We start from the raw sequence: 50605 nt of genomic DNA, 5'->3' as shown, positions 1-50605 counted from the left end.
TCGACGGGTTCCGGATCGTCGACGACCACTTCCGCACCGCGCCCGCCGAGGCCAACGCGCCGCTGCTGCTGGGCCTGCTGGGCATCTGGTACGACAACTTCCACGACGCCCAGTCGCACGCCGTGCTGCCGTACAGCCACTACCTCTCCAGGTTCACGGCCTACCTCCAGCAGCTGGACATGGAGTCCAACGGCAAGTCCGTGCAGCGGGACGGCCGGCCGGTGGAGTGGCAGACCGGACCGGTGGTGTGGGGCACCCCGGGCACCAACGGGCAGCACGCCTACTACCAGTTGATCCACCAGGGCACCAAGCTGATCCCGGCGGACTTCATCGGCTTCGCCGAGCCGGTCGCCGAGCTGAGCGAGGAGCTGAAGGCCCAGCACGACCTGTTGATGGCCAACTTCTTCGCCCAGACCCAGGCGCTCGCCTTCGGCAAGACGGCGGAGGAGGTCCGCGCGGAGGGCGTGCCCGAGGAGCTGGTCCCGCACAAGACCTTCCAGGGCAACCGGCCGACCACCACGATCCTCGCCCGGAAGCTGACCCCGTCGGTGCTCGGCCAGCTCATCGCCCTCTACGAGCACAAGGTGTTCGTCCAGGGCGCGGTGTGGAACATCGACTCCTTCGACCAGTGGGGCGTGGAGCTGGGCAAGGTCCTCGCCAAGCGCGTCGAGCCCGCGCTCACCGAGGGCGCCGACGTCCCCGGCCTGGACGCGTCGACCAAGGCGCTGGTCGCCACGTACCGGGAGCTGCGCGGCCGGAGCTGACCCGCCACCGGCCGCCGTCGGCGCCCGGCGACCTGGATTCCGGCTCCGCCTGACGCCGGGTTCAGGCCACCGCGCTCAGCGTGTCCGCGAGGCGTCGGCGGGCCGCGCGGGACGCGGGCAGGGTGGCCAGCGCCGCCGCTCCCAGCACGGCGGCCGTGCCCAGGAGGAGCAGCAGACCGGGGGAGGGGGACTGGGCGATTCCGGCACCGATGCCGCTGGAACCGCCCTGGGCGTCGATCAGCCGGCGGGCCAGCGGCAGCCCCAGCGCCGTACCGGCGACGGCCGCGGCCAGGGCCGTACAGCTCGTCGCCGTCACGGTGATCGCGGTGATCTGCCGCGGGGACATGCCGATCGCCCGGAGCGCCAGCACGTCCCGCTCGCCCTCGCGGACGCTGCCGCCGATCGCGGTGAGCAGCTCGACCAGCCCGATGAGGGCCAGCACGGCGATCAGTCCGGCGACGACACCGCGCAGCGGGGAGAGCCCGTCGGCGGGGTTCGTGACCGGATGCACCTCCAGGTGGCCGCGGTCGGCCGAGGCGAGCGCGGCGGCCACGCGGTGCGGGTCGGCGCCCGGGCGCAGCCGCAGTTCGTAGAAGGCCGGGGCCAGCTGCGGGTCGTTCTCGCGGAGGGTGTCCAGGGAGGTGGTCACCACCCGGCCGGCGTTGCGCGGTTCGAGGGCGCGGCCGACGATGTGCAGGATCTGCGGCCGGTCGCCCACCGTCATCCGCACCCAGTCGCCGACCCGGGCGTGCAGCAGGTCGAGCAGGCCCTGGCCGGCCACCGCCTCGTCCGGTCCCCGGGCGGCGCGGCCCTCGGCGAGGGCGTAGGGGTAGGGCTCGGCGCGGGTGCCGATGCCGCGCAGGGCGATGGTGCCGGTCTGGCCGGGGACCAGCGCGGCCACCTCCACGCCCGGGTAGGCGGCGCCGACCCGGGGATCACCGGTCAGCACGGTCCGTACGCCGGAGGGGTCCAGGGCGCCGTCCGAGCGGACGGTGAGCGCCGTCGGCAGCCCCACCCGTTCGGGGCTGCTGTGGAGACGGTCGAGGGTGGTCCAGGCGCTGAGCGCCACGACGATGAGCACCAGCGGCAGGGTCAGCCGGGCCACGGAGGCCAGGGACCGGCCGCGACCCGCGAACGCCTTGTGGCAGCCGAGGACCAGCGCGGCCGGCAGCCGCAGGCCGAGGGCGAGGCGGGCCGGCCCGGTCAGCCGGCCGCCCCCCGGCGCGGCCGGGCGCGGTACCGGAACCGGGGGCACCCGGCCCGCCCGCCAGGCCGCGAGCCCCGTGGTCAGGCCGATGAACAGCACCGCGCCCGCCGGTACCGCGCACAGCGCCAGGGTGTGCCCGGGCAGCCCCTGCCACACCCCCACCGCGTCCCCGAGCCGCCCCGGGATCCGGCTGCCCAGCCCCTCGGTGAGGGCCGCGGCGGCCACGGCACCGAGCAGGGCGTACGCCAGGTGCTGGAGAAGGAAGATCCGTACCACCTGGCCGGGTGTGAAGCCGATCGCCTTCAGCACCGACAGGTCCCGCAGATGCCCGCGGATCCGGGTGGCGATCGCGCCGTGCACCGCGAACCCGGCGGCGATCAGGGCGCCCAGGCCGAACAGCCCGAGCACCTGGCCCAGCAGCCGGCCCGCACCCTGGGCCTCCGCCCGGGCCTGCTGCCAGGTGGAGACCTCGCCGACAGCGCCGGCGCCCAGCACGGTGACGGCGCGCTGGACGGCGTAGTCCGTGTCGGCCGGATCGCCGAGCCGCAGCCCGATGACCTGGCCGGCCGGGGTGCGCACCGCCGACGGCAGCGCCCACACCAGTCCGGGCTGCTCGCCGGGGCGGTACGGGGGTTCGGCGCTGTCCGCGACGCCCTCGACGGTGAGGGTGCGGGCGGTGCCGGGCAGGGTCAGGGTGTCACCGGGCTCGGCCAGCAGGGCGCGGGCCAGGCTGCTCTCCAGCACCACGCCGTCCGGCGCGGCCGGATCCAGCCAGCGCCCGGCGGTGAGCAGGGGCCGGCCGACGGAGGGGAGGTCCGGGGTGCCGCGCAGTTCCACGGCGGCACGGGTGCCGCGGGCGGCGACGGTGGCGGACTCGGTGCGGTAGGGGCCGGCGACGGAGCTGACGCCGTCGAGCCGGGCCAGCTTCCCGGCGTCGGCGGACCGGGCGGTGTGCAGCCACACATGGGCTCCGCGCGCTTCGGCGAAGGTCCGCTCCCAGGGGTTCGTGGCATAGCCGAACAGGGCGGTGGCCAGCAGCAGCGAGGCGACGATGCCGGCGGTCGCCAGCACCAGGAACAGCGCCTCGCCGCGGTGGGTGCGCAGGTCGGAGTGGGCCCAGCGCAGGGTGGCTCGTACGTCCCTCAGGTCCAGCACGGTCAGTCCCTCAGCTCCAGCACCCCGGAGATGCCGCCACGGCGGGGTGCCGGGGTGCCGTCCAGGGTCGCGTCGTCGGCTATGCGGCCGTCGAAGAAGCTGATCACCCGGTCCGCGGCGCTGGCCAGCCGGGCGTCGTGGGTGACGAGGACGATGCTCTGGCCGCGTCCGTGGAAGCGGGTCAGCAGCCGCATCACCTCGCGGGTGCCCTTGCTGTCGAGGCTGCCGGCCGGCTCGTCCGCGAGCAGCAGCGGCGGATGGTTGACCAGCGCCCGGGCGAGCGCGACCCGCTGCTGTTCGCCGCCGGACAGCTCGCCCGGCATGCTGCGCTCCTTGCCCTCGAGGCCCAGCTCGGCCAGGAGCGCCTCCCGCTCGGCGCGGGCCTTCTTCGGCGGGACGCCGGCCAGCAGGGCGGGCAGTTCGACGTTGTCGGCGACGGACAGGTTCGACACCAGGTTGAAGAACTGGAAGACGAATCCGATGGCCTTCCTGCGCTCCACCGCCCAGCGGGCCTCGCTGAAGGAGTCGGTGCACCGGCCGTCGAGCCAGACGCTGCCCCGGTCCGGCCGCTGCAGTCCGCCGAGCAGGTGCAGCAGCGTGGACTTGCCCGCCCCGGACGGCCCGGTGATCGCCACGAACTCGCCCCGGGCCACGCTCAGGTCCACCCCGCGCACGGCGTGCGCGGGCGCACCCTCGCCGTGGTGGGTCTTGACCAGGCCCTCGGCCCGCAGAACCGGAGTGCCCTCGGCCCGCGGAACCGGAGTGCCCTCGGCCCGCGGAACCGGAGTGTCCTCGCTCATTCCAGTTCCTCCTGGCACCGCTCCAGCCAGTCGAGGTCGGCCTGCAGGTGCAGCATCGCGCCCTCGATCAGCAGGTGGGCGATTCGGTTGTCCCGGCTCTCGGCCGCGGCCAGCTTCGACAGGTTGCGCATGGTGTTGAGGTACTGGCGCCGCTGTTTGTTGATGAGGGCGATCTGGTCGGCGAGACCGGTCTGCGGGGCGAGGGCGAGCTTCATGAAGAACTCGTCCCGCACCCGCGGCTCGTCCTCGGTCTCCTCGAACCAGGCGCGCAGCGCCTCACGCCCGGCGTCGGTGAGCTGGTAGACCTTCTTGTTGGGCCGGCTGGACTGCTCGACGTCCTCGCCCTCGATCAGCCCGGACTTCTCCAGGCGGCCGAGGGTGACGTAGATCTGGCCGACGTTCGGCTGAGGGTACGCGGCGCCCAGCAGTTGCTCAAGGTCCTGCTTCAGCTCGTAACCGTGGGCCGGGCCACGGGCGAGGAGTGCCAGGAGGTGCAGGCGCACTCGTGCTGTCCTCCTGTCTGCTCCATGTGCTCCACGCCCTAGTATCGCGCATACCTAACAGGTATACATGGCCTCTGTCCCCGGGCGAGGGTGCCCGGGGTGCCGGTGTACAGGGAGGAACCTATGCGGTGGATACGCACCGCCGGTAGGGGCCTTCTCGTTCTCGTCGTGATCCTGGCCGGGTACGTCGCCTCCGGCGCCCGTGCCGACGAGGCCGGCCGGGGCGGTCGCGGCCCGCTCACCCTGGCCACCGCCGGCGACCTGACCGGCTACCTCGGCCCGCTGCTCCAGGGCTGGAACCGCACCCATCCCGGCGAGCGGGTCACCCTGGTCGAGCTGCCGGACTCCGCCGACGAGACGCACGCGCAGATGACGACCGACCTGCGCGGCGGTGACCGGGGCCGGTTCGACGTGCTGAACATCGACGTCGACTGGACCTCCGAGTTCGCGGCGGCCGGCTGGATCCGTCCGCTGCCCCGTGACCGCTTCCCGCTGGACAGCTTCCTGCCGCCGGTCGTGGACACGGCGACGTACGACGGACGGTTGTACGCGGTCCCGTATGTCACGAATGCCGGACTTCTCCTGTATCGCAAGGACATTCTCGACAAAGAGGGCGTGTCTCCGCCGCACACCTGGGCCGAGCTGGAGCGCGATGCGAAGACGCTCGCGCCGAAGTACGGACTCGACGGGTACGCGGGCCAGTTCCTGCCGTACGAGGGCCTCACCGTGAACGCGGCCGAGGCGGTGTACTCGGCGGGCGGCACCATCCTCGGCGGCGAGGGCACTCGTGTCACCGTCGACTCGGCCGCGGCCCGCGAGGGCATCGGCTTCCTCGCCCGGGGCGTCCGCGAGGGCTGGATCCCCAGGCGGGCGCTGACGTACAAGGAGGAGGAGTCCAAGCAGGCCTTCCAGGACGGCAGGCTGCTCTTCCTGCGCAACTGGCCCTATGCCTACGCCGTCGCCTCGGAACCGGGCTCGAAGGTCGCCGGGAAGATCGGCGCCGTACCGCTGCCGGGTCCCCATGGACCGGGGACCAGTGTCCTCGGCGGGTCCAATCTCGCGGTCAACGCCCATGCCCGGCACCCGGACTCCGCCGCGCGTCTGATCGCCTATCTGACCAGCGCGCCCGTGCAGCGCCAGGTGCTCACCCGGGGCGCGCTGCCGCCCGTGCGCGCCGCGCTGTACGAAGACCCCGTGCTGACCGGGCGGTTCCCGTATCTGGCGACCCTGCGCACGGCCGTCCTCACCGCCCGGCCGCGCCCCAAGAGCCCGCACTACGACCAGGTCAGCCTGGCCGTGCAGGCGGTCGTGCAGGACGCGCTCACCGGGCGCCAGACGCCCGGGCAGGCCGTGCGCCGGCTGGCGCGCGAACTCGACGCCATCGCCCACCGATAGGCCGCTCTCTAGTTACTTGTTAAGTAACGCGGACATCTCAACTGGCATCTGAATGCCCCGGTGAGTCCGAATTTGTCTCCCCAACTCTCCGGTAACCACTGTTCTTTTCGTTGACACAGTCGCGACACGCCTACCTAACATGCATGCATGTTGAGTAAGTACCACTGGTGGCGGGACGCCGTGATCTACCAGGTCTACGTCCGCAGCTTCCTGGACAGCACCGGCGACGGCATCGGTGATCTCGCGGGCGTCCGGGCCGGACTGCCGTACCTGAAGAAGCTCGGCGTCGACGGGATCTGGCTGAGCCCGTTCTACCCCTCGCCGCAGCACGACCACGGCTACGACGTGGCCGACTACCGCGACGTCGACCCGGTCTTCGGCGACCTCGCCGAGTTCGACCTGCTGATGGCGGCGGCCCGGCGGCTCGGCATCAAGGTGCTGCTCGACATCGTCCCCAACCACTGCTCCAGCGAGCACCCGTGGTTCCGCGAGGCCCTGGACGGCGAGCCCGGCAGCCCGGCCCGCGCCCGCTTCCACTTCGCCGACGGCCGCGGCCCCGACGGCAGCGAGCCGCCCAACAACTGGCACGCCATGTTCGGCGGCCCGGCCTGGACCAGGGTCGCCGACGGCCAGTGGTACCTGCACATGTTCACGCCCGAGCAGCCCGACTGGAACTGGCGCAACCCCGAGATCCCCGACGAGTTCGACCGCGTCCTGCGGTTCTGGCTGGACCGGGGCGTGGACGGCTTCCGCATCGACGTCGCCGCCGGCCTCTTCAAGCACCCCCGGCTGCCCGACTCCGACGACCCGGAGGCCGACGCCCGCACCCGCGACTCGGTCAACCCGCTCGCCTGGAACCAGCCCGAGGTGCACGAGGTGTGGCGCCGCTGGCGCTCCATCTGCGACGAGTACGCCGACCGGGACGGCCGCGAACGCCTGCTCGTCGGCGAGGTCTCCGTCCCCACCGCCCGCGAACACGCCCTGTACGTCCGCCCCGACGAACTCCACCAGGCCTTCTTCTTCGACCTGCTCGGCGCCCCCTGGGACGCCGACGCCTTCCACAAGGTCATCTCCGAGGCCATGCAGGACATCGCCGGCACCGGCTCCACGGTCACCTGGGTCCTCAACAACCACGACCAGGTCCGCACCGTCACCCGCTACGGCGAACCCGCCCCCGGCGGCAGCGGCCTCGGCGCCGCCCGCGCCCGCGCCGCCGCGCTGCTGATGCTGGCGCTGCCCGGAGCCGCGTACATCTACCAGGGCGAGGAACTGGGCCTGCCGGAGGTCGTCGACCTGCCCGACGACGTGCTCACCGACCCGATCTTCCGGCGCACCGGAAGCCGCGCCCGCATCCGCGACGGCTGCCGGGTGCCGCTGCCCTGGTCCGGGCAGGCCTCCCCGTTCGGCTTCACCTCCGGTGCGGAGGGCGCCAAGCCCTGGCTGCCGCAGCCCGACTACTTCGCCGAGTACGCCACCGACCGTGCCCTCGCCGACACCCGCTCCTTCTGGCACCTGTACCGGGACGGCCTCCAACTGCGCAAGTCGTTGCCGCAGTTGGGGGAGGGCCCGCTGGAGTGGCTGGACAGCCCGCCGGGCGTCCTCGCCTTCACCCGCGGCGACGGCCTGGTCTGCGCCGTCAACTTCGGTACGGCGGGCGCCCCCGCGCCCGTCCCCGGCACCCCCCTGCTCTCCAGCGGCCCCTGCCCGCCCGGCGTCCTGCCCGGCGCCACCGCGGCCTGGTGGCTGAACGACCTCTGATCACCCCTCCCGACTGAAAGGTCCGTCAACGATGATGCGACGACGTACGACCCTGCTCACCGGCTGCACCGCCCTCGTCCTCGCCCTCGGCGCCACCGCCTGCGGCGGCGGGGAGGTCTCCGCGGGCGGCGGCGACAAGGCGCTCAGCGGCCAGACCGTCACCGTGGCCGGCGTCTGGTCCGGCAGCGAGCAGAAGAACTTCCAGAAGGTGCTGGACGCCTTCACCGAGAAGACCGGCGCCAAGACCCAGTTCGTGTCCACCGGCGACAACGTCTCCACGGTCGTCGGCAGCAAGATCGAGGGCGGCAACGCGCCCGACGTCGTGATGGTCCCGCAGGTCGGCGTCCTGCAGCAGTTCGCGAAGAAGGGCTGGCTCAAGCCGCTCTCGCCTACCGCCCAGCAGACCATCGGCGCCGACTACGCGCCCGTCTGGAAGAAGTACGGCAGCGTCGACGGCACCCTCTACGGCCTCTACTTCAAGGCCGCCCACAAGTCCACGGTCTGGTACAGCCCCGACGCCCTCACCCAGGCCGGGGTCAAGCCCCCGAAGACGTACGACGAGCTGCTCAAGGCCGGGCACACCGTCTCCGACTCCGGCCTCGCCGCGTTCGCCGTCGCGGGACAGGACGGCTGGACCCTCACCGACTGGTTCGAGAACGTCTACCTCTCCCAGGCCGGACCCGAGAAGTACGACGCCCTCGCCGCCCACAAGCTCAAGTGGACCGACCCCACCGTGGTGAAGGCGCTCACCACCCTCGGCAAGCTCTTCAAGGACAGGCAGCTCGTCGCCGGCGGCCAGAAGGAGGCCCTCAACACCGACTTCCCCGGCTCGGTGGAGAAGGTGTTCGGCCCCAAGCCGGAGGCCGGCATGGTCTACGAGGGCGACTTCGTCGCCGGTGTCGCGCACGACCAGTTCGGCAAGGCCATCGGCAAGGACGCGGACTTCTTCCCCTTCCCCGCGGTCGACGGCGGAACCGCCCCCGTGGTCAGCGGCGGTGACGCGGCCGTCGTCCTCAAGGACGGCAAGAACGCCAAGGCCGGCATGAAGCTCCTGGAGTACCTCGCGACCCCCGAGGCCGCGGCCGTCTGGGCGAAGGCCGGCGGCTTCCTGTCCCCGAACAAGAAGCTCGACCTCGCCTCCTACGCCGACGACGTGTCCCGCGCCACCGCCAAGTCCCTCGTCGGCGCCGGCGACTCGGTCCGCTTCGACATGTCCGACCAGGCCCCGGCGGCCTTCGGCGGCACGAAGGGCACGGGCGAGTGGAAGCTGCTCCAGGACTTCCTGCGCGACCCGTCGGACCCGAAGGGCACCGCGGCGAAGCTCGAAGCCGCGGCGGCCAAGGCCTACCAGGACTGAGCGGCAGCACACCATGACCGCCACCACCGCTCTGAAGCAGCAGGCGGGCCCGCAGCCCGCCGCCGGCCCGGCGCCCACGCGCCGCGGCCGGCGGCGCGGCCGGACGGTCGCCCTGCTCTTCGTCTTCCCCGCGCTGCTCCTGCTCGGCGCGCTCGTCGTCTACCCGGTGCTGTTCTCCGTCGGCCGCAGCTTCTTCGACGCCTCCGGCACCCGGTTCGTCGGCGGCGACAACTACACGGAGATGTTCCGCGACCCGGCCACCCTGAAGGCCATCCGCAACACCACCATCTGGGTCGTCGTCGCCCCCGCCCTGCTCACCGGCCTCGGCCTGATCCTGGCCGTCCTGGTGGAGAAGGTCCGCTGGGCGACCGCCTTCAAACTGCTCCTCTTCATGCCGATGGCGGTGTCCTTCCTCGCCGCCGGCATCATCTTCCGGCTCGCCTACGACGAGGACCCCGACAAGGGCGTGCTGAACGCGGCCGTCGTCTCCGTCCACGACGCCTTCGAGGGCACCTCGACCTACCCGACGGCCCGCGGCCGCACCGGACTGCTCACCCAGGACCCGGACGGCTCCTACCGTACGACCGCCCACCCGGGCGGACCGGTCACGCTCCCCATGGTCGGCGTCCTGCCCAAGGACCTGCCCGCACAGGCCAGGCCCGCCGCACCGGCCCCGCACACGACCGGACCCGGTGAACTGCGCGGTGTCGTCTACCTGGACTTCACCCCGGGCGGGGGAGGGAAGCAGGGCAGGGTCGACCCCAAGGAGAGCGGCCTGCCCGGCATGAAGGTCGAGGCGGTGCGCGACGGAAAGACGGTCGCGAGCACGACCACCGCCGCCGACGGCTCCTTCCGCTTCACCGGACTGCACGACGGCTCGTACACGGTGAAGCTCCCGAAGTCGAACTTCGCCCCGCCCTACCAGGGCGTCTCCTGGCTCGGTCCGACCCTCGTCACCCCGGCGATCATCGGCGCCTACCTGTGGATCTGGACGGGCTTCGCGATGGTCCTGATCGGCGCGGGCCTCTCCACGCTCCCGCGGGACGCCCTGGAGGCCGCCCGGATGGACGGCGCCAACGAGTGGCAGATCTTCCGCCGGATCACCGTGCCGCTGCTCGCGCCCGTACTCACCGTGGTCTTCGTGACTCTCGTGATCAACGTGATGAAGGTCTTCGACCTCGTCTACATCATCGCGCCGGGACCGGTGCAGGAGGACGCCACCGTCCTCGCCACCCAGATGTGGCTGGTCTCCTTCGGCGGCGGCAACGACCAGGGCCTCGGCAGCGCCCTCGGCGTGCTCCTGCTGCTGCTGGTGATCCCCGCGATGGTCTTCAACGTCCGCCGCTTCCGCAACAGCCAACGATGAGGAGTCAGCGATGAACGCGATCAGGAGAGGCCTGGGCAGCGCCCTGGTGCAGGCGTTCCTGGTGGTGATCGGCCTGGTCTGGCTGACCCCGCTGGCGGGCCTGTTCCTGTCCTCCCTCCGCTCGGCCCAGGACACCGCCAAGGGCGGCTGGTGGACGGCGCTGGCCAGCCCCGGCCAGCTGTCCTTCGACAACTACGCGGCGCTGCTGAAGAACGCCGGCATCACCCAGGCCTTCTGGAACACCGTGCTGATCTCGGTGCCGGCCACCACCCTGGTCGTCGTCATCGCGGCCCTCGCCGGATACGCCTTCGCCTGGCTGGACTTCCCGCTCCGGGAACCCCTGTTCCTGCTGGTGGTCGCCCTGTTGGTGGTGCCGGTGCAGATCGGCCTGCTCCCCGTCGCCAAACTCTTCGGCGCCCTGGGCCTGTTCGGCACGATCCCCGGAGTGGTCCTCTTCCACGTCGCCTACGGCCTGCCCTTCGCCGTCTTCCTGCTCCGCAACTACTTCGCGGACATCCCGAAGGAGATGCTGGAGGCGGCCCGGATGGACGGCGGCAGCGAGTGGCGCATCTTCACCCGCCTCGTCCTGCCGGTGGGCCGCCCGGCGATCGCCTCGCTCGCCATCTTCCAGTTCCTGTGGGTCTGGAACGACATGCTGGTCGCCCTGCTCTTCGCCGACAGCTCCGCCCAGCCGCTGACCGTGCAACTCCAGTCCCAGATCCGCCAGTTCGGCAGCAACATCGACGTCCTGGCCCCGGGCGCGTTCCTGTCCCTGATCGTGCCGGTGGTGGTGTTCTTCGCCTTCCAGCGGCACTTCGTGCAGGGCGTGATGGCCGGGTCGGTCAAATAGCGGCGGCGGGGGCCGAAGCCCCCGCCGCCACTACTCGGCTCCCGACGTCACGCGGACGCCGGCGGATACAGCGACCTCGGCAGCTGGGAAGCCGCCGCCGAGTCCAGGAGCCACAGGGTGCGGGAGCGGCCGTAGGCGCCCGCCGCGGGGGCCTGGATCTCGCCCGCGCCCGACAGGGCGATGGCCGCGGCCTCCGCCTTGTCCTCGCCGGCCGCGAGGAGCCAGACCTCGCGGGCCGCGCGGATCGCCGGGAGGGTGAGGGAGATCCGGGTCGGCGGCGGCTTGGGGGCGCCGTGGACGCCGACCACCGTGCGCTCCGTCTCCCGGACCGCGGGCAGCTCGGGGAAGAGCGAGGCCACGTGGGTGTCCGGGCCGACGCCCAGCATCAGGACGTCGAAGGTCGGCACGGAGCCGTGGTTCTCGGGACCGGCCGCCTTCGCCAGCTCCGCCGCGTACGCCTCCGCCGCCGCCTCGACGTCCGCGCCGTACGGGCCGTCGGAGGCGGGCATGGCGTGCACGCGCTCCGGGTCCAGCGGCACGGAGTCCAGCAGCGCCTCGCGGGCCTGCGTGACATTGCGCTCGGGGTCGCCCTCGGGGAGGTAGCGCTCGTCGCCCCACCACAGGTCGAGGCGGCTCCAGTCGACGGCGTCCCGGGCGGGGGCCGCCGCCAGCGCGGCCAGCAGGCCGTTGCCGTTGCGGCCGCCGGTGAGGACCACGGACGCGGTGCCCCGGGAGGCCTGCGCGTCCACGATCTTCGTGATCAGGCGGGCCGCGGCGGCCTGCGCCATCAGCTCCTTGTCGCGGTGGACGACCAGCTGCGGAGTGCTCACTTCGCCGTCGCCTTCCTCGCCGGTGCCTTCTTCGCGGTCCGGGCCGCCGCCTTCTTCGCGGGGGCCTTGGCCGCTTCCTCGACCGGTTCCGGTTCCGCGACCGGTTCGGCCGGGGCCTCGGACGTCTGCTGCGGAACCGTGTTCAGCCGCTCCACGCCGAAGCGCAGCGCCGACGCGTAGGTGTCGTCCGGGTCCAGCCGGCGCAGCTCCTCCGCGATCAGCTCGGCGGTGTCCCGCCGCTTCAGCGCCACCGCGCGGGCCGGCTGGCCCTCGATGGACAGCGTGGCCAGCGAGCCGTCGGCCCGGTCCAGCGTGATCGGGCCCTGAGTGGTGTCCATGCGGACCGCCGTCAGACCGGGGCCCGACGACAGCGAACGCTTCACCGGCACGTCCAGCCGGTCCGCGAGCCACATCGCCAGCAGCTCACAGCTCGGGTTGAACTCCTCGCCCTCCACCTCCACGGCCTTCACCTCACAGGTGACCTGGTCGAGCGCCGCCGCGAGCATGGAACGCCACGGCGTGATCCTCGTCCAGGACAGGTCGGTGTCGCCGGGCGTGTAGGCCGCGGCGCGGGCCGACAGCTCCCGCACCGGCTGCTCGGAGGCGTAGCTGTCGGTGACCCGGCGCTGGGCGAGCGCGCCCAGCGGGTCCTTCGCCGGGTCGAGCGGGGCGTTCACCGGCCACCACACGACCACCGGGGCGTCCGGCAGCAGCAGCGGCAGGACCACCGAGTCGGCGTGGTCGGCCGCCTCGCCGTACAGCCGCAGGACGACCGTCTCGCCGGTGCCCGCGTCCGCGCCCACCCGCACCTCGGCGTCCAGACGCGAGGTCGTACGGTCGCGCGGGGAGCGGGAGACCCGCTTGATCACCACGAGTGTGCGCGAGGGGTGCTCGCGCGAGGCGTCGTTGGCGGCCTTCAGGGCGTCGTAGGCGTTCTCCTCGTCGGTGACGAGGACGAGGGTCAGCACCATGCCGACGGCGGGTGTGCCGATGGCGCGGCGGCCCTGCACGAGCGCCTTGTTGATCGCTCCGGCGGTGGTGTCGGTCAGGTCTATCTTCATGGCCGGCGCCAGCTCCGTCCGTCTCGTGCGAGCATCTCGTCCGCTTCCACGGGACCCCAGGTGCCCGACTTGTACTGCGCGGGCCTGCCGTGCTTGTCCCAGTACTCCTCGATCGGGTCGAGGATCTTCCAGGACAGCTCGACCTCCTCCGTGCGCGGGAAGAGGTTGGCGTCGCCGAGCAGGACGTCGAGGATGAGCCGCTCGTACGCCTCCGGGCTGGACTCCGTGAACGACTCGCCGTAGGCGAAGTCCATGGAGACGTCCCGGATCTCCATCGAGGTGCCCGGCACCTTGGAACCGAAGCGGACCGTGACGCCCTCGTCCGGCTGGACCCGGATGACGATCGCGTTCTGGCCCAGTTCCTCGGTGGCCGTGGTGTCGAACGGGGAGTGCGGGGCGCGCTGGAAGACGACCGCGATCTCGGTGACGCGGCGGCCGAGGCGCTTGCCGGTGCGCAGGTAGAAGGGGACGCCCGCCCAGCGGCGGTTGTCGATCTCCAGCTTGACCGCGGCGTAGGTGTCGGTCTTCGACTTGGCGTCGATGCCCTCTTCTTCGAGGTAGCCGATGACCTTCTCGCCGCCCTGCCAGCCCGCCGCGTACTGCCCGCGCACGGTGTTGGCGCCCAGGTCCTTCGGCAGCCGGACGGCGCCGAGCACCTTCTCCTTCTCCGCGGCCAGCGCGTCCGCGTCGAAGGAGGCCGGCTCCTCCATCGCGGTGAGCGCCATCAGCTGGAGCAGGTGGTTCTGGATGACGTCCCGGGCGGCGCCGATGCCGTCGTAGTAGCCGGCCCGGCCGCCGATGCCGATGTCCTCGGCCATCGTGATCTGCACGTGGTCCACGAAGGACCGGTTCCAGATCGGCTCGAACATCGTGTTGGCGAAGCGCAGCGCCAGGATGTTCTGGACGGTCTCCTTGCCGAGGTAGTGGTCGATCCGGAACACCTGCTCCGGCTCGAACACCTCGTGCACGACCTTGTTCAGCTCCTCGGCCGACTTCAGGTCGTGGCCGAACGGCTTCTCGATGACCGCGCGCCGCCAGGAGCCACTGCTCTGGTCGGCCAGGCCGTGCTTCTTCAGCTGCTGGATGACCACCGGGAAGGAGCGCGGCGGCACGGACAGGTAGAAGGCGAAGTTGCCGCCCGTGCCCTGTGCCTTGTCCAGCTCCTCGATGGTGGCGCGCAGCCGCTCGAACGCCTCGTCGTCGTCGAAGGTGCCCTGGACGAAGCGCATCCCCTGGATGAGCTGCTGCCAGACCTCCTCACGGAACGGAGTGCGCGAGTGTTCCTTCACCGCGTCGTGCACGACCTGGGCGAAGTCCTCGTGCTCCCAGTCGCGGCGGGCGAAGCCCACCAGCGAGAACCCCGGCGGCAGCAGACCCCGGTTGGCGAGGTCGTACACGGCCGGCATCAGCTTCTTGCGCGACAGGTCGCCCGTGACACCGAAGATGACCAGGCCCGACGGCCCCGCGATGCGCGGGAGCCGTCGGTCGGCCGGGTCACGAAGCGGGTTCGCTCCGGAACCGGAAACGGGTGACAACTCAGCCCTCCGAAGGGGCGAGGCGTTCGAGCTCCGCCTGGGTGGACTTGAGCAGGTCGTTCCAGGACGCCTCGAACTTCTCGACGCCCTCCTCCTCCAGTACCCGCACGACGTCGTCGTAGGAGATGCCGAGCCTCTCCAGGGCGTCGAGGTCGGCACGGGCCTGCTCGTAGGTGCCGGCGATGGTGTTGCCGGTGATCTCACCGTGGTCGTCGGTGGCCTCCAGCGTGGCCTCCGGCATGGTGTTGACCGTGTTGGGGGCGACCAGCTCGGTGACGTACAGGGTGTCCGGGTACGCCGGGTCCTTCACGCCGGTCGACGCCCACAGCGGACGCTGCTTGTTGGCGCCCGCGTTCTCCAGCGCGCTCCAGCGGTCCGAGGAGAAGACCTCCTCGTACGCCTGGTAGGCGAGCCGGGCGTTGGCGAGGGCGGCCTTGCCGCGCAGCGCCTTGGCCTCGTCGGTGCCGATGCCGTCCAGCCGCTTGTCGATCTCGGTGTCCACGCGGGACACGAAGAAGGACGCCACGGAGTGGATCTTGGACAGGTCCAGGCCGCGCTCCTTGGCCTTCTCCAGACCGCTCAGGTAGGCGTCCATGACCGCGCGGTAGCGCTCCAGCGAGAAGATCAGCGTGACGTTGACGCTGATGCCGAGGCCGATGACCTCGGTGATCGCCGGGATGCCCGCCATGGTGGCCGGGATCTTGATGAGGGTGTTCGGGCGGTCCACCAGCCAGGCCAGCTGCTTGGCCTCGGCGACGGTGGCGTGCTCGTTGTGCGCCAGGCGCGGGTCGACCTCGATGGAGACCCGGCCGTCCTGGCCGCCCGTGGCGTCGAAGACCGGGCGCAGGATGTCGGCGGCGTCACGGACGTCCGCCGTCGTGATCATGCGGATGGCCTCTTCGACGGTGACCTTGCGGGCGGCGAGGTCCGACAGCTGCTGGTCGTACCCGTCGCCCTGGGAGATCGCCTTCTGGAAGATCGTCGGGTTGGTGGTGACGCCCACGACGTGCTGCTGGTCGATCAGCTCGGCGAGGTTGCCGGACGTGATCCGCTTGCGCGACAGGTCGTCCAGCCAGATCGCGACGCCTTCCTCGGAGAGGCGCTTGAGTGCGTCTGTCATGGAATTACATCTCCTACGTGTCGTATGTGAGCGTCAGCGCTGGGCGTCGGCGAGGGATTCCCGCGCCTTCGCGGCCACGTTCTCCGCAGTGAAGCCGAACTCCCGGAAGAGCACCTTGCCGTCGGCCGACGCGCCGAAGTGCTCCAGGGAAACGATGCGGCCGGCATCCCCCACGTACTTGTGCCAGGTCAGGCCGATGCCCGCCTCGACGGACACGCGGGCCTTGACGGACGGCGGCAGCACGGAGTCCCGGTACCCCTGGTCCTGCTGCTCGAACCACTCCACGGACGGCATCGAGACGACGCGCGTGGGCACGCCCTCGGCCTGGAGCCGCTCGCGCGCCTCGACGGCGACGTGCACCTCGGAACCGGTGGCGATCAGGATCACTTGGGCCTCGCCGCCCTCGGCCTCGAACAGGACGTAGCCGCCCTTGGCCGCGTCCTCGTTCGGCTCGTACGTCGGCACGCCTTGGCGGGTGAGCGCGAGGCCGTGCGGCTGGCCCTTGCCGAACTCCTTCGTCCAGCGCCTGAGGATCTCGCGCCAGGCGATCGCGGTCTCGTTGGCGTCCGCCGGGCGGACGATGTTCAGACCGGGGATCGCGCGCAGCGAGGCCAGGTGCTCGACCGGCTGGTGGGTGGGGCCGTCCTCGCCGAGGCCGATGGAGTCGTGCGTCCACACGTACGTCACCGGCAGGTGCATCAGGGCCGACAGGCGCACGGCGTTGCGCATGTAGTCGGAGAAGACGAGGAAGGTGCCGCCGTAGACGCGGGTGTTGCCGTGCAGGGTGATGCCGTTCAGCTCCGCGCCCATCGAGTGCTCGCGGATGCCGAAGTGGATCGTGCGGCCGTACGGGTTGGCCTCCGGCAGCGGGTTGCCCTCGGGCAGGAAGGAGCTGTCCTTGTCGATGGTCGTGTTGTTCGACCCGGCGAGGTCGGCGGAGCCGCCCCACAGCTCGGGGATCACCGCGCCCAGCGCCTGCAGCACCTTGCCGGACGCGGCACGCGTCGCGACGGCCTTGCCGGGCTCGAAGACCGGGAGCTTCTCCTCCCAGCCGGTGGGCAGCTCGCCCTTGCTGATCCGGTCGAAGTCGGCGGCCCGCTCCGGGTTCGCCTCCCGCCACACCTGGAGGGACTTCTCCCACTCGGCCTTCGCCTCGGCACCCCGCTCCAGCGCCTTGCGGGTGTGGGCGATGACCTCGTCGGCCACCTCGAAGGACTGCTCCGGGTCGAAGCCGAGGACGCGCTTGGTGGCCGCGACCTCCTCGTCGCCCAGCGCCGAGCCGTGCGCGGCCTCGGTGTTCTGCGCGTTCGGGGCCGGCCAGGCGATGATCGAGCGCATCGCGATGAAGGACGGCCTGTCCGTGACCCGCTTCGCCTCCTGGATCGCGGCGAAGATCGCCGCCGGGTCCAGGTCGCCGTTCTCCTTGGCCTCCACGCGCTGCACGTGCCAGCCGTAGGCCTCGTACCGCTTGACGGTGTCCTCGGAGACGGCCGTCTCGGTGTCGCCCTCGATCGAGATGTGGTTGTCGTCCCACAGCAGGATCAGGTTGCCGAGCTTCTGGTGGCCGGCCAGCGAGGACGCCTCGGCGGAGATGCCCTCCTGGAGGCAGCCGTCACCGGCGATGCAGTAGACGAAGTGGTCGAAGGGAGACTCGCCGGCCGGGGCCTCCGGGTCGAACAGACCGCGCTCGTAGCGGGCGGCCATCGCCATGCCCACCGCGTTGGCCACACCCTGGCCCAGCGGGCCCGTGGTGGTCTCGACACCCTTGGTGTGCCCGTACTCCGGGTGACCGGGGGTCTTCGAACCCCAGGTCCGGAACGCCTTCAGATCGTCCAGCTCCAGGCCGAAGCCGGCCAGGTACAGCTGGGTGTAGAGGGTCAGGGAGGAGTGGCCGGCGGACAGCACGAAACGGTCGCGGCCGGTCCACTCCGGGTCGGCCGGGTCATGCCGCATCACCTTCTGGAAGAGGGTGTAGGCGGCCGGGGCCAGGCTCATCGCCGTACCGGGATGGCCGTTGCCGACCTTCTGTACGGCGTCGGCGGCCAGGACCCGGGCGGTGTCCACGGCCCGCTGGTCCAGCTCGGTCCACTCAAGGTCTGTGGTGGTCGGCTTGGTGCTCACCCTGGGTCAGGGCTCCTCTCCACATGTCGGTCGCCGGTCGTCGGGGCATGTGCCCCCCGGCCGCCGGCGTGCTGGGCGCCCACCGGCCGTTGTCGAGCCTACCCCCGTGAGGACGTGCGTTTTTTCGAGTAATTCCAGACTGCCGGGAGTCCGCGCGATCCGCCTCCCGACTGGCCAGAACATGCCATGTGGCACATGAATACGGAGCCGGTCATCTGAGCGCTCAATCGAGTGCCCTGTCCCCTCTTATGGGGCGCCTCCTGCCCGGGGCCGCCAACACGACCCCACCCCCGCGAAGGCCGGGGTATGGGCAACGTCTAAAGTGGCGTGGTACGCGCGAGCCTTTACCGCGACTTCACACGGGAAGGCTTGCTGGGATGTCTCTGTCAGGGGTGTGCGTGACGGCCGTCGAATCCCGTCCTGGGGGCACCTCCCAGGCCCTTAAGGCTCTGGGGGAGGGTGTGGTTCCTGGTGCGAACCAGGGCCCGGTTCATCGGCCGTTCGGGGCCCGTGTCAAGGCGTTCGTGGCGCTGACCAAGCCGCGGATCATCGAGCTGCTGCTCATCACCACCGTTCCGGTCATGTTCCTCGCGCAGCAGGGTGTGCCCGACCTGACGCTGGTCCTGCTGACCTGCCTCGGCGGCTACCTCTCCGCGGGCGGCGCCAACGCGCTGAACATGTACATCGACCGGGACATCGACGCCCTGATGGACCGCACCTCCCAGCGGCCCCTGGTGACCGGCATGGTCAGCCCGGTCGAGTGCCTGGTCTTCGGCATCACCCTGGCGGTCGTCTCGACACTGCTGTTCGGCCTCACCGTCAACTGGCTGAGCGCCTGGCTCTCCCTCGGGGCACTCCTCTTCTACGTCGTCGTCTACACCATGATCCTCAAGCGGCGGACGTCGCAGAACATCGTGTGGGGCGGCATCGCGGGCTGCATGCCCGTGCTCATCGGCTGGTCGGCGGTGACCGACTCGCTCTCCTGGGCGCCGGTCGTCCTGTTCATGGTGATCTTCTTCTGGACCCCGCCGCACTACTGGCCGCTGTCCATGAAGGTGAAGGACGACTACGCGCGCGTGGGCGTGCCGATGCTGCCGGTCATCGCCTCCAACAAGGTCGTGGCCCGGCAGATCGTCCTCTACAGCTGGGTCATGGTCGCCGTCTCCCTGCTCCTCACCCCCCTCGGCTACACCGGCTGGTTCTACACGGCCGTCGCACTGGCGGCCGGCGGATGGTGGCTGTGGGAGGCGCACGCGCTGCAGAACCGGGCCAAGGCCGAGGTCACGGGCGCGAAGCTGAAGGAGATGCGGCTGTTCCACTGGTCGATCACCTATGTGTCGCTGCTGTTCGTGGCGATCGCGGTGGACCCCTTCCTGCGCTGACGCACGTCACAGAAGCCTGCTCTCGCCAGTCGATCTACTCGTCGGTAGCATCGTGGCCATGGCAGACACGCAGCAGGTTGACGCGAGGGCCGAGCGCACGGTGGCCAGGCTCGCCCGGGAGATCAGCGCCTTCTCCAAGGCCCACGGCGGCGCCGAGGGCCAGGTGGCCTACATCGGCCGGCGCGGCGCCCGCATCGTCCTCGTCGGCGAGGACGGCGGCTGGGGCGACCTGGTGGCCCCCACGTACGAGGTCGCCGAGAAGGCCGTCGAGAAGGCGGGCCTCACGGTCCACGAGTCCTTCGACGGCGAGTTCGCGGCGAAGGTGACCACGGGTCCGTACGAGTGGAAGCGGATGGCCGGTATCCAGGTCGGCGGCTGACGCGCGCTCGGTGTTCGGCGTGCGTTCGGCGGCCGGCGCGCATCCCTTTCGGCCGGCTGCCGCCACCTGAACCCGGTTCACCCGTTAGGACGGGTAAGGCAGCACAGCGCGTCCTCACGGGGAGCCCGGATGATCGAAACGCCGTCCCTCGTGGACCAGTACTGCCACGGCGTACTGCGGACGGAACTGGGCCTCGGCACCTTCGAGGCCCAGCTGGCGCGCACCGAGGGGTCGCCCGCCCCCGGCACCACCCTCTTCGACACCCAGACCGGCTTCGCCGTACGGCGCTGGTGCCCGCCCCTGCTCGGCCTGGAACCGCACTGCCCGCCCGCCCGCTACCTGGCCCGGCGCCGGGAACTGGGCGTGCTGGAGTCGGGCCGCAGGCTGCTGCGCGGCAGCGGCATCACGACGTACCTGGTCGACACCGGCCTGCCCGGCGACCTCACCGGCCCCGCCGAGCTGGCCGGCGCGGGCGACGCCGAGGCCCGGGAGATCGTCCGGCTGGAGCTGCTCGCCGAGCAGGTCGCCGACACCTCCGGCACCGTGGAGTCCTTCCTGGCCAACCTCGCCGAGTCGGTGCACGGGGCCGCGGCGACCGCCGTCGCCTTCACCTCCGTCGCGGGCCTCCGGCACGGACTGGCCCTCGCCCCCGAGCCCCCGGGACCGGGGGAGGTGCGGGGTGCGGCGGGCCGCTGGCTGGCCCGGCGGCGGGTCGGCGGCGCGCTCACCGACCCCGTCCTGCTGCGGCACCTGCTGTGGATCGCCGTCGCCTCGGGCCTGCCCCTGCAACTGCACGCGGGCCTCGGCGAGCCCGGCTCCCGCATCGACCGTACGGACCCGGTGCTGCTGACGGACTTCGTCCGGGCCACCGCCGGCCTCGGCACCGACCTGATCCTGCTGCACTGCTACCCGTACCACCGCCACGCCGCCCACCTGGCCGGCGTCTTCCCGCACGTCTACGCCGACTCGGGCGCCGCGCTCGTACGCACCGGCGCCCGTGCGGCCACGGTCCTCGCCGAGATCCTGGAGCTGGCCCCCTTCGGCAAGATCCTCTTCTCCACCGGCGCGCAGGGCCTGCCCGAACTGCACGTCGTCGGCGCCCGCCTCTTCCGCGAGGCCCTCGGCCGGGTACTGGGCGGCTGGGTCGCCGAGGGAGCCTGGTCCCCGGAGGACGCCCAGCGCGTGGCCCGCCTGATCGCGGCGGACAACGCGCGCCGGGTGTACGGACTCGGCTGAGCCGCCCAGACTGGGCGGATGACGACGACCGCGCCCCTGCTCGACGGGTTCCTGCACGCCCTGCTGCCCCTGCGCCCCCGCGCTCTCTGGGCGCACGGCTCCCTGGCCGCCGGCGACTACCAGGAGGGCCGCAGCGACCTCGACCTGATCGCCGTCCTGCCCGGCCCCGTCACCCCGGGGACCTTACGACGGCTGGTCGGGCTGCACCGGCGACTGCGGAGGCAACCGCTCGCGGCGAAGCTCCACTGCACCTACGTGACGCCGGCCACCCTGCACGACGCGGACCGCTCGCACCTCACCTGGGCGCACGAACGGCTGATGCGCCGCCCGGTCACCCCCGTCACCCGGCGCGAGCTGCACGCCTTCGGACGCGTGCTGTACGGCGAGACCCCGGCCGCGCTGCTCCCGCCGGTACCGGACGGGCAGCTGGCCGGCTTCGTCGTCCGCGACCAGCGGGAGTTCTGGCGCCCGGCGGTCGACAAGGCGCGGCTGTGGCGGCAGGACGTCTGGGTCGACCTGGGCCTGCTGACCTTCGCCCGGGCCACGGTGACCCTCCGTGACGGCCGCCTGATCTCCAAACGGGAGGCCCTGACCGAGCTGGCGGCGCTGGGGGCTCCGGCGGAGGTCGTCGAGGACGTCACCCGCCGCCGGTACGGCACCCCGGACCCGGCCTCCACCGCCTGGCTCACCCGGCGCGCCGAGCTGACCCGCGCCTATCTGGCGCCGGCGATCGACGCCCTCGTCGCGGCGTCCGGGTGACTCACGCGCGCGTGGCGACCGGCACCGCGGCCGAGGGGGCCGGCAGGTCCGGGCCGGTCTCCGGGCGCTCGCGCAGCGAGAGCAGGACGCGCAGGACCCAGATCCACATCACCGTGGAGCCGAGCATGTGCGCGGCCACCAGCGCTTCCGGGAGGTGGGTGAAGTACTGGACGTAGCCCACGGCCCCCTGGGCCAGCAGGACGACGAACAGCTCACGCGTCCGGGCCGGCGGGGCCTTCGGCGCGTCGACCGCCTTCAGGACGAACCACAGGGCGAACGTCAGCGTCGCCACGATCCAGGCGAGCACCGCGTGCAGCTTGGAGACGGTCTCCCAGTCGATCGGGATGCGCTCGACCTCGCTGGAGTCGCCGGCGTGCGGGCCGGCCCCGGTCACCACCGTGCCGACCGCGATGAGCAGCACGGACGCGGCCACCAGGAACCACACCAGCTGCTGCACCGCCTTGCCGACCAGCGGACGCGGCGCACCGTCACCCTCCCGGGTGCGCTGCCACATCACCGTGGCGATGGCGATCAGGGCCGTGGACAGCAGGAAGTGCGCGGCGACCGTGTAGGGGTTCAGGCCGACCAGGACGACGATGCCGCCGAGCACCGCGTTGCCCATGACGACCCAGAACTGGGCCCAGCCCAGCCGGGTCAGGCCGCGCCGCCAGGGCTTCTGGGAGCGGGCCGCGATGATCGCCCAGCCGACGGCCGCGCACAGCACGTACGTCAGCATGCGGTTGCCGAACTCGATGATCCCGTGGAAGCCCATGGCCCGGGTGGTGGTCAGCGAGTCGTCGGTGCAGGTGGGCCAGGTCGGGCAGCCGAGGCCCGAGCCGGTGAGGCGGACGGCGCCGCCGGTGACGACGATGACGACCGACATCACGAGCGCGGCGAGGGCCGCCCGTCGGACGGTCCGGGGGTCCGGGGTCCAGCGGTCGGCGATGAAGGCGAGCGGGTTGCGGAGGGCCGCTTCGGCGTCGGCGCGGGTCAGCTTTGGCACGCCCACCATCGTAGGCCGCCGCTTGTGCATGCGTTCACGAGGGTGCGGACCGTCACTCCTCCGCGTCACTCCCAGCGGAAGAACCTCCCCGCCGCCGCCAGGCCCACGACCGCCCACACGGCGAGGATCCCCAGGTCGCCCCAGGGCATGCCGGCGCCGTGCTGGAGGACGTCCCGCAGGCCGTCCGAGAGGGCGGAGACGGGCAGCAGACCGAGCACGTGCCGGCCGGCGGAGCCGAACTTCTCCAGCGGCACGATGACCCCGCCGCCCACGAGGAGCAGCAGGAAGACCAGGTTGGCGGCGGCCAGCGTCGCCTCCGCCTTCAGCGTGCCCGCCATCAGCAGGCCGAGCCCGGAGAAGGCGGCCGTGCCGGCGACGAGCAGCAGCAGGACGGTGGCGGGGTTGCCGTGCGGTGACCAGCCGAGCGCGAAGGCGATGACGGTCAGCAGGACGATCTGGAGGATCTCCGTGACCAGGACGGACGCCGTCTTCGCGGTCATCAGGCCCCAGCGCGGCAGCGGCGAGGAGGCGAGCCGCTTCAGGACGCCGTAGCGGCGTTCGAAGCCCGTGGCGATGGCCTGCCCCGTGAACGCCGTCGACATCACGGCCAGCGCCAGGATGCCGGGGGTGAGGAAGTCGACGGCCTCGCCCTTGCCGGTGTCCACGATGTCGACCGAGCTGAAGAGCACCAGCAGCAGGGTCGGGATGACGACCGTCAGCAGCAGCTGCTCGCCGTTGCGCAGCAGCATCTTCGTCTCCAGCGCCGCCTGCGCCGCGATCATGCGGGGGAGCGGGGCGGCTCCGGGCTTCGGCGTGTACGTACCCACGGTCACGAGCGCAGCTCCTTGCCGGTCAGCTCCAGAAAGACGTCCTCCAGCGTGTGCCGTTCCACCGAGATCCGGTCGGGCATCACCCCGTGCTGGGCGCACCAGGAGGTGACCGTGGCCAGCAGCTGGGGGTCGACCTTGCCGACGACCCGGTAGGCGCCCGGGGTCAGCTCGGCGGCCGTGCAGTCGGCCGGGAGCGCCTTGAGCAGGGAGCCGACGTCGAGGCCGGGGCGGCCGGTGAACCGCAGGGTGTTCTCGGCGCCGCCCTTGCACAGCTCCTCCGGGGAGCCCTGGGCGATGACCCGGCCGCCGTCGATGATCGCGACGTCGTCGGCGAGCTGCTCGGCCTCGTCCATGTGGTGCGTGGTGAGGATCACCGAGACGCCGTCGGCGCGCAGGTCCCGCACCAGGTCCCAGGTGGCCCGGCGGGCCTGCGGGTCGAGTCCGGCGGTCGGCTCGTCCAGGAACACCAGCTCCGGGCGGCCCACGACGGCCATGGCGAGCGCGAGCCGCTGCTGCTGGCCGCCGGAGAGCCGGCGGTAGGAGGTGCGGCCGCAGGAGCCGAGGCCGAGGCGTTCGACGAGGGCGTCGACGTCCAGCGGGTGCGCGTGCAGCCTGGCGACGTGCCGGAGCATCTCGTCGGCGCGGGCGCCCGAGTACACGCCTCCGGACTGGAGCATCACGCCGATGCGGGGCCGCAGCTCGGCGGAGTCCCGCACCGGGTCGAGGCCCAGGACGCGCACCGTGCCGGAATCCGGCTTCCGGTACCCCTCGCAGGTCTCGACCGTGGTCGTCTTCCCCGCCCCGTTGGGGCCGAGTACGGCGGTCACGCCCGGCTGGGCCACCAGGTCGAGGCCGTTCACCGCGGTCTTCGTGCCGTACCGCTTCACCAGGGCCTGGACCTGGACCACGGGCTCACTTCGCATGGCTCCAGAGTCTAGGGAGCGCGCGCGCCGGTCAGGCGGCCGGGTGGGAAGGAGTCCCCGGACCGCGGCGAGCGCCCCTGCGTTCACCCGGCCGGGGGAGCTGGGCGAGGAATGCCGGAGGAGGGTCCCGCCGGTGTCCGCACCCCGCGGGCGCAGGGCGGTGGTGAGGGTGTCCCGGGTGACAACAGGGCCGGTCGGAGGGGGTGCGGGCGGGGTACGGCCGTGCTTCGGACGTGGGCATCGGGGCGCCGTCGCACCGCCCGGGCGGCGACCGGGCGATGATCGATCAAAGATCGTTTCCGCAGGTCAGATTAGGTATGCCTAAGTGACGCAGGGCACCTCCGGTGACCCGGACGGCGCTTGTCAGGCTCCGCGGAATTACGCAACAATGGCGTTGTGAAAAACGTCGGCGAGGCTCGGGAGACCCCCACGGGTGCCCCCCAGGAGGAGCTAGCGACCGGTGAGCGCTCGACGCGCAACCGGGTCGCGCGGTCCATCCTGGACCACGGTCCGTCGACCGTCGCCGAACTCGCCGGCCGGCTGGGGCTGACCCAGGCGGCCGTCCGGCGTCACCTGGACGCACTGGTCGCGGACGACGTGGTGGAGGCCCGCGAGCAGCGGGTGTACGGCACGCGCACGCGTGGCCGCCCCGCCAAGGTCTTCGCGCTCACGGACTGCGGCCGGGACGCCTTCGACCAGTCGTACGACAAGCTCGCCGCGGACGCGCTCCGCTGGATCGCCGAGCAGGGAGGCGGCCCCGAGGCGGTGGCCGCCTTCGCCCGCGCGCGGATCGCCGCCCAGGCGAGCGCGTACCGCAAGGCGATCGAGGCCGTGACCCCCGACAAGCGCGCCGAAGCGCTGGCCAAGGCCTTGAGTGTCGACGGGTACGCTGCTACGGCGCGCAGCGCACCGGTCGGCGAGCAGCTCTGCCAGCACCACTGCCCGGTCGCTCACGTCGCGGAACAGTTCCCGCAGCTGTGCGAGGCGGAGACGGAGATCTTCGCAGAGCTGCTGGGCACCCACGTCCAGCGGCTGGCGACCATCGCGCACGGCGACGGCGTCTGCACGACGTTCATCCCCAAGACATCCACTGACGCACCTGCAAGCACGGCCGGGAGGAACCCCGCATGACTCTCCCCACGGAGACTGCCCACCCTGAGCTGGAGGGCCTGGGCAAGTACGAATACGGCTGGGCCGACTCCGACGTGGCCGGTGCCTCCGCCAGGCGCGGCCTGAACGAGGACGTCGTCCGCGACATCTCGGGCAAGAAGTCCGAGCCGGAGTGGATGACCAAGCTGCGCCTGAAGGGCCTGAAGCTCTTCGAGAAGAAGCCGATGCCGAACTGGGGCTCCGACCTCTCGGGCATCGACTTCGACAACATCAAGTACTTCGTGCGCTCCACGGAGAAGCAGGCGGAGTCCTGGGAGGACCTGCCCGAGGACATCAAGAACACCTACGACAAGCTGGGCATCCCGGAGGCCGAGAAGCAGCGCCTCGTCGCCGGTGTCGCCGCCCAGTACGAGTCGGAGGTCGTCTACCACCAGATCCGCGAGGACCTGGAGGAGCAGGGCGTCATCTTCCTCGACACCGACACCGCCCTGAAGGAGCACCCGGAGCTCTTCAAGGAGTACTTCGGCACGGTCATCCCGGCCGGCGACAACAAGTTCGCCGCGCTGAACACGGCCGTGTGGTCCGGCGGCTCCTTCATCTACGTCCCGAAGGGCGTCCACGTCGAGATCCCGCTCCAGGCCTACTTCCGGATCAACACGGAGAACATGGGCCAGTTCGAGCGGACCCTGATCATCGTCGACGAGGGTGCCTACGTGCACTACGTCGAGGGCTGCACCGCGCCGATCTACAAGTCGGACTCGCTGCACTCCGCGGTGGTCGAGATCATCGTCAAGAAGAACGCCCGCTGCCGTTACACGACCATCCAGAACTGGTCGAACAACGTCTACAACCTGGTCACCAAGCGCGCCGTGGCCTACGAGGGCGCGACCATGGAGTGGATCGACGGCAACATCGGCTCCAAGGTGACGATGAAGTACCCGGCTGTCTACCTGATGGGCGAGCACGCCAAGGGCGAGACCCTCTCCATCGCCTTCGCGGGCGAGGGGCAGCACCAGGACGCGGGCGCCAAGATGGTCCACATGGCCCCGAACACCTCGTCCAACATCGTGTCGAAGTCGGTCGCGCGCGGTGGCGGCCGTACGTCCTACCGCGGTCTGATCGAGATCGGCGAGGGCGCCGCCGGCTCCAAGTCCAACGTGCTCTGCGACGCGCTGCTGGTCGACACCGTCTCCCGGTCGGACACGTACCCGTACGTCGACGTCCGCGAGGACGACGTCTCCATGGGCCACGAGGCCACCGTCTCCAAGGTCTCCGAGGACCAGCTCTTCTACCTGATGAGCCGCGGCCTCTCCGAGGACGAGGCCATGGCGATGATCGTGCGCGGCTTCGTCGAGCCGATCGCCAAGGAGCTGCCGATGGAGTACGCGCTGGAGCTCAACCGGCTGATCGAGCTGCAGATGGAGGGCGCGGTCGGCTGACGACCGCCCCCATCGCCAGCAGACGTCTTACTCAGGAAAGAGAGCACTACGACAGCCATGGCTGAGGCCCAGAACATCCCCGTGGGTTCCACCACCGCGGGCTCGATCGCGGTCGCCGCGGAGTCGACCGTCGTCTCGCGCATGAGTGCGCCCCCGTCCTTCGACGTCGCGGACTTCCCGGTCCCGCACGGCCGTGAGGAGGAGTGGCGCTTCACCCCGCTGGAGCGGCTGCGCGGGCTGCACGACGGCACCGCCGTCGCGAACGGCGACGGTGTGAAGGTCGACGTCCAGGCCCCCGAGGGCGTCACCGTCGAGACCGTCGGCCGCGGCGACGCGCGCCTCGGCAAGGCGGGCACCCCGGTGGACCGCATCGCCGCCCAGGCGTACTCCGCCTTCGAGAAGGCCTCGGTCGTGACCGTCGCCAAGGAGACCGTCCTCACCGAGCCGATTCGCATCGCCGTGCACGGCCAGGGCGGCACCGCCTTCGGCCACCAGGTGATCGAGCTGGGCGCCTTCGCCGAGGCCGTCGTGGTCATCGACCACACCGGTGACGCGGTGCTCGCCGCCAACGTCGACTACATCCTCGGCGACGGCGCCAAGCTGACCGTCGTCTCCGTCCAGGACTGGGACGACAAGGCCGTCCACGTCGCCCAGCACAACGCGCTGGTCGGCCGGGACGCCTCCTTCAAGTCCGTGGTCGTCACCTTCGGCGGTGACGTGGTGCGCCTGCACCCGCGCGTGGAGTACGCCGGCCCCGGCGGCGAGGCCGAGCTGTTCGGCCTGTACTTCACCGACGCCGGCCAGCACCAGGAGCACCGCCTGCTGGTCACCCACAACACCCCGCACTGCAAGTCGAACGTCGTCTACAAGGGCGCGCTCCAGGGCGACAACGCGCACGCGGTCTGGATCGGCGACGTGCTCATCGAGGCCAGGGCCGAGGGCACCGACACCTACGAGATGAACCGCAACCTGGTCCTCACGGACGGCGCGCGCGTCGACTCGGTGCCGAACCTGGAGATCGAGACCGGCGAGATCGTCGGCGCCGGCCACGCCTCCGCCACCGGCCGCTTCGACGACGAGCAGCTCTTCTACCTGATGGCCCGCGGCATCCCGGAGCACGAGGCCCGCCGCCTGGTGGTCCGCGGCTTCTTCGCCGAGCTGGTCCAGCAGATCGGTGTCGCCGACATCGAGGAGCGCCTGCTCGCCAAGATCGAGGAAGAGCTGGAGGCTTCGGTCGCATGACGTCGTTCGTACGCGCCTGCGGGCTGAGCGAGCTGGAGGAGGACACCCCGAAGCGGGTGGAACTCGACGGCACGCCGATCTCGGTCGTCAGGACCGAGGGCGAGGTGTTCGCCATCCACGACATCTGCTCCCACGCGAACGTCTCCCTCTCCGAGGGCGAGGTGGAGGACTGCCAGATCGAGTGCTGGCTGCACGGCTCCGCCTTCGACCTGCGCACCGGCAAGCCGTCCGGCCTCCCCGCGACGCGCCCCGTCCCCGTATACCCCGTAAAGATCGAAGGGGACGACGTTCTCGTCTCCCTCACCCAGGAGTCCTGAGGCACCCATGGCAACGCTTGAAATCCGAGACCTGCACGTCACCGTCGAGGCCGACAACGCCACGAAGGAGATCCTCAAGGGCGTCGACCTCACCGTGAAGCAGGGCGAGACGCACGCCATCATGGGCCCCAACGGCTCCGGCAAGTCGACCCTCGCCTACTCCCTCGCGGGTCACCCGAAGTACACGATCACCAGCGGCACCGTGCTGCTCGACGGCGAGGACGTCCTGGAGATGTCCGTCGACGAGCGCGCCCGCGCGGGCCTGTTCCTGGCGATGCAGTACCCGGTCGAGGTCCCCGGCGTCTCGGTCTCCAACTTCCTGCGCACCTCCGCCACCGCGGTCCGCGGCGAGGCCCCCAAGCTGCGCACCTGGGTGAAGGAGGTCAAGGAGGCCATGGAGCGCCTCAACATGGACCCGTCCTTCGCCGAGCGCAACGTCAACGAGGGCTTCTCCGGCGGTGAGAAGAAGCGCCACGAGATCCTCCAGCTGGAGCTGCTCAAGCCGAAGGTCGCGATCCTGGACGAGACCGACTCCGGCCTCGACGTCGACGCGCTCCGCATCGTCTCCGAGGGCGTCAACCGCGTCCGTGAGACCGGCGAGGTCGGCACCCTGCTGATCACGCACTACACGCGCATCCTGCGCTACATCAAGCCCGACCACGTCCACGTGTTCGCCGGCGGCCGCATCGTCGAGTCCGGCGGTCCGGAGCTCGCGGACAAGCTGGAGAACGAGGGCTACGAGTCGTACGTGAAGGGTGGCGCATCCGCGTGACACAGCTGCCGGGCCTCCTCGACACCGAGGCGATCCGCAAGGACTTCCCCGTACTGGACCGCGTCGTCCACGACGGCAGGAAGCTCGTGTACCTGGACAACGCGGCGACCTCGCAGAAGCCGCGCCAGGTGCTGGACGCCCTGAGCGAGTACTACGAGCGCTACAACGCCAACGTCCACCGCGGTGTGCATGTGCTCGCCGAGGAGGCCACGGCGCTGTACGAGGGCGCGCGCGACAAGGTCGCCGCGTTCGTCAACGCGCCGAGCCGCGACGAGGTGATCTTCACCAAGAACGCCTCCGAGTCGCTGAACCTCGTGGCGAACATGCTGGGCTGGGCCGACGAGCCCTACCGGGTGGACCACGAGACCGAGATCGTCATCACGGAGATGGAGCACCACTCCAACATCGTGCCGTGGCAGCTGCTGGCGCAGCGCACGGGCGCGAAGCTGAAGTGGTTCGGTCTCACCGACGACGGCCGGCTCGACCTGTCGAACATCGAGGAGATCATCACGGAGAAGACGAAGATCGTCTCCTTCGTGCTGGTGTCCAACATCCTGGGCACGGTCAACCCGGTCGAGACGATAATCCGCCGCGCCCAGGAGGTCGGCGCCCTCGTCTGCATCGACGCCTCCCAGGCCGCGCCGCACATGCCGCTGGACGTGCAGGCCCTGCAGGCCGACTTCGTGGCCTTCACCGGCCACAAGATGTGCGGCCCGACCGGCATCGGCGTCCTGTGGGGCCGCCAGGAGCTCCTGGAGGACCTTCCCCCCTTCCTCGGCGGCGGCGAGATGATCGAGACGGTCTCGATGCACTCGTCCACCTACGCACCGGCGCCGCACAAGTTCGAGGCGGGCACGCCCCCGATCGCGCAGGCGGTCGGTCTCGGCGCGGCCATCGACTACCTCCAGTCGATCGGCATGGACAAGATCCTCGCCCATGAGCACGCGCTGACGGAGTACGCGGTGCGGCGCCTGGCCGAGGTCCCCGACCTCCGCATCATCGGCCCGACCACGGCCGAGGACCGGGGCGCGGCGATCTCCTTCACGCTGGGGGACATCCACCCGCACGACGTGGGCCAGGTCCTGGACGAGCAGGGCATCGCGGTCCGGGTCGGCCACCACTGCGCCCGTCCGGTCTGCCTCCGCTACGGAATTCCCGCGACCACGCGAGCGTCGTTCTATCTGTACTCCACGCCGGCCGAGATCGACGCTCTGGTCGACGGCCTGGAGCACGTACGGAACTTCTTCGGCTGAGAGGCGTGTCGACACCGTGAAGCTGGATTCGATGTACCAGGACGTCATCCTGGACCACTACAAGAACCCGCACGGGCGTGGTCTGAGGGACGGCGACGCCGAGGTGCACCACGTGAACCCGACCTGCGGCGACGAGATCACCCTGCGCGTGAAGTACGACGGCACGAAGATCGAGGACGTCTCGTACGAGGGCCAGGGCTGTTCGATCAGCCAGGCCTCGGCCTCCGTGCTCAACGAGCTGCTGGTGGGCAAGGACCTGGCGGACGCGCAGAAGATCCAGGAGACCTTCCTGGAGCTGATGCAGTCCAAGGGCAGGATCGAGCCCGACGACGCGATGGAGGAGGTCCTGGAGGACGCGGTCGCGTTCGCCGGTGTCTCCAAGTACCCCGCGCGGGTCAAGTGCGCCCTCCTCAGCTGGATGGCGTGGAAGGACGCGACGGCCCAGGCGCTGGATGGCGCCGACGCCGAAAGGAAGACGGCATGACCGACACCGCTGAGATGAAGCCGGCCTCCGAGGAGGAGCTGCGCGAGGCTCTGATGGACGTCGTCGACCCCGAGCTGGGCATCGACGTCGTCAACCTCGGCCTGATCTACGGCATCCACATCGACGACTCCAACGTCGCCACCGTGGACATGACCCTGACCTCGGCGGCCTGCCCGCTGACGGACGTCATCGAGGACCAGGCCAAGTCCGCCACGGACGGCCTCGTCAACGAACTCCGCATCAACTGGGTCTGGATGCCGCCGTGGGGTCCGGACAAGATCACGGACGACGGCCGCGAGCAGCTTCGGGCGCTCGGCTTCAACGTCTGACACAGCACCCGCGCGAGGGGGCCGTGGCCAAGGGGCCACGGCCCCCTTCCGTCTGCTCAGGCCAGCCCGTCCACCAGCAGGAACGCCGAGTCCGCGCGGTACAGGCCGGTGTTCTGGTAGGGGTCCAGCCGTAGCTGGAAGTTCCGGTGGCGCAGGAAGCGGCCGGGGTAGTTGACCGACTCCAGCATCACGGCTCCGGAGGCGGACCGCCGGGGGCAGAAGGTGGCGTCCTGCCGGAAGAGCCGGGAGCCGTCGGCCCGTTCGGCGCGCAGGAGGAAGTCACGGTGGCGCAGGTAGCTGCCGTCGGCCGTGGTGAAGGAGGAGCAGCGGGCGTCCGCCAGGCCCTCGACGCGGGTGAAGGTGGCGGCGCGGCGGGCCGGGGCCGAGGTGACGGGTTCCAGCCGCACCAAGCCGTCGCTGACCTGCCAGTAGCGGTCGGGGTAGTTGAGGGAGCGGACCGAGGTGCGGGGCTGCGTCGGCCGGGGGGAACCGGGGCTCGGGGTGGGGGAGTGGGCGGGGGTGCGCTCCGCGCGGGTGGGGGACGGGGGCGGGGACGGGGGTGAGGACGTGGGGTCCCCGGTGGACGCGGGGGTCGCCGTGGTGCTCGCCGGTGAGGCGGACGGGGAGGCGAAGGAGAGCAGGCCGGGGCCGTTGTCGGGCGGTGTCACCGGTGCGGTGGCCTTCGTCCGTGGGGACTGGTCGTCCATGGCGGTCACGGTCACGCAGGCGGCGGCGACCGCCAGGACCAGTGCGGCGGCCAGCCCGAGTCTTCGGGTGCGGGGGGTGTTTTCAGGCACGGGCCCGCACAGTAGTGGAGGCGGTACCGCCTGCGAGCGGTTTCTATGAAAGTGCAACTTTCTCGTTGTGTACGGCCGTACACGATCGTTGTGTACGCTCGTACACATGGGATATCTGCTGCTCGCCGGTGCCATCGCCGCCGAGGTCGCCGCCACCACGGCGATGAAGTACAGCGAGGGGTTCAGCCGGCTCTGGCCCTCGCTCGTGACCGCGCTGGGCTACCTCGTCTCCTTCGCCCTGCTCGCCCAGACCCTCAGAAGCGTCCAGATCGGCACGGCGTACGCCATCTGGTCCGGCGTGGGCACCGCGGCCATCGCCGTCCTCGGCCTGCTGCTGTTCGGGGAGGGGCTGAGCCCGGCCAAGGTCGCCGGGATCGTGCTGATCATCGGGGGAGTGGTGGTGCTCAACCTCGGCGGGGCGGCGCACTGATGGCCCGGCGGCACGACCCCGAGCGCCGGCAGCGGATCATCGACGCGGCGATCCGCGTGGTCGGCCGGGACGGCATCGCCGGACTGAGCCACCGCACGGTCGCGGCCGAGGCGGACGTACCGCTCGGCTCCACGACGTACCACTTCGCCACCCTGGAAGAGCTGCTGGTGGCCGCGTTGCGGCAGTCGAACGAGGGATTCGGCCGGGTGCTGGCCGAACTGCTGCCCCAGGGCACCGGCCCGGACGGCCTCGCCGCGGATCTCGCCCGGGCGCTCGGGCAGTGGCTGGCGGGCGGGCGGACCGGCGTGGAACTGGAGTACGAGCTGTACCTCGCGGCACTGCGCCGCCCCGCGCTGCGCCCCGTCGCCGCCGAGTGGACCGAGGGCGCCGCCGCGCTGCTGGCCCGCCGCACCGACCCGGTCACCGCCCGCGCCCTGCTCGCGCTCATGGACGGGATCTGCCTCCAGGTGCTGCTGACGGGCGGTTCGTACGACGAGGAGCACGCGCGCGCCGCGCTGGCTCGGCTGATCCCCTGAACCCGCGCCCGGCACATGAGACGCGGTTCGCCCTCACCACCCCACCCACGTTAGGTTTTCTCCCATGACCGAGTCTGCAACCCGTACCACCGGCGCCGTCGCCGCCGGCCTCGCCACGATCGCCTCCGACGGCACCGTTCTCGACACCTGGTTCCCGGCCCCCGAGCTGGTCGAGGCGCCGGGCCCGGCCGGCACCGAGCGGCTGACCGCCGAGCAGGCGGCGGAGCTGCTGGGCGGCGGCGCGACCGCGGCGACCGGCCCGGACGCCCGCCGGGGTGTCGAGGTGGTCGCGGTCCGCACGGTCATCGCCTCGCTGGACGAGAAGCCGATCGACGCGCACGACGTCTACCTGCGCCTGCACCTGCTCTCGCACCGCCTGGTCAAGCCGCACGGCCAGAACCTGGACGGCATCTTCGGCCACCTCGCCAACGTCGCCTGGACCTCGCTCGGTCCGGTCGCCGTGGACGACCTGGAGAAGGTGCGCCTCAACGCCCGCGCCGAGGGCCTGCACCTCCAGGTGACCTCGGTCGACAAGTTCCCACGCATGACGGACTACGTCGCCCCCAAGGGCGTGCGCATCGCCGACGCCGACCGGGTCCGCCTCGGCGCGCACCTCGCGGCCGGCACCACGGTCATGCACGAGGGCTTCGTCAACTTCAACGCCGGCACGCTCGGCACCTCCATGGTCGAGGGCCGGATCTCCGCGGGCGTCGTGGTCGGCGACGGCTCGGACATCGGCGGCGGCGCCTCCACCATGGGCACCCTGTCCGGCGGCGGCAACGTGATCATCTCCATCGGCGAGCGCTGCCTGGTCGGCGCGGAGGCGGGCGTCGGCATCGCGCTCGGCGACGAGTGCGTGGTCGAGGCCGGCCTGTACGTCACCGCGGGCACCCGGGTCACCATGCCCGACGGCCAGATCGTCAAGGCCCGCGAGCTGAACGGCGCCTCGAACATCCTCTTCCGCCGCAACTCGGTCACCGGCACGGTCGAGGCCCGGCCGAACAACGCGGTCTGGGGCGGCCTGAACGACATCCTGCACAGCCACAACTGACCACCGGCGGCCGATGAGCGCCTCAAGCTGAGAGCCGCCTTCTTCTCGGCCGCCGCAGCGCCCCGCACCACCATCGAGGTGCGGGGCGCTGCGCTGTGCGGGGCGGGTGGTGGGGGCCGTTGGGTCAGGGCAGGTCCGGGGCCAGGGCCAGGGGGAACATGACCCTGGTGAGGAACTGCCAGGACGCGGTCGCCGGCATGCCGTCGGCGGCGGCCGGGGTGTCACCGGGGCTCGGGGCGGGCAGGGGGGCCGCGGTGGTCCGGCGGGTGAGGAGGCACTCCTCCAGGAAGGCGAGGACCCGGAGGTGATAGGCCCGCGCCGCCCAGCCGAGGCTGATGTTGTGACCGGCGTCCGGCTGGTGGTCCACCCGTACCCGCGTGGAGGCCAGCGGAGCGGTCAGGTCGGCCACGGCCCGGGCGTCGGACCGCCACCACGGTTCCTGCTCGGCGAAGGTGAAGCGGACCGGTGCCCGCACCGAGGCGGCGATGCCGGGGTACATGTCCGGCCAGAGGGGGAACTCCCGGATCTCCTGGGCCGGGATCGGCGCCAGCAGCGCACGGCACCGGCGGAAGGTCCCCGCGGGGTACAGGCCCGGGTCGCCCCAGTGCCGGTACCAGTCCATACGACCGGTCCCGTGCCGCGGGATCGTGTCCGCCGCCGCCGGTGTGCTGCCCAGCCCGGAGACGTCCAGACCGATGATGCTCTCCTCGTGGTCCTGCGCGGCCATGGCGAGCCCGGGCTTCGCCCCGTTGGAGTGCGCCACGACGAAGAAGCCGTCCCCGGTCCCGTGGGTGCGCGCGAAGTCCCGCAGGGCGGCACGCAGCAGCATGGCCTGCTCCTGGGTGCCGAGCCCCTCCGGCAGGAAGGGTGCCGACTCCCCGTACCCGGGCCGGTCCAGCGCGAGGACCGTGAAGCCGAGGTCCGCGCCCAGCTCCAGCAGCGAGTGCCCGGGCTCGGTGTGGCCGTCGAAGTACCCGGCCCGGATCCCGCCGCCGTGCAGCGCCACGACGACGGCGCGCGGGGCGCCGGACGACGGCTCGGCGAGCAGCCCGGAGACCGGGACGCCCAGCGCGTCCAGGACGATCTCGCGGGAGGCGGGAGCGGCGGCGCGTGACGATTGCGGCATGGAGTTCCTTCCCCGTTCGGCAGGTCGCGCCGTCACTCGGGACGGTCCGCTCCGAGGAGCGCGTCCAGTTCGCTGATCGCCTGCGCCGGGTCCGTGAAATGGATGGCGTGCCAGCCGGCCTGCCTCGCCCCCGCGCAGTTCTTCTCGATGTCGTCGATCAGCACGCATTCGTGCGGCAGGAATCCGGTGCGCTCCTCGGCGACGCGGAAGATGCCCGTCTCCGGTTTGCGGCTCCCCACCTCGAACGACATGACCAGCTCCTTGAAGAGCCCCTCGGGCGCGACGACCCGGCGCCAGTGTTCGTCCCAGGCCGGCACCATGTTGGACATCAGCCCGACGAACACCCCGTCGGCGTTCAGCCGCCGCAGATGCGCGACCCACGGCTCGTTGGCCGTACGGCCCTCGAACCAGCGCGCCGGGAAGTCGGACAGGTCCACGTCCACCCCCTCGTCGGCCCGCAGTACCTCCTCGACCTGCGCCGACCACTCCTCCTGGGTGACGAGGGGGGTGTCGAGCGGCGCCAGCAGGTCCACCCCGTAGGAGGCGGCGACCTTCTCCATGGCCGTGAGCAGCTGCTGCGGGGAAATGCCGATCTTCCCGCAGAAGTTGGCCACCGTCACCTTGGTGGACGGAACCTCCAGAACGCCTCCGTAGTCCGTCCAGACGGCGCGGACCGGAGAGCCTGCGGATCCCTGCATGTGTACCCCCTGTCGGTGCGGACGCGGTGCCATGCTCACTGCCCCATCGCCAGGCCGCCGCCGACCGGAACCGAGGCTCCGGTCACGTACGAGGCCGCGTCGCTCGCGAGGAACCTGACGACCTCGGCGACCTCCGTGGGCGTTCCGGTGCGGCGCAGCGCGGTCTGCGCCAGCAGGCCCTCGCGGCGCTTCTCCTTCACGCCCTTGATCATGTCGGTCTCGATCAGGCCGGGGGTCACCATGTTGACCGTGATGTTCCGGGAGCCGAGTTCCCAGGCGAGCGAGCGGGTGAGACCGAGCAGCCCGGCCTTGGAGGAGGCGTAGTTGGCCTGGCCCGGGGAGCCGAGGAACCCCATCACCGACGACATGAAGACGATGCGCCCCCACCGGGCACGCACCATGTCGGGAGCGACGAGGCGGGCGAAGCGGAACGCCGCGACCAGGTTCGTCTCCATGACGTCCCGGAAGGCGTCCTCGGACATCAGCGGGGCCAGCGCGTCCTTGGTGATGCCGGCGTTGGCGACCAGCACCTGGACCGGGCCGAACTGCTGGGCGACCTCGGCGAGGGCGCGCTCCGTGTCGTCGCGGTCGGTGACGTCGCAGCGTACGCCGAAGAACTCGGCGGGAGGCTCGCCGTTGCGGTAGGTGACGGCCACCTTGTCGCCGGCATCCGCCATGACCCGCGCGATCTCCAGTCCGATGCCTCGGTTTCCGCCGGTCACCAGGACGGTCCTGCTCATTTCAGCTCCTCGCTGTGGGAAAGGTACGACTGCGCCGGGTGAGAGCGGTCAGCCGGTGGTCGCCGACGGGCGGACCTCGGTGCTGATGGCGGCCACGGTCGTGTCCGACTGCTCGAAGGTCACCGCGACCCGGTTCAAAGAGCCCTCACGGGAATCCCGGACGGCGCTGATCCGTACCGGGGAATCCAGTTCGGCGAAACGGGAGAACGAGGCTTCGAGTGCGGACAGGGAAAGGGTCCGCTGAAATCCGCCGGCGGACTCGTGGGCCGATGTCAGCAGCAGCGCCGACTGGCGTGCGGCCTCCATCAGGACCATGGCCGGAATGTGGTCGTAGTCGTGGTCGAAAAGGCCGCTGTTGCCGAAGTCGGGCGCCAGTACGGCGGAGAGGGAACCCCGCTCCGTGTCGCACTCGGCATCGGCGAGGACGACGTTCGCCGGGTTGACGCGCCCCACCCGGGCCGGCTGCTCGGTGGTCCGGGCGGCGCCGCCCGGCGTGCGGAACGCCGAGGTCATGGGCGGCGTGCTGCCGCGCTGCATGAACCGGAGCGCCGCGTACTGCGCGGTGGGCGCGGAGCTGACCCGGATGTGCGCGGTTCCCACCGTCTCCCAGGCCAGTTCCATCCCGATGTCGAAACGCAGGGCGGTGATGCGGTTCCGGCGGTCGTACGTCGGCGTCATGGTCTCGCTCAGGAGCAGTTCGCCCGGCTTGCCGCCGACGACCAGGGCGGCGCTGTCCCGCAGGCCGATGGCCCAGTCGTTGACCATGAAGGTGGTTTCGAGCGGGACGTCCAGCTGCGCGTGGGCGCCGTAGATGGACGCCTGGCGGCAGATCTCCAGCAGGAGCAGCGGGTCGTGTGTCGCGGGGATTCCCGTGTGGTCGTTGAAGTATCCGTGGGACAGCGGGAGTTGCGCCGCGGACCGGAAGGTGAGCTCGCCGGTCTGTTCCATCCCGGTGACGAAGACCTCGGCGACGGAAGCCCGGTGGACCATACGCCGGTCCACGGTCCGGTGGAATCCGAGCGTTTCCCGTTCTTCTGGCTTCCGCAGTTCCGGAGTAATCTCCGAGAGCGTCACGACCGAGGCCCTCCCTTAGCTGTGTGAATTCCGCGCCCGTCGGCCTTGATTCACGAACGTAGGGTTCGCCGCTGACCGGCTCAAGGGAGGTACCACTTAGAAAGAGGCGCGTATACCTCCTAGGAGGTATACGCGCGGGCATGAAAAAAGGCCGCGGCGCGGGGGCCGCGGCCTGCGGGGGGAATCGCTAGGCGGAGCAGGTGAGCGCGTCGGGGATCATGGCGAAGGTCTCCTCGACCAGCTTCATGAGGGTGTCGCGGCCTCCCTGGGAACCCTGGGCCGTCCACTGCAGGGACGCCGTGTGCCAGGCGGCCACGAAGATCTCCACCGTCAGTTGCAGACGCATCCGGTCCACGTCGGTGCGGGCGCCTTCGGTCACCGTCTCCACGATGGCGCGCGTGGTCTCCTGGCAGTACCCCAGGCTGTGCGCCTGGAGCGCGGGGACGCCCTCCGACAGCGCACGGGTGGCCAGGAAGCGGCGGTCCCAGTCCGGGTCCATGGCGCCCAGCGTGGTGTCGAGGGCGACGCGCAGCGTCTCCAGGAGCGGGCCGTCCAGCTTCAGGGTGGCCACATAGTCCAGGTACGCCGACCACAGATCGCTGTCGGCGGCGAGTGCCACGTCCTCCTTGGACCGGTAGTTCCGGAAGAAGGTGCGCTTCGACACCTCCACCGTGTCGCACAGGTCGTCGAGCGTGGTGGCGTCGTACCCGCGTTCGGTGAAGAGACGCAGCGCGGTCTCGGCCAGGGCTCGGCGCGTGCGCAGCTTCTTCCGTTCCCGCAGCGGCAGGTCGCGCAGATCATCACTCACACCGAGGAGTTTACCACCCAGAAGCTGTTGCGCTTTGACAGCTAGTGCCACTTGGTGGCACTGTCGCCTTGGTGGCCGACTGTGGCTGTTCGAACGTCCCCTGAAGGAGCCTGAACTCGTGACTACCGTTCCTACGGGCCGCTCACGTCCAGCGATCACGCTGGTAGTGGTGCTGCTGGCCTTCGTCACCGTCCCGATGTCGATCTCCGGAGCGGCCGTCGCCCTGCCGGACATCGGTGACGACCTGCACACCGCGGGTGCACCCCTGCAATGGGTCATGAACGCCTACAACCTGACGTTCGCCTCGTTCATGCTGGTCACCGGATCCGCCGCCGACCTGTTCGGGCGCCGTCGGGCCTTCGCCACCGGTGCGTCGGTGTTCGCCGTCGGCTCGCTCGCCGCGGCGGTCGCCCCCGGCATCGTGCTGCTGGACATCGCCCGTGCCCTGTCCGGCGTCGGCGCGGCGGGCGTGTTCGCCAGCGGTGGCGCGATCCTGGCCACGACCTTCGACGGCGCCGCCCGCACCCGGGCCTTCGCAGCCCTCGGCAGCGCCGCCGGTCTCGGCCTGGCGGCCGGCCCCACCCTGTCCGGCTGGCTCGTCGGCGCCCTCGGCTGGCGCGCCACCTTCGGGCTGCACGCGGCGCTGGTCGCCGTCGCCCTGGCCGGCATCGGCTTCGTCGCCGAGTCCCGCGCCCCGCAGCGCCCCCGGCTCGACGTCACCGGCGCCGTGGTGTTCGTCGCCGGCCTCGGCCTGCTCGTCCTCGGCGCGGTCCAGGGCCCCGAGTGGGGCTGGGCGAGCCCCGGTGTGCTGGCCCTGCTCGTGGTCGGCGTGGGCCTGCTGGTGTTCTTCGTCGTGCTCCAGTCGCGCTCCGCGGCCCCGGTGCTGGACCTGACGCTGGTGAAGAACCGCCGGTTCTTCGCGCTCTGCATGGTCCCGGTGGTGTCGACCTTCGGCTTCGTGACGCTGCTGACGTACCTGCCCACCTACCTCGTGGGTGCGAGCGGCTTCTCCGCCGGGCGCGCCGGCACCGTGCTGCTCCTGATGACCGCGCCGGTGCTCCTCGCCCCGCCGCTGTCCGGAGCCCTGGTCAACCGGGGTGTGTCGCCCCGCGTGCTGATCACGCTCTCGCTGGTGCTGTTCGCCGGCGGCAACGCCTGGCTCACGGTGATCGAGTCCGACAGCTCCGTCGCCGCGATCGCCGGTCCGCTGCTGATGACCGGCCTGGGCGCCGGCATCTCGTTCGGTGTGGGCGACGGTACGGCGATGAGCCTGGTCGAGCCGGAGCAGGCCGGTATGGCCACCGGGTTCCTCAACACCATGCGCATCGGCAGCGAGGCCATCGTCATCGCCGTGTACGGCGCGGTCCTGGTCAGCCTCATCAGCACCCGCGTCGGATCGCAGGAACTGGCCGCGAAGGTCGCCGCCGGCGACCAGTCCGTCAGCGGCTCCGGGGTGCTGGCCGACGGGTTCACGCACGCCCTGCACATCGCGCTGTACGGCACGGCCGCCGTGTGCGCGGTCGGCGCGGTGGCCATCGCCGCCGCACTGGCCCCGCCGCGCCGGGACACCGCCGCGGCGACTCCCGCGCGCGAGGACGCCCAGCTGCCCACCGAGGTGGCCTGACCGGCCCCCGAAGGCCCCGCGCGGCCGCGCAGTCGACAGTGACGACGCCCTGCCACCCCCGACCGTCGCGGGTGGCAGGGCGTCGTCCGCCCAGCCGTAACCCCTCCGTGGACGTGCCGCGGCATGTCCCCCGGTGAGTAAGGAACTCCCGTGACGGAACTGCACGAGGCCCCGTGCCCCGCACCGGACGACGTGGCGCGGATGTACGACCACTCCTCCGCCCTCCTGGCCGAGGCGACGGGCGATGACCTGCCCCCCGGGGACGGGCGCGGTCACGACCGGAGCACCTCGGTCCCGGACGCCTTCGACGCCTCCGACACCCTGACCGGCCTGGTCGCCGACCGCCTCGCCCTCTCGCCCGGCATGCGCGTCCTCGACTTCGGCTGCGGCAGCGGGCGCCCCGCCGTGTACGTGGCGCGGACGTACGACGTGCGGGTCACCGGCGTCACCATCGGTTCCGGGCAGGCCGGGCCGGTCCGGGCGCACCCCGGGGCGGGGGAGGGCGCGGGGCGGGTGACGTTCGAGCACGTGGACGCGATGGCCCTGCCGTTCCCGGACGGCGGTTTCGACGCCGTGTACGCCATCGACTCCCTCCTGCACATGGACGACCGGGCCCGGGTGATCGCCGAGGCGGCCCGGGTGCTGCGGCCCGGCGGCAGGCTCGTCCTGGCCAACCCCTATGTGGTGGGCGCGCTCACCGCGGCGGAGGCCGGGATCGTGGCCGCCGGCCGCGAGCTGTTCCGGATGCCGCCGCTCGGGGATGCCGGCGACTACCTCCGGCACCTGGCGGCGGCGGGGCTCGGTCTCGTGGAGATCCTGGACATCGGCGAGAACGTGCGCCGCAGCCATGCCCTCGCGGCGGCCGCGATCCGGCACGCCGGCGAGGGCCGGCACGGAGTGTCCCGGCAGCGGCTGAGCGAGGCCGCCGACATCATCGAGCGCTTCGCGGCGCTGCCGCAGGTCAGCTACGGCCTGATCGTCGCGCGCGCCCGGTGAGCCGGGCCGACCGGCCGCCGGGGCACGGATCGGCCGCCGGGCACACGCGGCGGCCGGGGTCGCGGGGCGGAAAGCGCTCGCTTCCGCCCCGCGGCCCCGGCCGTCCCTGCCGTCGGTGTCAGTCCCGCTGCTCGACCGTCACGGTGCTGGAGAAGACGGGCAGTTCGCCCTGACGGCCGTGGACCGTGACGGTCATGCGGCCGTCGCCGTCGTGGACGAAGGGTTCGGCGGTGATCAGGCAGCGCCGGTCGAACTCGACGTAGCGGTAGAACGTCGTGTCGAAGGCGACGGGCACCACCGTCAGCGGCGCCGCCATGGCCTGCGCGGTCTGCGCGGCGGCCTCCAGCAGCACCATGCCGGGGATGTGGTCGTGCGGGTGGTCGAAGAGCACACGGTGTGAGGTGTCGACACGCAACAGCCAGGTCCGGTCGCCCGGGGCGGGGGACAGGACCACGTTGCCGGCGTCGCCGCGGCCGACGAGCGCGGCCGGTACCGGGGGAGTGAGGGGAAGGGCCCGCGCGAAGGCGCTCTTCGCATCGGCGTAGTCGCCGCGCAGGCGGTCGTAGATGGCCGGGGGGTGGGTGCTGTACCGCAGTGCGGCGGTACCTATGGGCCTGCCCGCGAGCGAGGCCTCCACGTGCGAGGTCAGGTGCACCGAGCCCAGCCGGCGCCGCTTGACCTGTGTGTGGGTGATGAGCAGTTCGACCTCGGCGGGGTGCGTCCCCGTCGACAGCGCCCCGGGGTCGACGGTGGACCGTATCTGTTCCCAGCCCAGGCGATGGGTCAGGGGTATGTCGTGGACGGTGTGCGTCAGCAGCGCGAGTGCCTGGCGCAGGCTCTCCGTCAGCAGCAGGGAGCTGTAGCGGCCGCCCTCGGCGTAGAAGCCGTGGTGCTGCGGCCAGCGCGCGGTGACTAACTGGGACGTCTCGGAAATCGGGTGCCAGTCCGTTACCAGGGCTTCCTCCTGGACGGACTTGCGCACCAGACTTCCGGTGGCGGTCGGTCCGGCCGCGTCTCGTGTAGTGATCTTGGTGAGCGTCATGACGCGTTGTCTCCCCCTGAGGTCGGGCGATGTACTGAGCCGCCGGGGCGCAGGTGCATCCCTCTGTCGCCACTAAGATAAAGAATAGTTTTTTTCTTGACCAGGTCGAATGGGTGGGGTGCAGATGGCGGTGCGAGAGGTGAAGCAGGAGAGAGCCGCGCGGACGCGGGCGGCTCTGATACGCGCGGCGGCGGAGGTGTTCGCGGAGTCGGGCTTCGCCGGCGCCAGCGTCTCGAGGATCGCCGAGCGCGCGGGCCTGACCCTGGGAGCGGTGTACTTCCACTTCAAGTCCAAGGAGGAGCTGGCGCGTGAGATCGTCACGAGCCAGCCCGACCTCGTCGTGCCGCCGCAGGACTCCCATGGCCTGCAGCACGCCATCGACGTCACGCTGACGTGGGCCTACCAGCTCCTCGACGACCCCGTCCTGCAGGCGGGCGCCCGCCTGGTGATGGACCAGGAGCACTTCGTCCCCAAGAGCGAGAACTCCCACCAGCAGTGGATGTCCATCCTGCTGCGGGACTTCAGGGACGCGCAGGTCCGCCGGGAGCTGAGGCTCGGGGTGGACGTGGAGGCGTACGCCCGACTGGTCGTCAGCGCCTGCACCGGTGCGCAGATGCAGGCGCAGCTGGAGACCTCCCGCAGCGACCTGCCGTACCGCGTCGAAGAGGTCTGGCGATGTCTGCTCCCCGCGGTCGCCGTGCCCAGCGCGGCCAAGAAGATGCAGTTCGGCAGGGAACGGGGAGTGGCGGAATGAAGCCGTGGGGGGAGACCGGCCCGAGGATCGTGGTGACCGGCGCGACCGGGGCGGTGGGCCGGCACCTCGCCCGGCGCCTGGGCGCCGGGGGCCAGGCCCGGCTGCTGGTCCGCGACGAGCAGAAGGCGGCACGGCTGGGGCTGCCGGACGACGGTGTCGTCACCGGTGACTACCAGGACCGCTCCCGCCTGGAAGAGGTGCTGGCCGGGGCGGACGCCGTCTTCGTGGTGACCGCCAACCCGCTGCGTCCCGCGGACGACGCGAACATCCTGGCCGCCGCCCGCGCCCGGGGGGTGCGACGCGCGGTGAAGCTGTCCTGGACCGCCGTCGCCGACCCGGACGCCACCGACCTGATCGCGCGCTGGAACCGCGACAGCGAGGCCCTGCTGCACGACTCGGGCCTCGACTGGACGGTGCTGCGGATGCGTTCGCCCATGAGCAACACGCTGGCCTGGGCCTCCACCATCCGCACGGAGTCCGTCGTCAGGAGCTTCGTGGGGGACGCCCCCACGGCGTGCGTCGACCCGCGCGACGTGGCCGAGGCCGCCGCGCGGGTGCTCACCGAGCCCGGCCACGAGTCCCGGACGTACGCGCTGACCGGCCCGCGGGAGCTGACTCCGCGGGAACAGACCCGGCAGCTGGCCGACGTGCTGCACCGCCCGCTGCGCTTCGAGGAGCTGACGGCGCAGCAGGCCCTGGCCCGCTGGCGCGAACGCCTGCCGGAGCCGCTCGCGCAGGCGCTCCTGGAGGTCGCCGAGCGGCGCCAGGGCCCCGGCACCACGCCCGGACACGGCGGGGAGGACGACCTGGAGGCCCTCCTGGGGCACGCGGCCACCCCCTACCGGCAGTGGGCCGCGGACCACGCCGCGCACTTCGCCTGAACACCGCGTACGTGCATGACCACGAGAGGACTACGGGGACACACCATGCCGACACCCCATGGACTGCTGCGGAACAAGACCGTGATGATCACGGGTGCCTCCAGCGGCATCGGCGCGGCGGCGGCGCGACTGTTCGCCGAACAGGGAGCGGCGGTGACGCTCATGGCGCGCCGGGAGGAGAAACTGCGCGCGCTCGCCCGTGACATCGAGGCCGCGGGCGGCCGCGCCCTGGTGACCGCCGGGGACGTGACCGAGCCGGACGACGTCGAACGGGCGGTCAAGGACACCGTGGCCCGGTTCGGCCGCCTGGACGCGGCGTTCAACAACGCCGGCTGGGGCTCGATCGGAACTCCGCTCCACGAGACGGACGACGCCGTCTTCCGGCAGATCATGGACGTCAACGTGCAGGGAGTCTGGAACTGCCTCAAGCGCCAGATCCCGGTGATGCTGGAACAGGGCCACGGCGCGGTCGTCAACACGTGCAGCACCGCGGGCGCGTTCGCCACCGGCGCCGTCGCGCCCTACGTCGCGGCCAAGCACGCGGTGCTCGGGCTGACGAAGGCCGCCGCGGCCGAGTACGGCGAGCGGGGGATCCGGGTCAACGCCCTGATGGTCGGCAGCACGCGCACCGAGCTGATGGAGACGGCCATGGAGCAGGTCCCGCAGCTGGAGGAGGCCGCCGTCACCCGGGCCATCCAGCGCCGCCTCGCCGACCCGCTGGAGGTGGCGCAGGCGGCGGCGTGGCTCTGCAGCGATCAGGCCTCCTTCGTCACCGGGGCCGGTGTCCCGGTGGACGGTGGATGCAGCGCCGTGTGAGACGACCGGCGGTCGTGCCCGGCGACCGGACGCACCACGCCGCCGGGGACGCCGTCCGGCAGGCCGTCGCGGGCGTCCAGGGGCAGGGTGATGCCGGGCACGGCCTGCCGCCAGATGCGCGCGAGGCGCCGGACGCTGTCGCGCCGCCCCTCGTGGCACGCGGGGTGCCGCAGGGTCGCCTCGATCCCGGAGACCAGATGGATCGCCATGTCGGCGATGGCCCACACGTCGGTGCCCGGGGGCTTCTGGCCGGGCGGTGTCTGCTGCAGCCGCTCGCAGACGGCCGGCGCCCACAGGGCGTGCCACTGGTGACGGGTGCCGGAGTCCTCCCGGGCCAGCCGCGCGGCCGCCCGCACCGCCGGGTCCCGCTCCAGCAGATCGACCAGGGCGAGGGTCAGGGACGCCACGTACTGCACCGGGGGCCCGTCATGCCGGGACAGCCGCTCCACCAGGGCCCGGGTCGCCGCGTTGCCCTCTTCCATGACGGAGTCCGCCAGATCCCGTTTCGAGGCGAAGTGGAAGGTCAGCGCCCCCATCGAGATGTCCGCCGAGCGGGCTATCTGCGCGAGTGACGAGCCGGTGTACCCGTGGCGGTCGAACTCCCTGGCGGCCGCCCTGAGCAAGGTACGACGTGTCCATATGGCTCTCTCCTGCTTCGCCATGTCCCTTCCTGAACGGCCCCACTGGGTGTCCCCGCGCCTGTGAGGTTAACTCCCGGTTCGCCCCGGCGGACAGGTAAAAAACAAAAAAGTTACTTTAATGTTTTGGAGTCCTGTGGATGCGCCCGACCCGTGGGCCCGCCCGGGGTCCACGGGTCGGCCGGAGCCCACGGGGCGGGCCGGCTGCGCGCACTCACCGGCGCGGGGACGGGGCTCCGGACGGGCGGGCCACCACGGCACAGCCCACGCTGCCGTCGGGGCCGACCGACGTGATCACGGCGGCCCGCTCGCGTCCGGTGTCCTGGCGTCCGTCCTGCCAGCGGGCCAGTACGGCGGCCAGCTGGAGCGCGCCGTTCGCGCTGTCCGTCTCTCCCAGGACCTGCTGGACCGCCAGCCGCCGCGGGCCTTGCGCGGGGGAGAAGACCTCGCGCAGGGCGGCTTCCTCCACCCGCGCCCAGCCGCGCCGGCCGGACGCTCCGGGCGCCGCCACCGCCACGTCCTCCGGGGCGATCTCGCTGCGGACCAGCGCGGTCCGCACGCAGTCGGCCAGCCGCCGGGAGACACCGGGCAGACCGTCGGCCGGATCGGCGAAGCCCACGTCACAGGCGAGCAGCCGGGCCAGCGGACGAGGTCCCTCCGCGTGCTCGTCCGGGGCCTGCAGGACGAAGACCGCACCGCCTTCGCCGAGCGGGACGCCCGCGGCCGTGCCCCCGGAGCGGTGCCAGGCCCAGGCGCGCTGCGCCGACAGCTCCTCGAAGGCGCCGGTGAGCAGCCGCCGGGCGTGTCCGGCCAGCAGCGCGGTGCGCGCGAAGCGCAGGGCGTGCAGGCCCGCCAGCGGACCGCCCGAGACGGTCGAGTTCACGCCGGTGAGACCGAGCCGGATCGCCGCCCTGCCCGCCGCCGAGTTCATCAGGATGCCCGGGAAATGGGAGGGGTTGACGAAGTAGGGAAGCTCCTGGACGAAGGTGTCCCGGATGAACTCGCCGACCCTGCCGGTGCTGCCCACCGAGGTCCCGAGCACGATGCCGGTGTCCGCCGGCTCGGTCTGCGCGGCCTGCTCCGGCAGCTCCCCCAGGGCGAGCGAGCAGGCCACGGAGACCAGCTGGTCCGTCCTCGTCAGCCGGCCCAGCCCCTTGCGGCCCAGGGTGTCCGCCGGGCTGAAGCCGGGCACGGACCGCACGTCCAGCCCCGGCGGGTAGTCGCCCGCCGCCGCCTCCCCGGCCGGGCCGCCCTCCGCTGCCGTTCCCCGCAGCAGTGCGTCCGCGATCGGGTCCAGGCCCTGTCCCGCCGTGCTGAACACCGTGCACCCGACCACGTCGACGGGCGTCACGGGCGGGGGAGCGGGGGCCGCCGCGGTGCGCGACACGGTGGGCCTGCTCGTCGTTGACACTGCACTCATGCGGCTATATCTCCGAAGATCGTGACGGCGTTGTTCCCGCCGAAGGCGAACCCGTGGTTCTCCACGACGCGCGGCCGCTGGGCGCGTGACGTCCTCGGCACGCAGTCGACATCCGGTCCGAGCGCGGGGTCCACGGTCCGGACGGTGGTGCTGGCCGGCAGGAACCCCTCGTGGAGGGCGGCGCAGGACACGAGCGCGCCGAACGCGGCCGCCGCGCCCATGGTGTGCCCGAGCGCCGACTTGATCGAGCTGATCGGCGGGACCCGTCCGTCGAAGGCATCCCGTACGGCCGCGATCTCGGTGGAGTCGTTCGCCTCGGTGCCGGTGCCGTGGGCGCAGATGTAGTCCACGTCCTCCGGCTTGATCCCGGCGTTGCGGTGGGCACGCCTGATGCACTCCGCGATGGAGGGCGCGTGCGGGTTCGTCATGTGGTGGGCGTCGCACGACATGCCGTAGCCGAGCACCTCGGCGTAGATGCGGGCGCCCCGCTCGAGAGCCGCTTCGAGCGGCTCCAGCAGCAGGGCGGCACCGCCCTCCGCGGTGACGATCCCGTCGCGGTGCTCGTCGAAGGGCCGGGGCACGTCGGCCGCGAGGGCGCCGAGCCGGTGGAAGCCGGCGTGCGTGTGCCGGTTGGACGCGTCGGCCCCGCCGCACAGCGCCAGGTCGACCTCACCGGAGCGGATCAGGTCGTAGGCGTACCCCACGGAGTAGTTGCCGGCCGCACAGGCGGTGCCCAGGGTGAGCGCCTCCCCGGACAGGCCCAGCTCGACGTTGACGGCCGCCGAGATCCGGCCGGCGTCCACCTGGCCGATCAGGCGGGCGTCGAGCCGGTCGGGACCCTGCGAGACCCACTGCTCGCCGAGGTCCTCGAGGACCTGGGACTCGCCGTTCGTGGTGCCGAAGCAGCTCGCCGTACGGACCGAGGACAGCGTCTGCTCCCCGACCCCCGCGTCCTCGACCGCCATCCGGGCCGCGGCGGCGGCGAACTGGCTGCTGCGCCCCCACTCCTCGGGGGAGACGCGGTGCAGGTGGGCGGAGGGGGTGAAGTCGCGGACCTCGCCGGCAAGCACATGCTCGAACCCGGTGGCATCGAACTGTCCGATCGGACCGATTCCACTACGGCCGGCCCGGAGCGCGGCGATGAACTGCCGGGCGCCGATGCCCAGACTGCTCACCGCCCCCAGGCCGGTGACGACCACACGCCGCCCGTCCCGGTCAGGCACTGACGGCCTCCGCACCGCTGTGCCGGCCGATGACCTCGAACACCGTCGCCATGTTGTCCAGCTCGACGATGTCCTCCTGCGGCACCTTGATGCGCAGATCGCGCTCGAACCGCGAGTACATCTCGATCACGAGGAGCGAGTCCGCGTCGAAGTCGTCGGCGAAGCTGCTGGTGTCCGTCAGCTCGTCCAGGTCCACTTCCAGGACGTCGGCCACGATCTGCCGGGCCTTCTCACGCAGATCGTCCTGAAGAACGTTCTCGCTCATCCTCATCCTCCGTCGAAATCGGTCTCACAGGAGCTGTTTCACCGACCACCAAACCGGGTTCTCGGTTCCGGGGCAAGCGTCACCAAAGTGACACGGCATGTATCGCACAGGGTACGGGGGGTGTCACCTATTGCCTGGGTGCGCGCGTTCCTCCCCGCTTTTATGTAGCTTCTATCCAGCTTTTATCAACGGCGTGCAGACTGACATGAAGTTGATTTCTATCAGCTGGGGAGACTGGTGCAGGAATGAAACCCGCCGGGTCAATAGGAATAACAGCCGCCTCGATATGGCTGCCCGAGGACCGGTCGCGTGCGGCCGACATGGTGGAAAGCCGCGGGCTGCGCGCCCGGGACGCCCGGGGGCTCGCCCACGCATCGCTCCCCGTGGCCCGGGACATCGCGGCGCCCGAAATGGCGGTGCTGGCGGCTCGTGGCGCTCTGCGGTCCGCGGACGTCGCCGCGGACCGTCTGGACGCGCTCTGCCACGCCTGGATGTACTACCAGGGGCATGACCTGTGGTCGCCCCCGCACTACATCGCCCACGAGATCGGCGCGCTGCGGGCGGTGCCCTTCGGGATCCAGCAGGTGTGCAACGGCGGTGCCGCGGCCGTCGAACTGATGGCGGCCTACCTCTCCACCTCGCAGATCACCGGCTCCGGTACGTCCGGGTCCGGCCGGCCGAAGTGGGGGATGGTCACCACCGCAGACCGTTTCGTGGAGCCCGGTTTCGACCGCTGGTCGAGCGACTACGGGGTGGCGTACGGGGACGGTTCGACCGCGGTGGTGCTGCGCAGCCCGGCCGGCCCGGACGATCCGCTGCGCCTGCTCGCGGCGGCCACCGTGGCGGCTCCGGAGCTGGAGAGCATGCACCGGGGCGCCGACCCCTTCGCGTCGGCCCCGCACTCGTTCCGCGCGAAGGTGGACATGCGCGCCACCAAGCGTGCCTATCTGCACCGGCACGGCGACCTGGACTTCTCCGAGGTCAACGAACGCGCGGTCCACTCCGTGGTCGACACCGTGCTGCGGGACGCCGGAGTGGGCCCGGACGACCCCCGGCTGCAGTACGCCGTGCTGCCCCGGTTCGGCATGAAGCTGCTGACCGAGAACTGGATTCCCGTGCTGTCCGCGCGCGTCGGGGCCAAGGTCGAGAATTTCGGTCAGGACACCGGACACCTCGGCGCGGGCGACGCCATCGCGAATATCGCGGACTTGCTGAAGGGGCGGTTTCTCGCTCCCGGAGAGATGGCTCTCGTCTTCAGTGCGGGAGCGGGATTCACGTGGTCGTGCCTGCTGGTCCAAGCGACGGGCGGGGCGAGCGGAAATGATTGAGGAACTGCTCGACCGGCCCGCCGTGGGGTCCGACGGATTCCACGCCCCGGAGCACCCGTCGCTCCTTCCCGAGGAGGAGATCGCGTCCTCCTCCATGTCGCGGGAGCGGCGGCTCAAGTTCGCCGCCGTGCGGACGTGCGCGCGTGAGGGCCTGCGCCGGCTGGGCGTCAGCACGGCCCCGATACTGCGGGGGCCCTCCGGGGAACCCGTGTGGCCCTCCGGGATCGTCGGCAGCATGACCCACTGCACCGGCTACCACGCCGCCGCGGTCGCGCCCTCGGACGAGGTCGCCGCGATCGGAATCGACGCGGAGGCCAACCGCCCGCTGCGCTACCGCGAGATGCTCGGCCTCATCACGACCGCCGAGGAGCGCGCCTGGATAGCGGAGATGGAGTCCGCGTACCCGGAGGTGAGCTGGGCGCGGCTGGTCTTCACGGCCAAGGAGAGCGTGTTCAAGGCTTGGTTCTCCCTCACCCGGCACCGGCTGGGGCTCGGTGAGATCCTCGTCCACGTCGATCCCCTGAGCGGGGAGTTCCATGCGCGGACGTCGACGCCGCACGGCAGTGCGGGCGACGCGTTCCCGAACCGACTGACCGGGCGCTGGATGGCGCGCGACGGCCTGCTGGTCGCGGCGCTGTCGATCCGCCGTTCCGCCCGGATGCACGAAGAGGTGTGACAGACATGCGCAAGGTGCTCATCGCCAACCGTGGCGAAATCGCTGTCCGCGTGGCCCGGGCCTGCCGGGACGCCGGGATCGCGAGCGTGGCCGTCTACGCCGACCCGGACCGGGACGCGTCGCATGTCCGCGCCGCGGATGAGGCGTTCGCTCTGGGCGGTGACACCCCGGCGACCAGTTACCTGGTCATCGACAAGATCCTGAACGCCGCACGCGAGTCCGGTGCGGACGCCGTCCATCCGGGTTACGGCTTCCTCTCGGAGAACGCCGACTTCGCCCAGGCGGTGCTGGACGCGGGCCTGATCTGGATCGGCCCGCCCCCGCAGGCCATCCGCGACCTGGGCGACAAGGTCGCCGCCCGGCACATCGCCCAGCGCGCCGGCGCCCCCCTGGTCGCCGGCA

The 50605-nt window shown here is 71.5% G+C and carries 51 protein-coding genes; 29 read left to right on the top strand and 22 right to left on the bottom strand.

Annotated elements, in window-relative coordinates; translation table 11 throughout:
• On the top strand, window positions 1-764 hold a 764-nt coding region (locus tag IEZ20_RS38760), incomplete at its 5' end, for a phosphoglucose isomerase-related protein (RefSeq protein WP_506004970.1).
• Window positions 765-825: 61 nt separating this feature from the next.
• On the opposite strand, the gene IEZ20_RS38755 is transcribed toward IEZ20_RS38760, so the two are convergent.
• From IEZ20_RS38755 to IEZ20_RS38745, 3 genes are read right to left on the bottom strand one after another with little or no spacing between them, the layout of a single operon-like run.
• Entirely contained in the window at window positions 826-3126 is a 2301-nt protein-coding gene (locus tag IEZ20_RS38755; RefSeq protein ID WP_229896495.1) for an FtsX-like permease family protein, read from the bottom strand.
• Between the two features lie 2 nt (window positions 3127-3128).
• Window positions 3129-3926, bottom strand: a complete 798-nt coding sequence (locus tag IEZ20_RS38750; RefSeq protein ID WP_229896494.1) for an ABC transporter ATP-binding protein — start codon at window positions 3924-3926, stop codon at window positions 3129-3131.
• Entirely contained in the window at window positions 3923-4429 is a 507-nt protein-coding gene (locus IEZ20_RS38745) for a PadR family transcriptional regulator (protein WP_189307724.1), read from the bottom strand. Before IEZ20_RS38745 ends, IEZ20_RS38750 begins: the two co-directional genes overlap by 4 nt.
• 123 nt (window positions 4430-4552) lie before the next feature.
• Between IEZ20_RS38745 and IEZ20_RS38740 the strand changes: the two genes are divergently transcribed.
• From IEZ20_RS38740 to IEZ20_RS38720, 5 genes are all read left to right on the top strand, one after another.
• The gene (locus IEZ20_RS38740; protein ID WP_189307722.1) at window positions 4553-5824 is read left to right on the top strand and encodes an ABC transporter substrate-binding protein; all 1272 of its coding nucleotides are present in this window, start codon (window positions 4553-4555) and stop codon (window positions 5822-5824) included.
• 147 nt (window positions 5825-5971) lie between these two features.
• The gene (locus IEZ20_RS38735) at window positions 5972-7582 is read left to right on the top strand and encodes a glycoside hydrolase family 13 protein (protein ID WP_189307721.1); all 1611 of its coding nucleotides are present in this window, start codon (window positions 5972-5974) and stop codon (window positions 7580-7582) included.
• Window positions 7583-7613: 31 nt separating this feature from the next.
• Window positions 7614-8939 (top strand): ABC transporter substrate-binding protein, encoded by a 1326-nt coding sequence (locus tag IEZ20_RS38730; protein WP_189307719.1) that lies wholly within the window; start codon window positions 7614-7616, stop codon window positions 8937-8939.
• A gap of 13 nt (window positions 8940-8952) precedes the next feature.
• Window positions 8953-10305 carry an ABC transporter permease gene (locus IEZ20_RS38725; protein WP_189307717.1) on the top strand — a complete coding sequence of 451 codons (1353 nt, stop codon included), beginning with the start codon at window positions 8953-8955 and terminating at the stop codon, window positions 10303-10305.
• A gap of 10 nt (window positions 10306-10315) precedes the next feature.
• A complete protein-coding gene (locus tag IEZ20_RS38720; RefSeq protein ID WP_189307715.1) occupies window positions 10316-11155 on the top strand; it encodes a carbohydrate ABC transporter permease in 840 nt (279 codons plus the stop codon).
• 47 nt (window positions 11156-11202) lie between these two features.
• Here IEZ20_RS38720 and pgl read toward each other — a convergent pair whose 3' ends face one another.
• The 5 genes from pgl to tkt are packed head-to-tail and all read right to left on the bottom strand — an operon-like array spanning window position 11203 to window position 17822.
• The gene (gene pgl, locus IEZ20_RS38715; protein ID WP_189307713.1) at window positions 11203-11985 is read right to left on the bottom strand and encodes a 6-phosphogluconolactonase; all 783 of its coding nucleotides are present in this window, start codon (window positions 11983-11985) and stop codon (window positions 11203-11205) included.
• Window positions 11982-13046 (bottom strand): glucose-6-phosphate dehydrogenase assembly protein OpcA, encoded by a 1065-nt coding sequence (gene opcA, locus IEZ20_RS38710; RefSeq protein ID WP_189307711.1) that lies wholly within the window; start codon window positions 13044-13046, stop codon window positions 11982-11984. The genes pgl and opcA overlap by 4 nt, the downstream gene beginning before the upstream one ends.
• Window positions 13043-14581 (bottom strand): glucose-6-phosphate dehydrogenase, encoded by a 1539-nt coding sequence (gene zwf, locus IEZ20_RS38705; protein ID WP_189307709.1) that lies wholly within the window; start codon window positions 14579-14581, stop codon window positions 13043-13045. Before zwf ends, opcA begins: the two co-directional genes overlap by 4 nt.
• 1 nt (window position 14582) lies before the next feature.
• The gene (gene tal / locus IEZ20_RS38700; RefSeq protein WP_189307707.1) at window positions 14583-15701 is read right to left on the bottom strand and encodes a transaldolase; all 1119 of its coding nucleotides are present in this window, start codon (window positions 15699-15701) and stop codon (window positions 14583-14585) included.
• Between the two features lie 33 nt (window positions 15702-15734).
• Window positions 15735-17822, bottom strand: coding sequence for a transketolase (tkt, locus tag IEZ20_RS38695; RefSeq protein ID WP_189307705.1), 2088 nt, complete (start codon window positions 17820-17822; stop codon window positions 15735-15737).
• 377 nt (window positions 17823-18199) lie between these two features.
• Between tkt and IEZ20_RS38690 the strand changes: the two genes are divergently transcribed.
• From IEZ20_RS38690 to IEZ20_RS38675, 4 genes are all read left to right on the top strand, one after another.
• Entirely contained in the window at window positions 18200-19204 is a 1005-nt protein-coding gene (locus IEZ20_RS38690; RefSeq protein WP_229896493.1) for a heme o synthase, read from the top strand.
• Window positions 19205-19262: 58 nt separating this feature from the next.
• A complete protein-coding gene (locus IEZ20_RS38685) occupies window positions 19263-19583 on the top strand; it encodes a hypothetical protein (protein ID WP_189307703.1) in 321 nt (106 codons plus the stop codon).
• A gap of 129 nt (window positions 19584-19712) precedes the next feature.
• Entirely contained in the window at window positions 19713-20819 is a 1107-nt protein-coding gene (locus tag IEZ20_RS38680; protein ID WP_189307702.1) for an amidohydrolase family protein, read from the top strand.
• Between the two features lie 18 nt (window positions 20820-20837).
• Entirely contained in the window at window positions 20838-21578 is a 741-nt protein-coding gene (locus tag IEZ20_RS38675) for a nucleotidyltransferase family protein (RefSeq protein ID WP_189307700.1), read from the top strand.
• Between the two features lies 1 nt (window position 21579).
• Here IEZ20_RS38675 and IEZ20_RS38670 read toward each other — a convergent pair whose 3' ends face one another.
• Genes IEZ20_RS38670 through IEZ20_RS38660 form a run of 3 tightly spaced genes read right to left on the bottom strand, consistent with a single transcriptional unit; the run spans window position 21580 to window position 24334 of the window.
• The gene (locus tag IEZ20_RS38670; protein WP_189307698.1) at window positions 21580-22590 is read right to left on the bottom strand and encodes a COX15/CtaA family protein; all 1011 of its coding nucleotides are present in this window, start codon (window positions 22588-22590) and stop codon (window positions 21580-21582) included.
• Window positions 22591-22646: 56 nt separating this feature from the next.
• On the bottom strand, window positions 22647-23363 hold the full coding sequence (locus IEZ20_RS38665; RefSeq protein ID WP_189307728.1) for an ABC transporter permease: 717 nt from the start codon (window positions 23361-23363) through the stop codon (window positions 22647-22649).
• A 47-nt stretch (window positions 23364-23410) separates the two neighbouring features.
• Window positions 23411-24334, bottom strand: coding sequence for an ABC transporter ATP-binding protein (locus tag IEZ20_RS38660; protein ID WP_189307696.1), 924 nt, complete (start codon window positions 24332-24334; stop codon window positions 23411-23413).
• A gap of 396 nt (window positions 24335-24730) precedes the next feature.
• Here IEZ20_RS38660 and IEZ20_RS38655 point away from each other — a divergent pair, with 396 nt between their 5' ends.
• From IEZ20_RS38655 to IEZ20_RS38620, 8 genes are read left to right on the top strand one after another with little or no spacing between them, the layout of a single operon-like run.
• Complete coding sequence (locus tag IEZ20_RS38655) at window positions 24731-25465, top strand: helix-turn-helix transcriptional regulator (protein WP_189307694.1); 735 nt, start codon at window positions 24731-24733, stop codon at window positions 25463-25465.
• On the top strand, window positions 25462-26883 hold the full coding sequence (gene sufB, locus IEZ20_RS38650; protein WP_189307693.1) for a Fe-S cluster assembly protein SufB: 1422 nt from the start codon (window positions 25462-25464) through the stop codon (window positions 26881-26883). The genes IEZ20_RS38655 and sufB overlap by 4 nt, the downstream gene beginning before the upstream one ends.
• Before the next feature lie 57 nt (window positions 26884-26940).
• Window positions 26941-28125 (top strand): Fe-S cluster assembly protein SufD, encoded by a 1185-nt coding sequence (sufD, locus tag IEZ20_RS38645; RefSeq protein WP_189307691.1) that lies wholly within the window; start codon window positions 26941-26943, stop codon window positions 28123-28125.
• Window positions 28122-28442, top strand: a complete 321-nt coding sequence (locus tag IEZ20_RS38640; RefSeq protein WP_189307689.1) for a non-heme iron oxygenase ferredoxin subunit — start codon at window positions 28122-28124, stop codon at window positions 28440-28442. Before sufD ends, IEZ20_RS38640 begins: the two co-directional genes overlap by 4 nt.
• Before the next feature lie 7 nt (window positions 28443-28449).
• Entirely contained in the window at window positions 28450-29214 is a 765-nt protein-coding gene (gene sufC / locus IEZ20_RS38635; RefSeq protein ID WP_189307687.1) for a Fe-S cluster assembly ATPase SufC, read from the top strand.
• Window positions 29211-30467, top strand: coding sequence for a cysteine desulfurase (locus tag IEZ20_RS38630; protein WP_189307684.1), 1257 nt, complete (start codon window positions 29211-29213; stop codon window positions 30465-30467). The genes sufC and IEZ20_RS38630 overlap by 4 nt, the downstream gene beginning before the upstream one ends.
• Window positions 30468-30483: 16 nt before the next feature.
• Window positions 30484-30951, top strand: a complete 468-nt coding sequence (gene sufU / locus IEZ20_RS38625) for a Fe-S cluster assembly sulfur transfer protein SufU (RefSeq protein ID WP_189307682.1) — start codon at window positions 30484-30486, stop codon at window positions 30949-30951.
• Window positions 30948-31280, top strand: coding sequence for a metal-sulfur cluster assembly factor (locus IEZ20_RS38620; RefSeq protein WP_100825566.1), 333 nt, complete (start codon window positions 30948-30950; stop codon window positions 31278-31280). Before sufU ends, IEZ20_RS38620 begins: the two co-directional genes overlap by 4 nt.
• Window positions 31281-31336: 56 nt before the next feature.
• Here the strand turns inward: IEZ20_RS38620 and IEZ20_RS38615 are convergent, their stop codons facing one another.
• Window positions 31337-32077, bottom strand: a complete 741-nt coding sequence (locus IEZ20_RS38615) for an AbfB domain-containing protein (RefSeq protein ID WP_229896492.1) — start codon at window positions 32075-32077, stop codon at window positions 31337-31339.
• Window positions 32078-32183: 106 nt separating this feature from the next.
• Here IEZ20_RS38615 and IEZ20_RS38610 point away from each other — a divergent pair, with 106 nt between their 5' ends.
• The 3 genes from IEZ20_RS38610 (at window position 32184) to dapD (ending at window position 34094) form a co-directional block, all read left to right on the top strand.
• Window positions 32184-32507: a DMT family transporter gene (locus IEZ20_RS38610; protein WP_189307678.1), complete on the top strand. Its 324-nt coding sequence runs from the start codon at window positions 32184-32186 to the stop codon at window positions 32505-32507.
• A complete protein-coding gene (locus IEZ20_RS38605; protein ID WP_189307675.1) occupies window positions 32507-33043 on the top strand; it encodes a TetR/AcrR family transcriptional regulator in 537 nt (178 codons plus the stop codon). The genes IEZ20_RS38610 and IEZ20_RS38605 overlap by 1 nt, the downstream gene beginning before the upstream one ends.
• Window positions 33044-33107: 64 nt before the next feature.
• On the top strand, window positions 33108-34094 hold the full coding sequence (gene dapD / locus IEZ20_RS38600; RefSeq protein WP_189307673.1) for a 2,3,4,5-tetrahydropyridine-2,6-dicarboxylate N-succinyltransferase: 987 nt from the start codon (window positions 33108-33110) through the stop codon (window positions 34092-34094).
• 124 nt (window positions 34095-34218) lie between these two features.
• Here the strand turns inward: dapD and IEZ20_RS38595 are convergent, their stop codons facing one another.
• The 5 genes from IEZ20_RS38595 to IEZ20_RS38575 form a co-directional block, all read right to left on the bottom strand.
• Entirely contained in the window at window positions 34219-35220 is a 1002-nt protein-coding gene (locus tag IEZ20_RS38595; protein ID WP_229896491.1) for an alpha/beta hydrolase, read from the bottom strand.
• Window positions 35221-35252: 32 nt separating this feature from the next.
• Entirely contained in the window at window positions 35253-35918 is a 666-nt protein-coding gene (locus IEZ20_RS38590) for an HAD-IA family hydrolase (RefSeq protein ID WP_189307672.1), read from the bottom strand.
• A gap of 35 nt (window positions 35919-35953) precedes the next feature.
• On the bottom strand, window positions 35954-36658 hold the full coding sequence (gene fabG / locus IEZ20_RS38585; RefSeq protein WP_189307670.1) for a 3-oxoacyl-ACP reductase FabG: 705 nt from the start codon (window positions 36656-36658) through the stop codon (window positions 35954-35956).
• Between the two features lie 48 nt (window positions 36659-36706).
• On the bottom strand, window positions 36707-37732 hold the full coding sequence (locus IEZ20_RS38580; protein ID WP_506004968.1) for a hotdog family protein: 1026 nt from the start codon (window positions 37730-37732) through the stop codon (window positions 36707-36709).
• 187 nt (window positions 37733-37919) lie between these two features.
• Complete coding sequence (locus IEZ20_RS38575; RefSeq protein WP_189307666.1) at window positions 37920-38540, bottom strand: TetR/AcrR family transcriptional regulator; 621 nt, start codon at window positions 38538-38540, stop codon at window positions 37920-37922.
• Window positions 38541-38658: 118 nt separating this feature from the next.
• Between IEZ20_RS38575 and IEZ20_RS38570 the strand changes: the two genes are divergently transcribed.
• Window positions 38659-40164: an MFS transporter gene (locus tag IEZ20_RS38570; protein WP_229896490.1), complete on the top strand. Its 1506-nt coding sequence runs from the start codon at window positions 38659-38661 to the stop codon at window positions 40162-40164.
• Between the two features lie 150 nt (window positions 40165-40314).
• Window positions 40315-41160, top strand: a complete 846-nt coding sequence (locus IEZ20_RS38565) for an SAM-dependent methyltransferase (protein WP_189307663.1) — start codon at window positions 40315-40317, stop codon at window positions 41158-41160.
• 118 nt (window positions 41161-41278) lie between these two features.
• On the opposite strand, the gene IEZ20_RS38560 is transcribed toward IEZ20_RS38565, so the two are convergent.
• Window positions 41279-42202 (bottom strand): ScbA/BarX family gamma-butyrolactone biosynthesis protein, encoded by a 924-nt coding sequence (locus IEZ20_RS38560; RefSeq protein ID WP_189307661.1) that lies wholly within the window; start codon window positions 42200-42202, stop codon window positions 41279-41281.
• A 124-nt stretch (window positions 42203-42326) separates the two neighbouring features.
• Between IEZ20_RS38560 and IEZ20_RS38555 the strand changes: the two genes are divergently transcribed.
• Genes IEZ20_RS38555 through IEZ20_RS38545 form a run of 3 tightly spaced genes read left to right on the top strand, consistent with a single transcriptional unit; the run spans window position 42327 to window position 44653 of the window.
• Complete coding sequence (locus tag IEZ20_RS38555) at window positions 42327-42956, top strand: ScbR family autoregulator-binding transcription factor (protein ID WP_189307659.1); 630 nt, start codon at window positions 42327-42329, stop codon at window positions 42954-42956.
• A complete protein-coding gene (locus tag IEZ20_RS38550) occupies window positions 42953-43837 on the top strand; it encodes an NAD(P)H-binding protein (protein ID WP_189307657.1) in 885 nt (294 codons plus the stop codon). Before IEZ20_RS38555 ends, IEZ20_RS38550 begins: the two co-directional genes overlap by 4 nt.
• A gap of 45 nt (window positions 43838-43882) precedes the next feature.
• A complete protein-coding gene (locus IEZ20_RS38545; protein ID WP_189307654.1) occupies window positions 43883-44653 on the top strand; it encodes an SDR family NAD(P)-dependent oxidoreductase in 771 nt (256 codons plus the stop codon).
• Here the strand turns inward: IEZ20_RS38545 and IEZ20_RS38540 are convergent.
• The 4 genes from IEZ20_RS38540 to IEZ20_RS38525 all read right to left on the bottom strand — a co-directional run bounded on the left by IEZ20_RS38540 (window position 44593) and on the right by IEZ20_RS38525 (window position 48199).
• The gene (locus tag IEZ20_RS38540; protein ID WP_189307652.1) at window positions 44593-45315 is read right to left on the bottom strand and encodes a TetR family transcriptional regulator; all 723 of its coding nucleotides are present in this window, start codon (window positions 45313-45315) and stop codon (window positions 44593-44595) included. The genes IEZ20_RS38545 and IEZ20_RS38540 overlap by 61 nt on opposite strands.
• Before the next feature lie 190 nt (window positions 45316-45505).
• Complete coding sequence (locus IEZ20_RS38535) at window positions 45506-46711, bottom strand: beta-ketoacyl synthase N-terminal-like domain-containing protein (RefSeq protein WP_189307650.1); 1206 nt, start codon at window positions 46709-46711, stop codon at window positions 45506-45508.
• Window positions 46708-47934 (bottom strand): beta-ketoacyl-[acyl-carrier-protein] synthase family protein, encoded by a 1227-nt coding sequence (locus tag IEZ20_RS38530; RefSeq protein ID WP_189307649.1) that lies wholly within the window; start codon window positions 47932-47934, stop codon window positions 46708-46710. Before IEZ20_RS38530 ends, IEZ20_RS38535 begins: the two co-directional genes overlap by 4 nt.
• Window positions 47927-48199 carry an acyl carrier protein gene (locus tag IEZ20_RS38525; RefSeq protein WP_189307647.1) on the bottom strand — a complete coding sequence of 91 codons (273 nt, stop codon included), beginning with the start codon at window positions 48197-48199 and terminating at the stop codon, window positions 47927-47929. The genes IEZ20_RS38530 and IEZ20_RS38525 overlap by 8 nt, the downstream gene beginning before the upstream one ends.
• Window positions 48200-48519: 320 nt before the next feature.
• Between IEZ20_RS38525 and IEZ20_RS38520 the strand changes: the two genes are divergently transcribed.
• The 3 genes from IEZ20_RS38520 to IEZ20_RS38510 all read left to right on the top strand — a co-directional run.
• Complete coding sequence (locus IEZ20_RS38520; protein WP_229896489.1) at window positions 48520-49527, top strand: ketoacyl-ACP synthase III family protein; 1008 nt, start codon at window positions 48520-48522, stop codon at window positions 49525-49527.
• Window positions 49520-50203, top strand: coding sequence for a 4'-phosphopantetheinyl transferase family protein (locus tag IEZ20_RS38515; RefSeq protein WP_189307643.1), 684 nt, complete (start codon window positions 49520-49522; stop codon window positions 50201-50203). Before IEZ20_RS38520 ends, IEZ20_RS38515 begins: the two co-directional genes overlap by 8 nt.
• Window positions 50204-50208: 5 nt before the next feature.
• A partial coding sequence (locus IEZ20_RS38510; protein ID WP_308434732.1) for a biotin carboxylase N-terminal domain-containing protein occupies window positions 50209-50605 on the top strand: 397 nt, incomplete at its 3' end.

It is taken from the genome of Streptomyces cinerochromogenes (genome assembly GCF_014648635.1).
Lineage (GTDB): Bacteria > Actinomycetota > Actinomycetes > Streptomycetales > Streptomycetaceae > Streptomyces > Streptomyces cinerochromogenes.
The sequence above is the reverse complement of the archived record's forward strand: the minus strand, read 5'-3'. Positions and strand labels throughout refer to the sequence as shown.

Coding starts and splice junctions, on each gene's coding strand:
- IEZ20_RS38750 (WP_229896494.1), bottom strand. CDS start 3,926: ATGAGCGAGGACACTCCGGTTCCGCGGGCCGAGGGCACTCCGGTTCCG.
- IEZ20_RS38740 (WP_189307722.1), top strand. CDS start 4,553: ATGCGGTGGATACGCACCGCCGGTAGGGGCCTTCTCGTTCTCGTCGTG.
- IEZ20_RS38735 (WP_189307721.1), top strand. CDS start 5,972: ATGTTGAGTAAGTACCACTGGTGGCGGGACGCCGTGATCTACCAGGTC.
- IEZ20_RS38730 (WP_189307719.1), top strand. CDS start 7,614: ATGATGCGACGACGTACGACCCTGCTCACCGGCTGCACCGCCCTCGTC.
- IEZ20_RS38725 (WP_189307717.1), top strand. CDS start 8,953: ATGACCGCCACCACCGCTCTGAAGCAGCAGGCGGGCCCGCAGCCCGCC.
- IEZ20_RS38720 (WP_189307715.1), top strand. CDS start 10,316: ATGAACGCGATCAGGAGAGGCCTGGGCAGCGCCCTGGTGCAGGCGTTC.
- opcA (WP_189307711.1), bottom strand. CDS start 13,046: ATGAAGATAGACCTGACCGACACCACCGCCGGAGCGATCAACAAGGCG.
- tal (WP_189307707.1), bottom strand. CDS start 15,701: ATGACAGACGCACTCAAGCGCCTCTCCGAGGAAGGCGTCGCGATCTGG.
- IEZ20_RS38690 (WP_229896493.1), top strand. CDS start 18,200: ATGTCTCTGTCAGGGGTGTGCGTGACGGCCGTCGAATCCCGTCCTGGG.
- IEZ20_RS38685 (WP_189307703.1), top strand. CDS start 19,263: ATGGCAGACACGCAGCAGGTTGACGCGAGGGCCGAGCGCACGGTGGCC.
- IEZ20_RS38680 (WP_189307702.1), top strand. CDS start 19,713: ATGATCGAAACGCCGTCCCTCGTGGACCAGTACTGCCACGGCGTACTG.
- IEZ20_RS38675 (WP_189307700.1), top strand. CDS start 20,838: ATGACGACGACCGCGCCCCTGCTCGACGGGTTCCTGCACGCCCTGCTG.
- IEZ20_RS38670 (WP_189307698.1), bottom strand. CDS start 22,590: ATGGTGGGCGTGCCAAAGCTGACCCGCGCCGACGCCGAAGCGGCCCTC.
- IEZ20_RS38665 (WP_189307728.1), bottom strand. CDS start 23,363: ATGATCGCGGCGCAGGCGGCGCTGGAGACGAAGATGCTGCTGCGCAAC.
- IEZ20_RS38660 (WP_189307696.1), bottom strand. CDS start 24,334: ATGCGAAGTGAGCCCGTGGTCCAGGTCCAGGCCCTGGTGAAGCGGTAC.
- sufB (WP_189307693.1), top strand. CDS start 25,462: ATGACTCTCCCCACGGAGACTGCCCACCCTGAGCTGGAGGGCCTGGGC.
- sufD (WP_189307691.1), top strand. CDS start 26,941: ATGGCTGAGGCCCAGAACATCCCCGTGGGTTCCACCACCGCGGGCTCG.
- IEZ20_RS38640 (WP_189307689.1), top strand. CDS start 28,122: ATGACGTCGTTCGTACGCGCCTGCGGGCTGAGCGAGCTGGAGGAGGAC.
- sufC (WP_189307687.1), top strand. CDS start 28,450: ATGGCAACGCTTGAAATCCGAGACCTGCACGTCACCGTCGAGGCCGAC.
- IEZ20_RS38620 (WP_100825566.1), top strand. CDS start 30,948: ATGACCGACACCGCTGAGATGAAGCCGGCCTCCGAGGAGGAGCTGCGC.
- IEZ20_RS38610 (WP_189307678.1), top strand. CDS start 32,184: ATGGGATATCTGCTGCTCGCCGGTGCCATCGCCGCCGAGGTCGCCGCC.
- IEZ20_RS38605 (WP_189307675.1), top strand. CDS start 32,507: ATGGCCCGGCGGCACGACCCCGAGCGCCGGCAGCGGATCATCGACGCG.
- dapD (WP_189307673.1), top strand. CDS start 33,108: ATGACCGAGTCTGCAACCCGTACCACCGGCGCCGTCGCCGCCGGCCTC.
- IEZ20_RS38595 (WP_229896491.1), bottom strand. CDS start 35,220: ATGCCGCAATCGTCACGCGCCGCCGCTCCCGCCTCCCGCGAGATCGTC.
- IEZ20_RS38590 (WP_189307672.1), bottom strand. CDS start 35,918: ATGCAGGGATCCGCAGGCTCTCCGGTCCGCGCCGTCTGGACGGACTAC.
- fabG (WP_189307670.1), bottom strand. CDS start 36,658: ATGAGCAGGACCGTCCTGGTGACCGGCGGAAACCGAGGCATCGGACTG.
- IEZ20_RS38560 (WP_189307661.1), bottom strand. CDS start 42,202: ATGACGCTCACCAAGATCACTACACGAGACGCGGCCGGACCGACCGCC.
- IEZ20_RS38555 (WP_189307659.1), top strand. CDS start 42,327: ATGGCGGTGCGAGAGGTGAAGCAGGAGAGAGCCGCGCGGACGCGGGCG.
- IEZ20_RS38550 (WP_189307657.1), top strand. CDS start 42,953: ATGAAGCCGTGGGGGGAGACCGGCCCGAGGATCGTGGTGACCGGCGCG.
- IEZ20_RS38545 (WP_189307654.1), top strand. CDS start 43,883: ATGCCGACACCCCATGGACTGCTGCGGAACAAGACCGTGATGATCACG.
- IEZ20_RS38540 (WP_189307652.1), bottom strand. CDS start 45,315: ATGGCGAAGCAGGAGAGAGCCATATGGACACGTCGTACCTTGCTCAGG.
- IEZ20_RS38535 (WP_189307650.1), bottom strand. CDS start 46,711: ATGAGTGCAGTGTCAACGACGAGCAGGCCCACCGTGTCGCGCACCGCG.
- IEZ20_RS38525 (WP_189307647.1), bottom strand. CDS start 48,199: ATGAGCGAGAACGTTCTTCAGGACGATCTGCGTGAGAAGGCCCGGCAG.
- IEZ20_RS38520 (WP_229896489.1), top strand. CDS start 48,520: ATGGTGGAAAGCCGCGGGCTGCGCGCCCGGGACGCCCGGGGGCTCGCC.
- IEZ20_RS38515 (WP_189307643.1), top strand. CDS start 49,520: ATGATTGAGGAACTGCTCGACCGGCCCGCCGTGGGGTCCGACGGATTC.